Origin of the sequence: Tabrizicola caldifontis, from assembly GCF_004762095.1 — a bacterium.
Lineage (GTDB): Bacteria > Pseudomonadota > Alphaproteobacteria > Rhodobacterales > Rhodobacteraceae > Tabrizicola > Tabrizicola caldifontis.
In genome coordinates this window covers 167783-223789 of record NZ_SIJH01000003.1, presented here as the reverse complement: position 1 = coordinate 223789, position 56007 = coordinate 167783, and the positions used below count along the sequence as shown (strand labels likewise).

At 68.2% G+C, this 56007-nt stretch carries 55 protein-coding genes and 2 riboswitches (2 of these 57 only partly in view); of the genes, 39 read left to right on the top strand and 16 right to left on the bottom strand.

Features of this window, described 5'->3' with window-relative positions; genetic code table 11:
- Positions 1-895, bottom strand: the beginning of a protein-coding gene (dnaE, locus tag EYB42_RS03960; protein WP_135448428.1) for a DNA polymerase III subunit alpha. Its footprint begins 2552 nt before the window's first position; 895 of the gene's 3447 nt are visible here — the first part of the coding sequence; the start codon lies at positions 893-895; the stop codon falls past the left edge of the window.
- 41 nt (positions 896-936) lie between these two features.
- On the bottom strand, positions 937-1473 hold the full coding sequence (locus EYB42_RS03955) for a DUF2269 family protein (protein WP_135448426.1): 537 nt from the start codon (positions 1471-1473) through the stop codon (positions 937-939).
- A gap of 294 nt (positions 1474-1767) precedes the next feature.
- Here EYB42_RS03955 and xdhA point away from each other — a divergent pair, with 294 nt between their 5' ends.
- The 10 genes from xdhA to EYB42_RS03905 all read left to right on the top strand — a co-directional run bounded on the left by xdhA (position 1768) and on the right by EYB42_RS03905 (position 13694).
- Positions 1768-3159, top strand: a complete 1392-nt coding sequence (xdhA, locus tag EYB42_RS03950; RefSeq protein WP_135448424.1) for a xanthine dehydrogenase small subunit — start codon at positions 1768-1770, stop codon at positions 3157-3159.
- A complete protein-coding gene (gene xdhB / locus EYB42_RS03945; RefSeq protein ID WP_135448422.1) occupies positions 3156-5447 on the top strand; it encodes a xanthine dehydrogenase molybdopterin binding subunit in 2292 nt (763 codons plus the stop codon). The genes xdhA and xdhB overlap by 4 nt, the downstream gene beginning before the upstream one ends.
- Positions 5440-6474, top strand: a complete 1035-nt coding sequence (xdhC, locus tag EYB42_RS03940) for a xanthine dehydrogenase accessory protein XdhC (protein WP_135448419.1) — start codon at positions 5440-5442, stop codon at positions 6472-6474. Before xdhB ends, xdhC begins: the two co-directional genes overlap by 8 nt.
- On the top strand, positions 6471-7991 hold the full coding sequence (locus tag EYB42_RS03935; RefSeq protein WP_135448417.1) for an ABC transporter ATP-binding protein: 1521 nt from the start codon (positions 6471-6473) through the stop codon (positions 7989-7991). The genes xdhC and EYB42_RS03935 overlap by 4 nt, the downstream gene beginning before the upstream one ends.
- 93 nt (positions 7992-8084) lie before the next feature.
- Positions 8085-9170, top strand: a complete 1086-nt coding sequence (locus EYB42_RS03930) for an ABC transporter permease (protein ID WP_135448415.1) — start codon at positions 8085-8087, stop codon at positions 9168-9170.
- Positions 9170-10099, top strand: a complete 930-nt coding sequence (locus EYB42_RS03925; RefSeq protein WP_135448412.1) for an ABC transporter permease — start codon at positions 9170-9172, stop codon at positions 10097-10099. Before EYB42_RS03930 ends, EYB42_RS03925 begins: the two co-directional genes overlap by 1 nt.
- A 54-nt stretch (positions 10100-10153) precedes the next feature.
- Complete coding sequence (locus tag EYB42_RS03920; RefSeq protein WP_135448410.1) at positions 10154-11245, top strand: BMP family ABC transporter substrate-binding protein; 1092 nt, start codon at positions 10154-10156, stop codon at positions 11243-11245.
- 104 nt (positions 11246-11349) lie between these two features.
- Positions 11350-12426 carry an NAD(P)/FAD-dependent oxidoreductase gene (locus tag EYB42_RS03915; RefSeq protein WP_135448408.1) on the top strand — a complete coding sequence of 359 codons (1077 nt, stop codon included), beginning with the start codon at positions 11350-11352 and terminating at the stop codon, positions 12424-12426.
- A gap of 61 nt (positions 12427-12487) precedes the next feature.
- Positions 12488-12838, top strand: a complete 351-nt coding sequence (locus tag EYB42_RS03910) for a carboxymuconolactone decarboxylase family protein (protein WP_135448405.1) — start codon at positions 12488-12490, stop codon at positions 12836-12838.
- A gap of 67 nt (positions 12839-12905) precedes the next feature.
- Positions 12906-13694 (top strand): glycoside hydrolase family 25 protein, encoded by a 789-nt coding sequence (locus EYB42_RS03905; protein ID WP_135448403.1) that lies wholly within the window; start codon positions 12906-12908, stop codon positions 13692-13694.
- On the opposite strand, the gene EYB42_RS03900 is transcribed toward EYB42_RS03905, so the two are convergent.
- From EYB42_RS03900 to EYB42_RS03885, 4 genes are all read right to left on the bottom strand, one after another.
- Positions 13691-14002, bottom strand: coding sequence for a hypothetical protein (locus EYB42_RS03900; RefSeq protein ID WP_135448401.1), 312 nt, complete (start codon positions 14000-14002; stop codon positions 13691-13693). The genes EYB42_RS03905 and EYB42_RS03900 overlap by 4 nt on opposite strands.
- Before the next feature lie 58 nt (positions 14003-14060).
- On the bottom strand, positions 14061-14378 hold the full coding sequence (locus EYB42_RS03895; RefSeq protein WP_135448399.1) for a hypothetical protein: 318 nt from the start codon (positions 14376-14378) through the stop codon (positions 14061-14063).
- A gap of 110 nt (positions 14379-14488) precedes the next feature.
- Positions 14489-16987 (bottom strand): GcvT family protein, encoded by a 2499-nt coding sequence (locus EYB42_RS03890; protein WP_135448397.1) that lies wholly within the window; start codon positions 16985-16987, stop codon positions 14489-14491.
- 205 nt (positions 16988-17192) lie between these two features.
- Positions 17193-17807, bottom strand: coding sequence for a TetR/AcrR family transcriptional regulator (locus EYB42_RS03885; protein WP_135448395.1), 615 nt, complete (start codon positions 17805-17807; stop codon positions 17193-17195).
- Between the two features lie 102 nt (positions 17808-17909).
- Here EYB42_RS03885 and EYB42_RS03880 point away from each other — a divergent pair, with 102 nt between their 5' ends.
- The 7 genes from EYB42_RS03880 (at position 17910) to speB (ending at position 24108) form a co-directional block, all read left to right on the top strand.
- Positions 17910-18956, top strand: a complete 1047-nt coding sequence (locus EYB42_RS03880; protein WP_205909955.1) for an extracellular solute-binding protein — start codon at positions 17910-17912, stop codon at positions 18954-18956.
- Entirely contained in the window at positions 18953-19807 is an 855-nt protein-coding gene (locus EYB42_RS03875) for an ABC transporter permease (RefSeq protein ID WP_240783950.1), read from the top strand. The genes EYB42_RS03880 and EYB42_RS03875 overlap by 4 nt, the downstream gene beginning before the upstream one ends.
- A gap of 190 nt (positions 19808-19997) precedes the next feature.
- Complete coding sequence (locus EYB42_RS03870) at positions 19998-20765, top strand: ABC transporter permease (RefSeq protein WP_135448391.1); 768 nt, start codon at positions 19998-20000, stop codon at positions 20763-20765.
- Positions 20762-21760 (top strand): ATP-binding cassette domain-containing protein, encoded by a 999-nt coding sequence (locus EYB42_RS17760; RefSeq protein WP_135448389.1) that lies wholly within the window; start codon positions 20762-20764, stop codon positions 21758-21760. Before EYB42_RS03870 ends, EYB42_RS17760 begins: the two co-directional genes overlap by 4 nt.
- The gene (locus EYB42_RS03860; RefSeq protein WP_135448387.1) at positions 21757-22482 is read left to right on the top strand and encodes an MBL fold metallo-hydrolase; all 726 of its coding nucleotides are present in this window, start codon (positions 21757-21759) and stop codon (positions 22480-22482) included. The genes EYB42_RS17760 and EYB42_RS03860 overlap by 4 nt, the downstream gene beginning before the upstream one ends.
- The gene (locus tag EYB42_RS03855) at positions 22479-23126 is read left to right on the top strand and encodes a phosphoribosyltransferase (protein ID WP_135448385.1); all 648 of its coding nucleotides are present in this window, start codon (positions 22479-22481) and stop codon (positions 23124-23126) included. Before EYB42_RS03860 ends, EYB42_RS03855 begins: the two co-directional genes overlap by 4 nt.
- A 7-nt stretch (positions 23127-23133) precedes the next feature.
- Positions 23134-24108: an agmatinase gene (gene speB, locus EYB42_RS03850; RefSeq protein WP_135448383.1), complete on the top strand. Its 975-nt coding sequence runs from the start codon at positions 23134-23136 to the stop codon at positions 24106-24108.
- Here the strand turns inward: speB and EYB42_RS03845 are convergent.
- The 4 genes from EYB42_RS03845 to EYB42_RS03830 all read right to left on the bottom strand — a co-directional run bounded on the left by EYB42_RS03845 (position 24105) and on the right by EYB42_RS03830 (position 27321).
- Positions 24105-25196, bottom strand: a complete 1092-nt coding sequence (locus EYB42_RS03845) for a hypothetical protein (protein ID WP_135448381.1) — start codon at positions 25194-25196, stop codon at positions 24105-24107. The genes speB and EYB42_RS03845 overlap by 4 nt on opposite strands.
- A gap of 85 nt (positions 25197-25281) precedes the next feature.
- Positions 25282-26064: a metal ABC transporter permease gene (locus EYB42_RS03840; protein ID WP_135448473.1), complete on the bottom strand. Its 783-nt coding sequence runs from the start codon at positions 26062-26064 to the stop codon at positions 25282-25284.
- Positions 26057-26821 (bottom strand): ATP-binding cassette domain-containing protein, encoded by a 765-nt coding sequence (locus EYB42_RS03835; RefSeq protein WP_135448378.1) that lies wholly within the window; start codon positions 26819-26821, stop codon positions 26057-26059. The genes EYB42_RS03840 and EYB42_RS03835 overlap by 8 nt, the downstream gene beginning before the upstream one ends.
- The gene (locus EYB42_RS03830) at positions 26818-27321 is read right to left on the bottom strand and encodes a transcriptional repressor (protein ID WP_135448375.1); all 504 of its coding nucleotides are present in this window, start codon (positions 27319-27321) and stop codon (positions 26818-26820) included. The genes EYB42_RS03835 and EYB42_RS03830 overlap by 4 nt, the downstream gene beginning before the upstream one ends.
- Positions 27322-27386: 65 nt before the next feature.
- On the opposite strand from EYB42_RS03830, the gene EYB42_RS03825 reads away from it, so the two are divergent.
- Together EYB42_RS03825 and EYB42_RS03820 are read left to right on the top strand one after the other, a co-directional pair.
- The gene (locus EYB42_RS03825) at positions 27387-28307 is read left to right on the top strand and encodes a zinc ABC transporter substrate-binding protein (protein WP_135448373.1); all 921 of its coding nucleotides are present in this window, start codon (positions 27387-27389) and stop codon (positions 28305-28307) included.
- A 288-nt stretch (positions 28308-28595) separates the two neighbouring features.
- The gene (locus EYB42_RS03820; protein ID WP_135448371.1) at positions 28596-28847 is read left to right on the top strand and encodes a type 1 periplasmic-binding domain-containing protein; all 252 of its coding nucleotides are present in this window, start codon (positions 28596-28598) and stop codon (positions 28845-28847) included.
- 65 nt (positions 28848-28912) lie between these two features.
- Here EYB42_RS03820 and gndA read toward each other — a convergent pair whose 3' ends face one another.
- Both gndA and EYB42_RS03810 read right to left on the bottom strand, forming a co-directional pair.
- Positions 28913-30313, bottom strand: a complete 1401-nt coding sequence (gndA, locus tag EYB42_RS03815; RefSeq protein WP_135448369.1) for an NADP-dependent phosphogluconate dehydrogenase — start codon at positions 30311-30313, stop codon at positions 28913-28915.
- Positions 30304-31206, bottom strand: a complete 903-nt coding sequence (locus EYB42_RS03810) for an SMP-30/gluconolactonase/LRE family protein (RefSeq protein ID WP_135448367.1) — start codon at positions 31204-31206, stop codon at positions 30304-30306. Before EYB42_RS03810 ends, gndA begins: the two co-directional genes overlap by 10 nt.
- A gap of 83 nt (positions 31207-31289) precedes the next feature.
- Here EYB42_RS03810 and EYB42_RS03805 point away from each other — a divergent pair, with 83 nt between their 5' ends.
- The 3 genes from EYB42_RS03805 (at position 31290) to EYB42_RS03795 (ending at position 34047) form a co-directional block, all read left to right on the top strand.
- A complete protein-coding gene (locus EYB42_RS03805; RefSeq protein WP_135448365.1) occupies positions 31290-32045 on the top strand; it encodes an SDR family oxidoreductase in 756 nt (251 codons plus the stop codon).
- A complete protein-coding gene (locus tag EYB42_RS03800; RefSeq protein ID WP_240783949.1) occupies positions 32042-32527 on the top strand; it encodes a gluconokinase in 486 nt (161 codons plus the stop codon). Before EYB42_RS03805 ends, EYB42_RS03800 begins: the two co-directional genes overlap by 4 nt.
- 83 nt (positions 32528-32610) lie before the next feature.
- On the top strand, positions 32611-34047 hold the full coding sequence (locus EYB42_RS03795; RefSeq protein ID WP_135448363.1) for a cobyric acid synthase: 1437 nt from the start codon (positions 32611-32613) through the stop codon (positions 34045-34047).
- Between the two features lie 339 nt (positions 34048-34386).
- On the opposite strand, the gene cobO is transcribed toward EYB42_RS03795, so the two are convergent.
- Positions 34387-35019, bottom strand: a complete 633-nt coding sequence (gene cobO, locus EYB42_RS03790; RefSeq protein ID WP_135448361.1) for a cob(I)yrinic acid a,c-diamide adenosyltransferase — start codon at positions 35017-35019, stop codon at positions 34387-34389.
- 36 nt (positions 35020-35055) lie between these two features.
- A riboswitch (cobalamin riboswitch) is annotated at positions 35056-35253 on the top strand.
- A gap of 91 nt (positions 35254-35344) precedes the next feature.
- Between cobO and EYB42_RS03785 the strand changes: the two genes are divergently transcribed.
- The 7 genes from EYB42_RS03785 to cobJ all read left to right on the top strand — a co-directional run bounded on the left by EYB42_RS03785 (position 35345) and on the right by cobJ (position 43941).
- On the top strand, positions 35345-35710 hold the full coding sequence (locus tag EYB42_RS03785) for a DUF1636 family protein (RefSeq protein WP_135448358.1): 366 nt from the start codon (positions 35345-35347) through the stop codon (positions 35708-35710).
- Complete coding sequence (gene cobW / locus EYB42_RS03780; RefSeq protein ID WP_135448356.1) at positions 35707-36741, top strand: cobalamin biosynthesis protein CobW; 1035 nt, start codon at positions 35707-35709, stop codon at positions 36739-36741. The genes EYB42_RS03785 and cobW overlap by 4 nt, the downstream gene beginning before the upstream one ends.
- Before the next feature lie 106 nt (positions 36742-36847).
- Entirely contained in the window at positions 36848-40234 is a 3387-nt protein-coding gene (cobN, locus tag EYB42_RS03775) for a cobaltochelatase subunit CobN (protein ID WP_135448353.1), read from the top strand.
- A 142-nt stretch (positions 40235-40376) separates the two neighbouring features.
- Positions 40377-41663: a precorrin-3B synthase gene (locus EYB42_RS17455; RefSeq protein ID WP_205909954.1), complete on the top strand. Its 1287-nt coding sequence runs from the start codon at positions 40377-40379 to the stop codon at positions 41661-41663.
- Positions 41647-42276 carry a precorrin-8X methylmutase gene (locus EYB42_RS03765; RefSeq protein ID WP_135448351.1) on the top strand — a complete coding sequence of 210 codons (630 nt, stop codon included), beginning with the start codon at positions 41647-41649 and terminating at the stop codon, positions 42274-42276. Before EYB42_RS17455 ends, EYB42_RS03765 begins: the two co-directional genes overlap by 17 nt.
- Before the next feature lie 202 nt (positions 42277-42478).
- The gene (locus EYB42_RS03760; RefSeq protein WP_135448348.1) at positions 42479-43210 is read left to right on the top strand and encodes a precorrin-2 C(20)-methyltransferase; all 732 of its coding nucleotides are present in this window, start codon (positions 42479-42481) and stop codon (positions 43208-43210) included.
- A complete protein-coding gene (gene cobJ / locus EYB42_RS03755; protein ID WP_135448346.1) occupies positions 43207-43941 on the top strand; it encodes a precorrin-3B C(17)-methyltransferase in 735 nt (244 codons plus the stop codon). Before EYB42_RS03760 ends, cobJ begins: the two co-directional genes overlap by 4 nt.
- An 83-nt stretch (positions 43942-44024) precedes the next feature.
- On the opposite strand, the gene EYB42_RS03750 is transcribed toward cobJ, so the two are convergent.
- Positions 44025-44771 carry a cobalt-precorrin-6A reductase gene (locus EYB42_RS03750; RefSeq protein WP_135448344.1) on the bottom strand — a complete coding sequence of 249 codons (747 nt, stop codon included), beginning with the start codon at positions 44769-44771 and terminating at the stop codon, positions 44025-44027.
- Between EYB42_RS03750 and cbiE the strand changes: the two genes are divergently transcribed.
- From cbiE to EYB42_RS03710, 8 genes are all read left to right on the top strand, one after another.
- Positions 44770-45939, top strand: a complete 1170-nt coding sequence (cbiE, locus tag EYB42_RS03745) for a precorrin-6y C5,15-methyltransferase (decarboxylating) subunit CbiE (protein ID WP_135448342.1) — start codon at positions 44770-44772, stop codon at positions 45937-45939. The genes EYB42_RS03750 and cbiE overlap by 2 nt on opposite strands.
- Positions 45936-46295, top strand: a complete 360-nt coding sequence (locus tag EYB42_RS03740; protein ID WP_135448469.1) for a cobalamin biosynthesis protein — start codon at positions 45936-45938, stop codon at positions 46293-46295. The genes cbiE and EYB42_RS03740 overlap by 4 nt, the downstream gene beginning before the upstream one ends.
- A 145-nt stretch (positions 46296-46440) precedes the next feature.
- A complete protein-coding gene (cobM, locus tag EYB42_RS03735; protein WP_135448340.1) occupies positions 46441-47223 on the top strand; it encodes a precorrin-4 C(11)-methyltransferase in 783 nt (260 codons plus the stop codon).
- Positions 47220-48539, top strand: coding sequence for a cobyrinate a,c-diamide synthase (locus EYB42_RS03730; protein ID WP_205909953.1), 1320 nt, complete (start codon positions 47220-47222; stop codon positions 48537-48539). The genes cobM and EYB42_RS03730 overlap by 4 nt, the downstream gene beginning before the upstream one ends.
- On the top strand, positions 48536-49264 hold the full coding sequence (cobA, locus tag EYB42_RS03725) for a uroporphyrinogen-III C-methyltransferase (RefSeq protein ID WP_135448338.1): 729 nt from the start codon (positions 48536-48538) through the stop codon (positions 49262-49264). Before EYB42_RS03730 ends, cobA begins: the two co-directional genes overlap by 4 nt.
- A 44-nt stretch (positions 49265-49308) precedes the next feature.
- A riboswitch (cobalamin riboswitch) is annotated at positions 49309-49530 on the top strand.
- A gap of 32 nt (positions 49531-49562) precedes the next feature.
- Positions 49563-50237, top strand: coding sequence for an energy-coupling factor ABC transporter permease (locus EYB42_RS03720; RefSeq protein ID WP_135448336.1), 675 nt, complete (start codon positions 49563-49565; stop codon positions 50235-50237).
- A 53-nt stretch (positions 50238-50290) separates the two neighbouring features.
- Complete coding sequence (gene cobF, locus EYB42_RS03715; protein WP_135448334.1) at positions 50291-51034, top strand: precorrin-6A synthase (deacetylating); 744 nt, start codon at positions 50291-50293, stop codon at positions 51032-51034.
- Positions 51027-51977 (top strand): phosphotransferase enzyme family protein, encoded by a 951-nt coding sequence (locus EYB42_RS03710; protein ID WP_135448332.1) that lies wholly within the window; start codon positions 51027-51029, stop codon positions 51975-51977. Before cobF ends, EYB42_RS03710 begins: the two co-directional genes overlap by 8 nt.
- 7 nt (positions 51978-51984) lie before the next feature.
- Here EYB42_RS03710 and EYB42_RS03705 read toward each other — a convergent pair whose 3' ends face one another.
- Both EYB42_RS03705 and EYB42_RS03700 read right to left on the bottom strand, forming a co-directional pair.
- Positions 51985-52860: a DMT family transporter gene (locus EYB42_RS03705; protein ID WP_276605845.1), complete on the bottom strand. Its 876-nt coding sequence runs from the start codon at positions 52858-52860 to the stop codon at positions 51985-51987.
- A 109-nt stretch (positions 52861-52969) separates the two neighbouring features.
- A complete protein-coding gene (locus tag EYB42_RS03700) occupies positions 52970-53854 on the bottom strand; it encodes a LysR family transcriptional regulator (RefSeq protein ID WP_135448330.1) in 885 nt (294 codons plus the stop codon).
- 138 nt (positions 53855-53992) lie between these two features.
- On the opposite strand from EYB42_RS03700, the gene EYB42_RS03695 reads away from it, so the two are divergent.
- A complete protein-coding gene (locus EYB42_RS03695) occupies positions 53993-54490 on the top strand; it encodes a hypothetical protein (protein WP_135448328.1) in 498 nt (165 codons plus the stop codon).
- A gap of 175 nt (positions 54491-54665) precedes the next feature.
- On the top strand, positions 54666-56007 hold the 5' portion of the coding sequence (ffh, locus tag EYB42_RS03690; RefSeq protein ID WP_135448326.1) for a signal recognition particle protein. Its footprint extends 170 nt past the window's final position; the window shows 1342 of its 1512 coding nt (coding positions 1-1342); its start codon is at positions 54666-54668; its stop codon lies beyond the right edge, outside the window.

The following is a 56007-nucleotide window of genomic DNA, read 5'->3' as shown; positions in this document are numbered from 1 at the left end:
CGGCAAAGCGCGGCAGGATCGGCTTGCGCTTCGCGGCAGCATAGGCGCAGCGGCGGGCGATCTCGACGGTGTTGTCGAGCGCCTCTGGCAGGTCGGCGAACAGCGCGACCATCTCGGCCTCGGACTTGAAATAGTGCTGCGGGGTCAGGCGGCGGCGAGGCTGGCTCTGATCCACATAGGCGCCCTCGGCGATGCAGATCAGCGCATCATGCGCTTCGTACATGTCGGGCTTGGGGAAATAGACATCATTGGTCGCAACCAGCGGCAGCCCCATGTCATAGGCCACCTCGACCGCGCCGCGTTCGGCCAGCGCTTCGGCTTCCGGCAGCGCGCCGCCCGGGCCGGGGTGACGTTGCAGCTCGACATAAAGGCGGTCGGGGTAGATCGCGGCGAGGCGTTCGAGAACGGCACGGGCCTTTGCCTGCTGGCCCGCGGCATGGAAGCGGCCCAGCGGGCCTTCCGGGCCGCCGCTGAGGCAGATCAGGCCTTCGGAATGGCGGGCAAGCTCGTCGAACGTCACCTGGGGCAGGTTGGCGGCCCCCGTCATCGCCCCGTCGATGTAGAGCCGCGTGTTCAGCGCCATCAGGTTCAGGTAGCCCTGTTCGTTCTGGGCCAGAAGGACGACGGGTGCGGGCGGTCGGGGTTTCTCGCCCGGCTGGGCGGGGTCATGGGCAACCGAGATCTGGCAGCCAATGATCGGCTGCACCCCGGCCCCCATGGCGGTGACGGAAAACTCCAGCGCGGCGAACATGTTGTTCGTGTCGGTCACGGCCACGGCGGGCATTCCTTGTGCCGTGCAGAGGCCGACAAGCTTCTTCACTGGCACCGCGCCTTCCAGAAGCGAGTGTTCGGTGTGGGTGCGCAGATGAATGAAACGGGGGGTCGCGCCGGGCATGGGATAGTGTTACCCGGCCCGGCGCGACGGGGGAAGCCCCCTCAGGCCGTGCGCGGCAGCGGGCGCAGCGTGGCGAGGGCCGCCAGCGCGACCACGACAGCCAGGCCTGCGAGGACGCCGACATCCTGCCAGCCGGGCTTGACCACCATCAGGAAGACGATCGCGAACTGGATGGCATAGTCGATCGCTGCCAGCCGCTGTATGCGGCGCAGCAGCGGCAGCGCGGCGTCGGGACCGGCGGTTTCCTCCAGTTTCAGCGCCCGCTCGCAGGAAGGGCCGAGGACAATCGCGCCGAAGCCTGCGGTGAACAGGACCCCGGCCAGGCCGAGGACGGTGAAGGGTTGCCAGCCCCAGCCAGCCAGGAACAGCAGCGCCACACCCGAGGCAAGCGTGAACACGCTGACCGGGACGAACAGGCGCGGGGCCATCAATACCGCGGCGCGCACGACCGCCATCTGCGCCTGGGCGCCGGCATGGCGGGCCATGAGGGTGGTGGCAAGGATCATGGAAAAACCGCCGCCGACCCAGAGGACGGCGGCAATGACATGCGAAAACTTCAGAAGAGCGACAAGGTCCATGAAAAAGTCCGATACGAAAGTTCAAGTGTGCGGCGTGTAGGATGCCGGCACCGCGCGTTGAAGTCAGGGAAGCCTTACCCTGCGTCAGGGCCACCACTGCGGCCAGAGGTCGCCCGAATTTTCGGCAGATCCTTACAACAGCTTCGCCTTTTGGCGAAGAGTTTGTTCTTGCCTTGAATCAGACGCCAACGCTTGATCAAAGACAATCAGAACAAGGGGCGCGTGGGCCGCTTTACGCCGCATCGGGCGGCCACGCAAAATGCCCTAAACGGGGAGACCGCGGCGGACTGACGGATGACTGTAGCGTTTCTATTGAACGGAACGCCGGTGCGCATCGAGGGAGAGCCCCCGACGCGGACCCTGCTGGATTGGCTGCGCGAGAGCCGCCGCCTGACCGGCACGAAAGAGGGTTGCAACGAGGGCGACTGCGGCGCCTGCACGGTCATGGTCACAGACCACAGCGGCAGTCGCGCGCTCAATGCCTGCATCCTGTTCCTGCCGCAGCTCGACGGCAAGGCGGTACGGACGGTCGAGGGCATTTCTGGCCCGAAGGGCGAGATGCATCCCGTGCAGGCCGCAATGGTGGCGCATCACGGCAGCCAGTGCGGCTTCTGCACGCCGGGGTTCGTCGTCAGCATGGCCGTGGCACATCTGAACGGGGCCACGGACCATGACGACCAGCTGGCCGGGAACCTCTGCCGCTGCACCGGCTACGCGCCGATTGTCCGCGCCGCGAAGGCGGTTGAGGGCGCCCCGGTGCCGGACTGGATGAAGGCCGACCGCGCCTTCCTCTCTGCCCAAATATCCCGGGGGGCCGGGGGCAGCGCCCCCGGCGCCTTCCAGCCGCAAGGCAGCGACGAACTGGCCGAATGGTATCTGGCCAATCCCGGGGCGACCTTGATTGCCGGGGCCACGGATGTCGGCCTATGGGTTACCAAGCAGCTGCGCGAGCTGCGACCGGTGGCCTTCCTGAACGGCGTAAGCGACCTGCAAGGGATCGAGGCGCGCGGCGGGAATTTGCATGTGGGCGCCTGCGTGACGATCAGCGCGTTGCGCGCGGCGGTGGCCGGGCGGCTGCCCTCCTTCGCCGAGCTTTTGCGGCGATATGCCAGCCAGCAGGTCCGCAACGCCGCCACCATCGGCGGGAATATCGCCAACGGATCCCCCATCGGCGACGGGCCACCGGCGCTGATCGCCTTGGGTGCCACACTGCATCTGCGCCGCGGCGACGAGATGCGGTCGATGGCTCTGGAGGACTTCTTCCTGGACTACCGCAAGCAGGACCGGCGCCCGGGGGAGTTCGTGGCCGGGGTGTCCTTCCCCGAACAGGCGCCTGCCTTGCGCTGCTACAAGATCTCCAAGCGGTTCGATCAGGACATCAGCGCCGTCTGCGGCTGTTTCAACGTGGTCGTGGAAGGGGGCGTGGTGACGTCGGCCCGGATCGCCTTTGGCGGCATGGCGGGGGTGCCGAAGCGGGCCGCGCTGGCCGAGGCGGCGCTGCTGGGCAGGCCTTGGACCGAGGCCACGGTCGAGGCGGCGGCAGAGGCTATGGCGGGGGATTTCACGCCGCTGACCGACATGCGGGCCAGTGCGGCCTACCGGATGCTGACGGCGCAGAACCTGCTGCGCCGCTATTTCCACGACCTGAACGGTCTGCCGGTCCATGTGCTGGAGGTCGCGCCATGAGCATGGGCAAACCCCTGCCGCACGACGCGGCACCGCTGCATGTGACGGGCCAGGCGCGCTATGTGGACGATCTGGCGATCGCCGGGGCGCTGCATCTGGCCTTCGGCCTGTCCACTGTCGCGCATGGCGAGATCACCGCGATGGACCTGTCGGCGGTCCGCGCCGCGCCGGGCGTCGTCGCGGTCCTTTCGGCCGAGGATCTGCCGGAGATGCCGGACTGCTCGCCTTCCGCGCATGACGAGCCGCTTCTGGCGGTTGGCAAGGTGCATTACGTCGGCCAGCCGGTCTTTCTGGTCATCGCCGAAAGCCATCTGGCCGCGCGCAAGGCAGCGCGGCTGGGCAAGGTAAGCTATCGCGAGTTGCCGGCCATTCTGACAGTGGACGATGCGCTGGCCGCAAACAGCCGATTCGAGCAGGGGCCGGTGATCTGGCAAAAGGGCGATGCGGCAGGGGCGATCGCATCGGCCCCGCGGGTCATCGAAGGCGCCTTCGAGGTCGGCGGGCAGGAGCATTTCTATCTGGAAGGCCAGGTTGCCGCCGCGATTCCGCAGGAAGGCGGGGACATGGCGATCCATTCCTCGACCCAGCATCCGACCGAGGTGCAGCATAAGGTGGCGCATGCGCTGGGTCTGCCGATGTCTTCGGTGCGGGTCGAGGTGCGGCGGATGGGCGGCGGCTTCGGCGGCAAGGAGAGCCAGGGCAATGCGCTGGCCATCGCCTGCGCGGTGGCGGCGCGGGCGACCGGGCGGCCCTGCCGGATGCGCTATGATCGGGATGACGACATGGTCATCACCGGCAAGCGGCACGACCTGCGCATCCTTTACCGCGCCGGGGTGGACGAGGCGGGCCGCATCCTGGGGCTGGAGTTCACCCATCTGTTCCGCTGCGGCTGGAGCCAGGATCTGAGCCTGCCGGTCGCCGACCGGGCGATGCTGCATGCCGACAACTGCTATCACCTGCCCCATGTCCGCATCGAAAGCCACCGGCTGAAGACCAACACCCAAAGCGCAACCGCCTTCCGCGGCTTTGGCGGCCCGCAGGGCATGGTGGGGATCGAGCGGGTGATGGATCATGTCGCCCACGCGCTGCGTCGCGACCCGCTGGACGTGCGGAAACTGAACTTCTACGCCCCGCAGGGCGCGCGCCCGGTGCAGACCACGCCCTATCACATGGCTGTGGAGGATTTCATCGCGCATGACCTGGTGGCGGAACTGGAGCGGACCAGCGACTTCGCCGCCCGAAAGGCCGAGATCGCCGCATGGAACCGGCAAAGTCCGATCCTGAAGCGCGGCATCGCCCTGACGCCGGTCAAGTTCGGGATCAGCTTCACGCTCACCTGGCTCAATCAGGCGGGGGCCCTGGTGCATGTCTATCAGGACGGTTCCATCGCCCTGAACCACGGCGGGACCGAAATGGGCCAGGGACTGTTCCAGAAGGTCGCGCAGGTGACGACCCATGTCTTCGGGTTGGAGGTGGAGCGGGTCAAGATCACCGCGACCGATACCGCCAAGGTGCCGAACACCTCGGCCACGGCCGCCTCCTCGGGCAGCGACCTGAACGGGATGGCGGCCAAGGCCGCGGCCGAGACGATCCGCGCCAGGCTGGCCGAGTTCATCGCCGAAAAGCATCAGGTGAAGCCCGCCGCCGTGAAGTTCGCCGGCGGCGAGGTGCGCGTCGCGGGCGAGGTCTATTCCTGGGAACAGGTCGTCGCCTGGGCCTATCAGGCGCGGATCTCGCTGTCCTCTACCGGCTTCTATGCCACGCCCAAGATCGTCTGGGACCGCGTGCGCGGCACCGGGCGGCCGTTCTTCTATTTCGCCTATGGCGCTGCGGTGACCGAGGTGGTGATCGACCGGCTGACCGGCGAAAACCGCATCCTGCGCGCCGACATCCTGCACGACACCGGCACCAGCCTGAACCCGGCCATCGACATCGGCCAGGTCGAGGGCGCCTATGTCCAGGGCGCCGGCTGGCTTACGACCGAGGAACTTGTGTGGGATGGCAAGGGGCGCCTGATGACCCATGCGCCTTCGACCTACAAGATCCCGGCCTGTTCCGACCGCCCGCCTGTGTTCAACGTCGCCCTGTGGGGGAAGCCCAACCGCGAGGATGCGGTGGGCAAGTCGAAGGCCGTGGGCGAACCCCCGTTCATGCTGGGGATCTCCGCGCTGATGGCCTTGTCGGATGCGGTGGCGGCCTGCGGCGACGGGTCGGTCTATCCTGCGCTGGATGCACCAGCGACGGCCGAAAGGGTGCTGATGGCGGTGCGGAGGGTGGAAGGTGTTTGATCTGTCCGCCCTGTCCGCCGCGCTGGCTGCGCATGGCCGGGTCGCCCGGGTGGTGATCGCGGGGGTCGAGGGATCGAGCCCGCGCGAGGTGGGCGCGGCGATGCTGGTCTGGCCGGGCGGGCAGTCGGGCACCATCGGCGGCGGCGCGCTGGAGTATGAGGCGGCGGCAAGGGCGCGGGACTTGCTGGCCCGCCCCGCCACACCCTCCCTTCCCCACGATGGGGGGAGGGGGCCTGTTGGCCCTGTCATCCAGCAGAACGCATCCCGGTTTGCGCCTCCCTCCCCCCGCGTGGGGGAGGGATGGGGTGGGGGGGCCACGGTCAATCGCATCGCGCTCGGCCCTGCGCTTGGCCAGTGCTGCGGCGGGGCGGTGACACTGTGGACCGAAGTCTTCGACCGCCTTCCCGAACCGATGGCCGGGGTGATCGCCCGGGGCCCGGGCGCAATGCCGCTGGCGGTGAAGCGGGTTATGGCGGCGGCCCGGGGGCAAGGGGTGAAACCGGCGCCCGGCCTGGTGCAGGGCTGGCTGGTTGAACCCGTGGCGGCCCCGGCGCGGCAGGTCTGGGTCTGGGGCGCGGGCCATGTGGGCCGTGCTTTGGTCGGCGTTCTGGCACCCCTGCCGGGCATCTCGGTCACCTGGATTGACGTGGCGCCCGAACGCTTTCCCGAGGTGGTGCTGGATAGCGTGACGGTACTGCCAGCCGCCGATCCGGCGCTGCTGGCCGACCATGCCCCGCCAGAGGCCGAGCATCTGGTGCTGACCTTTTCCCATGCGCTTGACCTGGAACTGTGCCACCGTCTGCTGCACCGCGGCTTCCAGTCCTGCGGGCTCATCGGTTCGGCGACGAAATGGGCACGATTCCGGTTGCGGCTGGCGGCGCTGGGGCACGACCCTGCAGCCATTGCCCGGATCAGGTGCCCGATCGGCGATCCGTCTCTGGGCAAGCATCCGCAGGCGATTGCGGTAGGTGTGGTGGCCGACCTTCTGCGCGCCCCGGCGGTGCAACGTGGAGAGATGCGGGCATGACGGAACTTCTGCGCGTCGAGGGATTGACCAAGGCCTATCCGGGGGTGGTGGCCAACAGCGACGTGTCCTTTGCCATATCGGAAGGCGAGGTTCACGCGCTTCTGGGCGAGAACGGCGCGGGCAAATCAACGCTGGTCAAGATGATCTATGGTCTCGTCCGCCCCGACAGCGGCTCGATGACGCTGCGCGGCCAGCCCTACCAGCCCGCCAAACCGGCCGAGGCGCGGCGGGCGGGCGTGGCGATGGTTTTCCAGCACTTCAGCCTTTTCGAGGCGCTGAACGTGGCCGAGAACGTGGCACTGGGCATGGAAAACCCGCCGCCGATGCGGGAACTGGCCAGCCGAATCAGGGCAGTCAGCGAGGAATACGGCCTGCCGCTCGACCCGGCACGGATGGTGGGCGACCTGTCCGCCGGGGAACGCCAACGGGTCGAGATCATCCGCTGCCTGCTGCAGGATCCGAAGCTTCTGATCATGGACGAGCCGACCAGCGTGCTGACCCCGCAGGAGGTGGACATCCTGTTCAAGACGCTGCGGCAGATTTCCGGCGAAGGAACGGCCATCCTCTACATCTCTCACAAGCTGGAAGAGATCCGCGCGCTCTGTGACGAGGCGACGATCCTGCGGCGCGGCAAGGTTGTCGCGACCTGCATCCCACGCGAACAGACGGCGCGCGAGATGGCGGAACTGATGGTCGGCACGGTCCTGACCCCACCTGCGCGCAGCGGCCGGGCCAAGGGCGCGGTCGCGCTGGAGGTTCAGGGCCTGTCGGTCGCCTCGCCCATCCCCTTCGGCACCGCGCTGAAGGAGGTCAGCTTCGCCGTCCGCAAGGGCGAGGTGCTGGGCATCGCCGGGGTTGCCGGAAACGGGCAGGACGAACTGCTGCTGGCGCTGTCTGGAGAACTGAAATCCGCGCCCGGGGCAGTGAGGATCGACGGGGCAGAGATGGGCAACAAGGGGCCGAACGACCGCCGGCGTGCCGGTCTGGTGGCCGCGCCAGAGAAACGGCTGGGCCATGCGGCGGCCCCCGACATGAGCCTGGTGGAGAACGCGCTGCTTTCGGGCGTGGTGCGCAGGGGGCTGGCGCACCGCGGCTTCATCGACTGGGCTGCGGCCGAGGCCTTTGCCCGAGAGATCGTGCAGACCTTCGACGTGCGGACGCCCGGCGTCCATGTCGCGGCGCGGGCGCTGTCGGGGGGCAATCTGCAGAAATTCGTCGTCGGGCGCGAGTTGAGCCAGTCGCCTTCGGTCATCGTCATCAACCAGCCGACCTGGGGCGTGGATGCGGCAGCGGCCGCGGCGATACGGCAGGCGATCCTGGACCGCGCGGCGGCGGGGGCGGCAGTGGTGGTGATCAGCCAGGATCTGGATGAACTTCTGGAAATCGCCGACGACTTTGCCGCGCTGAACGGCGGCCGGCTGAGCCCGACACGGCCGGTCGAAGGGCTGACGGTGGACGAGATCGGGCTGATGATGGGCGGAACCCACGGCATGGAGGTGGCGCATCATGGCCATTGAGATACGACCCGGCGGTACCACCCATCCCTTCGCCACCGGGGGGAGGGCAGGCGCGGGTTGCTTCGGCGCGCCCGGTAGCGGAGGGGCCGCGCCATGCTGAGGCTGGAGAAGCGTCCCTCGCCCTCGGCCTTCTGGCAGAAGGCCTCGCCCTTCCTGGCAGTGATACTGACAATGATCGCGGGCGGGATCATGTTCTGGATCCTGGGCAAGAACCCGGTCGAGGCAATCCGCACGATCTTCTGGGATCCGCTGTTCAACGCGCAATTCGCCAGCTATTCGCGCCCGCAGCTTCTGGTAAAGGCGGCGCCGCTGATCCTGATCGCCATCGGCCTGTCACTGGGCTTTCGCGCCGGCGTGTGGAACATCGGTGCCGAGGGCCAGTACATCATGGGTGCGATCTTCGGGGCGGCTGCAGGGCTGGCCGTCTATCCGGTGGAAAGCCGGCTGATCTTCCCGGCCATGCTGATGGCAGGCGCCTTGGGCGGCTGGCTCTGGGCGATGATCCCGGCGGTCCTTAAGACCGTGTTCCGCACCAACGAGATCCTTGTCTCGCTTCTGCTGGTCTATGTCGCGCAGAACATCCTGGCGATGATGGCGCTGGGGGCGTTGCGCAATCCGGACGGCGGCGGGTTCCCAGGCAGCCGGAACCTGAGCCAGATCCCCGCCATGGCCAACCCCGAGATGGTTGCGGGCACGGGCATGCACTGGGGCGTTGTCGCGGCCTTCATGGCGGTGATTGCGGGCCATGTGCTGTTGCAGCGCCACCTTCTGGGTTTCCAGATCAAGCTGGCCGGCCAGGCTCCGCGCGCTGCGCGTTTTGCCGGTGTGTCTCCGGCGCGGCTGGTGATCTTCTGCCTTGGCGTCTCGGGCCTTCTGGCGGGTCTTGCAGGGGTGTTCGAGGTGACCGGACCGGCAGGCCAGATCAGCATCGACTTTGCCTCGGGCTACGGGTTCACCGCGATCATCGTGGCCTTTCTTGGTCGGCTGAATCCGGTGGGCATCCTGTTCGCGGGCCTTCTGATGGCGCTGACCTACATCGGAGGCGAACTGGCGCAGTTCATGCTGAGCCTGCCTTCGGCCGCGATCCAGGCCTTCCAGGGAATGCTGCTGTTCTTTCTTCTGGCCACCGACATCCTGACCAACTATCGCATCCGACTGTCCCAAAGGGAGGCCGCCTGATGTTCGGCAGCATTGATCCGGCCCTGCTGCTCGCGGCGCTGATGGTGAATTCGGTTCCGATCATGCTGGCAGCCACGGGAGAGCTGGTGACGGAAAAGGCGGGTGTCCTGAACCTGGGCGTCGAGGGGATGATGATCATGGGGGCGATGTGCGGCTTTGCGACCGCAGTCGTGACCGGCAGCCCCCTGCTCGGTTTCCTTGGCGGGGCGCTGGGTGCGCTGGCGCTGTCACTGGTCTTCGGCGTACTGACGCAGCTTCTGCTGACCAATCAGGTGGCGACCGGCCTGGCCCTGACCCTGTTCGGACTGGGGCTGTCCAGCCTGATCGGGCAGGGCTACGTCGGCATCAAGCCGCCCGCGACCGGAAAGCTGGATCTGGGCCCGCTGGCCGAGATTCCCTTCCTCGGGCGGGCACTCTTTGCGCATGACTGGATGGTCTATGTCTCGATCCTGCTGGTGGCGGGGGTCTGGTGGATGCTGACCCACAGCCGCGCCGGCCTGATCCTGCGCGCGGTGGGCGAAAGCCACGAGGCGGCGCATGCGCTGGGCTACAAGGTCACGCGCATCCGGTTTCTTGCGATCCTGTTCGGCGGGGCGATGGCCGGCCTGGGCGGGGCCTACATCAGTCTGGTCCGCGTGCCGCAATGGACCGACGGGATCACCGCAGGTGCGGGCTGGATTGCCCTGGCGATCGTGGTCTTCGCCAGCTGGCGGCCCTGGCGGGTGCTGGCCGGTGCCTATCTTTTCGGCGGGGTCACCGTATTGCAGCTGAACCTTCAGGCCGCGGGTTCCGCCATTCCGGTGCAATACTTGTCCATGGCGCCGTATCTGATAACCATCCTGGTGCTGGTGATCATGTCATCCGGGCGTGGCAAGGCCGCGCTGAACGCGCCTGCGTGCCTGGGTCAGAATTTCCACGCCTCGCGCTGAGGCCTGACAAATCCGGGGGCGCATGGGCCCCCGCACAACGGGGAGAACGGAAGGATGAAACGCAGAAACCTGCTTGCAACGGCCGCGCTGGGCCTTGGGCTTGCGCTGGGCGGCGGCGCCTTCGCTCAAGGGATGGACAAGGTGAAGGCCTGCTTCGTCTATGTCGGCCCGATCGGTGATGGCGGCTGGACCTTCCAGCACCATCAGGGCGCCCTGGCCGTTCAGGAAGCCTATGGCGACAAGGTGGAAATCGCCTGGCAGGAAAACGTGCCCGAAGGCGCCGATGCCGAACGTGTGCTGACACAGATGGCGCTGTCGGGGTGCAACATCATCTTCACCACCTCGTTCGGCTACATGGACGCGACCAATGCCGTCGCAGCCAAGTTCCCCGACATCAAGTTCGAACATGCCACCGGCTACAAGCGCGAGCATCCGAACGTCTCGACCTACAACGCGCGATTCTACGAAGGGCGCGCCGTGCAGGGCCATATCGCGGGGAAGATGACGAAGTCGAACAAGATCGGCTACATCGCCTCGTTCCCGATCCCCGAGGTGATCATGGGGATCAACAGCTACTATCTGCATGCGAAGAAGGCGAACCCGAACGTCGAGCTTTCGGTCGTCTGGGCCTTCACCTGGTTCGACCCGGCCAAGGAGGCCGACGCCGCCAAGGCGCTGATCGACCAGGGCGTTGACGTGATCGCCAGCCACACCGATTCGACCGCTCCGCTGGCCGAGGCCGCCAAGACCAACGGCGCGGTGATCGGGTTCGGTCAGGCCAGCGACATGGCGGAATACAAGGACGGGCCCCGCGTCAGCTCGATCATCGACAACTGGGCGCCCTACTACGTCAAGCGCGTCGGCCAGCTGATGGATGGCACCTACGAACAGATCGACGCCTGGGAAGGAATCGCCGGCGGCGAGGTCGAGATCGGCGAGATCACCGACAAGGTTCCGGCCGAGGTGAAGGCCGAGGCCGAGGCGATGCGCGACGCCATCGCTGCTGGCACCTATCACCCGTTCACCGGGCCGATCAACAAGCAGGACGGTTCGCCCTGGCTGGCCGAGGGCGAGACCGCGCCTGACGGCGACCTTCTGGGGATGAGCTTCTACGTCGAAGGGATCGTCGGCGACATTCCCAAGTGATACCGTTCGGGCCGGGGGTTTCACACCCCCGGACCCCCGTGGGATATTTGTGAACGGAAGAGGGGCATGGTCTCGCCATGCCCTTTCTTGTGGAGAGGTGGATCATGGACGCGGATTTTCTGATCGTCGGCGGAGGGATCGCCGGCATCTCGGCGGCGGCGCGGCTGTCGGAAATGGGCTCGGTCATCGTGCTGGAGGGCGAGGATGCGCTGGCGCATCATGCCTCGGGCAGGTCGGCCGCGCTGTATGAGCCGCGTTACGGGGCGCCGGCGGTGGTGGCCCTGTCGATGGCATCCGAGGCGCATTTCCGCAGCCTGCCGGGGGTGCTGTCGCCGCGCGGGCTGCTGCTGGTGGCCAAGGCCGAGGCGCGCGAGGCCTACGAGCAGGATCTTGCCGCGATGGAGTTTGACCGGATCAGCGTCGAGGAGGCCCGCGCGATCGTGCCGATCCTCAACCCTGATACGGTGGCGTTGGCGGGGTATGCCGCCCATGCAGAGGATGTGGATACCGACCTTCTGTTGCAGGGCTTCGCGCGCGAGGCGAAGGGGCGGGGCGCGCGGATCCTGACCAGGGCGCGCGTGACTGCGATCACGAAACAGGGCACCGGCTGGCGCGTTGACAGTGCAGCAGGCAGCTTCACCGCGCGGATGATCGTGAACGCCGCCGGGGCCTGGGTGGACGAGGTCGCGAAACTGGCCGGGGTTCGGCCGCTGGGCTTTGCCCCCTTCCGCCGGTCGATGGCACGCATCCCCGCGCCCGGCGGGCAGGACATCAGCCGCTGGCCGATGATCTTCGGGCCGGGCGAGGACTGGTATGCCAAGCCCGATGCTGGCGCCCTGATCGTCAGTCCGGCCGAGGAGGATCTGATGGAGCCGCACGACGCCTGGGCCGATGACATGGTCCTTGCCGAGGGGCTGGCGCGGTATGAGGAGATGGTGACCGAACCGGTGACACGGCTGATTTCCAGCTGGGCAGGCTTGCGCACCTTTGCGCCCGACCGGGTGCTGGTGATCGGCCCGGATGCACGCGAGCCCGGCTTCTTCTGGCTGGCCGGGCAGGGGGGCTATGGTTTCCAGACCTGCCCGGCGGCCAGCCGTCTGGCGGCCGACCTGATCGGCGGCCGTACCCCGGAAATCGGGAACGATCTGGTGGCGGCGTTGTCTGCGGCGCGCTTCGGTTGACCTGCGTCAAGGCACGGACCGGGCGGGCCGTGCGATCCGGGGCCCAGGAATGGAGGCCCCGATGCCGGAAACGACCTATCATGAGAAGATCACCGGGATGCGCCGTGAATTGCGGGCGCTGAATGCGCTGGTGCCGGAAACGGCCAAGGGCTTCGGCGCCCTTTCGAAAGCGGTCAAGGACAATGGCCCGCTGAGCGCGAAGGAAAAGGAATACATCGCGCTTGGCATGTCCGTCGTTCTGCGCTGCGAGCCCTGCATCAACTTTCACGTCGAGGTGCTGATGAAGGCCGGAGCCACCCGCGAGGAACTGGGCGATGTCCTGGCCATGGCGGTCCAGATGGGCGGCGGGCCGGGGCTGATGTATGCCGGCCACGCCTTGGCCTGCTGGGACGAATTGGCCGCCAGGGGCTGAGGGGACTTTCCGCCACACCGGGAAATTCGGGGGTGACAGGGCTGGCGTAGCTTGGCAGCATCAGGGGATGATCCGCCTTCTGTACGTCGCCCTTGCCCTGACCCTGTCGGCCTGCGTCGGCACGCAGCGGGACCGTGCCCCGGACCCGCAGGACACGATCACGGTCACGTCGTCGAACTTTTCGGATGAGAGGCCGGTGGCTTGGCCCGACCGGTCGCCCGATCGCTATCCGGTGCATGGAATCGACATCTCGCGCTATCAGACCAGCATCGACTGGCCCACGGCCCGGGCAAACGGGGTGAACTTCGCCTTCATTAAGGCGACCGAGGGCGGCGACATGCTGGATCCGATGTTCCATGCCCATTGGCAGGGCGCCGGCGCTGCCGGGGTGAAACGCGGGGCCTATCACTTCTTCTACCACTGCCGCCCGGCAGAGGAGCAGGCGCGCTGGTTCATCCGGCATGTCCCGCGCACGCCCGGCGCGCTGCCGCCCGTTCTGGACATGGAATGGACGCCCTTCAGCCCGACCTGCACCATCCGGCGCGACGGGGCGACCATCCGTGAAGAGGCGCGCATCTTCCTGGATCTTGTGGAACGGCACTATGGCCAGCGCCCCCTGATCTACACCACAGTCGATTTCTTCAACGACAGCCAGTTGTGGCGCATGGAGGGGGAAGAGTTCTGGCTGCGATCGGTCGCCGATCATCCGCATGGTGTCTATGACGGCCGGGCCTGGCGGTTCTGGCAATATACCTCGACCGGGGTGGTGCCCGGGATCGCCGGGCAGGTCGACATCAACGTCTTCGGCGGCACGAAACAGGCCTGGGCCGACTGGCTGCGCGCGCGCCGGCTTTAACCCCGCCGGTCGCGCCAGCGGCGCAGCCAGCGTTTCACGTTGTATCGGCCACGGATGACAAGCGCCGAAATCGGACCACGCAGATGCGGCAGGTCCACGGCCAGCAACAGCAGCCCCGCAGGCAGCATCCACAGGCCGAAGACCGGCAGGAACCACAGCAAGCCGCCGAAGGTGAACAGGATCGCCAGCGGAAATCGGACCGGGAACCAGCTACCCCGCCTGAGCCGCGACATCGGCACACGCAGGGGCGGGATCAACCGCTCCAGCGCGTCGAACTGCCGGTGAAATCTGCGCTCGCGCCGTGTCATGGTTCTGGGTCCGGGGGGATGGATCGCACGATGGTGCGACAGGGATGCAACAGGCGGATCACGGTTTGCCGCGGCCGGCTCGCCAGTGGCGCCGCCAGCGACGGAACCGGCGCCGGGCCCGGATGATCGCGGCCGAGATCGGCTCGCGCAGAACCGGCAGATCGACGGCCAGGAGCAGCAGGCCCAGCGGCAGCATCCAAAGGCCGAGGAAGGGCAGAAACGACAGAAGACTGCCGGCAATCAGCAGCAAGGCCAGTGGAAAGCGCACGGGGAACCAGCTGTCGCGCCGCAAATGGGACATGGGTTCCCGCAACGGCGGGATCAGACGTGCCAGCACATCGAACTGTCTTTGGAACCTGCGCTCGCGTCGGGTCATCCGTCTACTCCCGGCACCACGAAATGGAGATGCCGGGGCCAGGGTTCAAGCCGGGCGGCGAAGACTTGCCGATGGCCGCAATCCGCACGGATTGCGGCGCTGCAATCCCCTTAGCCGTCCACGCGGATGCGCGCGTTGGCCGGGTCGTAGGGGCTGTCTTCGGTCACCACTGCGTCCCATTCCTTCAGCTGGATCTTCACCTTCAGCTTCTGGCCGGGGGTGGCCAGGTCGGGGTGGACATAGCCCATGCCGATCTGCTTGCCGAAGGCGACCGACCAGCCGCCCGAGGTCAGGCGACCGACCTTGACCCCGTCGTGGAAGATCGCCTCCTTGCCCCAGGGATCGGTGTCCTCCGGGCCGTCGATCAGAAGCGTCACGCATTTGAAGCGGATGCCGGTCTCCAGCATCTTCGCCTTGCCGCGGAAGTCCTTCGACAGGTCCACGAACCGGTCGAGCCCACCTTCCAGCGGGGTGGCGTCGCGGCCAAGCTCGGACCCGAAGGCGCGATAGCTCTTTTCCTGCCGCAGCCAGTTCTGCGCCCGGGCGCCGACGCCCTTCAGCCCGTGCTTTTCGCCCACCGACCAGAGCAGATCCCAGAGATAGCGGCCGAATTCGATCGGATGGTGCAGTTCCCAGCCGAGTTCCCCGGTATAGGCCACGCGGACGGCGCGGACCGGGCACATGCCCAGTTCGATGTCGCGGTAGGAAAGCCAGGGGAAGCGCTTGTTGCCCAGCACCGTTTCGGGATCGGCGTCCTTGACGATCTCCTTCAACAGCGCGCGCGAGTTCGGGCCGGCCAGGGCATAGACGCCCCATTGGGTCGTCACGTCATGGATGTCGATGTGCCCGCCGCCCTGCGCCATCCAGTCCTCGGCCGATTTCAGCAGGAAATCCGCGTCATAGGCCGTCCAGGCCCCGGCAGAGATCAGGTAGTATTCGTCCTGTTTCAGGCGGACGATGGTGTATTCGGTGCGCGTCGTGCCGTGGTCGGTCAGCGCGTAGGTCAGGTTGATCCGGCCCACGTTCGGCAGCTTGTTGCAGGTGAAATGGTCGAGGAAGGCCGTGGCGCCCGGGCCGCGCACCAGATGCTTGGTGAAGGCCGAGGCGTCGATGATGCCGACCGCATTGCGGATCGCCTTCGCCTCTTCCACTGCATAGGGCCACCAGGTGCCGCGGCGGAAGCTGCGCCCGTCGTGGTCGAAGGTCTCGGGCGCGTCCTTGGGCCCATAGTAGTTGGGCCGTTCCCAGCCGTTCACCTGGCCGAACTGGGCGCCCATCTCCTTCTGCCGGTCATAGGCCGGGGCGGTGCGCAGGGGGCGGCAGGCTTCGCGTTCCTCGTCCGGGTGGTGCAGGATGAAGACGTGGGCATAGCATTCCTCGTTCTTGCGCGAGGCGTATTCCGTCGTCATCCATGACCCGTAGCGCTTGGGGTCGAGGGAGGCCATGTCGATTTCCGCCTCGCCCTCCGTCATCAGCTGGGCGAGATAATAGCCCGTGCCGCCCGCGGCGGTGATGCCGAAGCTGAAGCCTTCGGCCAGCCACATGTTGCGCAGTCCGGGGGCCGGGCCGACCAGCGGGTTGCCGTCGGGGGTATAGCAGATCGGGCCGTTGTAATCGTCCTTCAGTCCCACGGTTTCCGAAGACGGGATCCGGTGGATGAAGGACATGTATTCCTGCTCGATCCGTTCCAGGTCGAGCGGGAAGAGATCGGCGCGGAAGCTGTCGGGGACGCCGTACTGGAAGCGCGCGGGGGCGCCCTTTTCGTAGGGGCCAAGGATCCAGCCGCCGCGTTCCTCGCGCACATACCACTTGGCGTCGGCGTCGCGCAGGACCGGATGCTGGGGATTGGACTTGCGCCATTCGACAAGGGCCGGGTCGGGCTCGGTCACGATATACTGGTGTTCGACCGGGATCGCGGGGATCTTGATCCCGAGCAGCCGCGCGGTGCGCTGGGCATGGTTGCCGGTGGCGGTGACGACATGTTCGGCGCGGATCTCGAAGCGGTCGTCGGTCGGGATCAGCATCCCGCCCTTGTCTTCCAGCCGCGTGCAGGAGACGATCCATTCGCTGCCGGTCCAGCGGTAGCCATCGACCTGGATCTTGCGTTCGATCGTGGCACCCAACTGGCGCGCGCCCTTGGCCATGGCCTGCGTCACGTCGGCCGGGTTGATGTAGCCGTCCTGCGGGTGGTAGAGCGCGCCGACCAGATCCTCTGTCCTCACCAGCGGCCAGCGGTCCTTGATCTCTTTCGGCGTCAGGAATTCGTGATAGACCCCGGCGGTTTCAGCGACCGACGAATACAGCATGTATTCGTCCATCCGCGCCTGGGTCTGGGCCATGCGCAGGTTGCCGACGACATAGAAGCCGGGGTTCAGCCCGGTCTCGGCCTCAAGCCCCTTGTAGAAATCCACCGAATACTTGTGGATGTGGGTCGTAGCGTAGGACATGTTGAACAAAGGCAGCAGCCCGGCGGCATGCCAGGTGGAGCCCGCGGTCAGCTCGTCGCGTTCGACCAGCATCGTGTCCCAGCCGGCCTTGGCCAGGTGATAGGCGATCCCGGTGCCGACTGCGCCACCACCGACGACAAGGGCTTTCACATGGGTTTTCATTGGACGGACTCCCCAGAAGGTTTGCCCCTATCTGCCAGAGCGACGGGATTCCGGGCAAGTCCACCCGACCTTTGGCGTCAGAAAACGACATGGGGGCGGATTGCGACCTTTGCCCGCGCGACGAAAGTGAAGGGCCGGGCCGCCCATGCCGTCGCCCTTTCCGCCAGCTGCGCGGGATGTGCGCAAGACCGGATGGCGGCCGGCGCTACCGTCGCATCAGCATGGCAAGGGCTGCAGTCTGGGCCGCGCTTGACCGGTGCAGGTCGGAAAGTGCCATCTCGTCCTGCTTGACGAATTCCATGAACAGCTGGTTCAGGCTACTGAAGATGATCTGCCCCATGGCCTGAACATCGAAATCCTCTCTTGCCAGGCCGCGCTGACGCAGCGCCGCGATCAGGGCGCAGACCTGCCCGGTCAGCAGACCGTCAAGCGCCGTATAGCGCTGCGAAAAGGGCGTGCCGGGCGCCCCGATCGACAGGGCCATGGCCGTGCGCCACATCGCCTTTGACAAGTAGTGCAGCGAATGGTTGTAATAGATGCGGATCAGCGCATCCAGCGCCTGCGCGATGTCGGGCGGCGGATCGGCGACAACGCTTTCTCCGGCTTCGACCACCTCTTCCACCTCCATCGAGACGATGGCCAGCAGGATGTCGCCCTTTGTCGAGAAGTAGTTGTAGCAGGTGCCGGACGATACCTCTGCCGCTGCCGCTATGTCCTCGATCCTGACGGCGTCATAGCCCTGCGCACGGAACAGCGTCGATGCCGCCTCGAGGATCCGGCGCGTGCGGTCAGCCTTCTGTCTTTCGCGCAGTCCGGTCATGTAACGTCCAGGATGCCCATAATTTGATGTTGACTTCAAAATTGAACGAACTCAATTCTTTTCTCAAGTGCCCGCGAGAGGCCCCCAGACATGGAGATGACAATGGCCCGCAATCTTCCCGCCACCTGCCTTGCCCTGCTTATGACCGCCACGCCCGGCCTGGCGCAGGAACTGAACGCGCTTGTGTGGTGTGACCACACCGACCCGGCCCTGATCAGGCCTTTCGAGGAAAAGTTCGGCGTCAAGGTAAACCTGAAGGAATACGAAGGCACCGCGGCGGGCCTTGCGATCCTGGAGCAGTCGCGCCCCGGCGATTGGGATGTGCTGGTGATCGACGCTGTCGACGTGAAGCGCGCGGTCGAGGCCGGGCATCTGGCCGAACTTCCCGCTGACCAGTTGCCGACGGCCGATTTCTTCCCCGAGCTGGTCATGGCCGAAAACAACGTGGTGGACGGCAAGACCTACGCGGTCACCGAGAAGTTCGGCTACAACACCATCTCCTACGACAAGTCGAAGGTCGATCCGGCCGACATGGAAGACATGGCAAGCCTGACTTCGGGCAAGTATGACGGGCGGATCGCAATCTACGACTATTATCTGCCGGTGCTGGGCCTGGTGGCGCTTGGCCAGGGGGTGAATACGGCCGATATCACTGCCGATACGCTTGCCACGCTGCGCGAACCGCTGATGGCTTTGCGCAAGGCGTCGAAGCAGGTGTCCGAGGTGGTTGCGGCGCAGACGGCGCTTGCCACCGGAGAGGTCGATATCGTCGTGGGTGGAGGCGAATGGTTGACGGCTGTGCTGGCCTCGGAAAATCCGAACCTCGACTGGACGATCCCGAAACAGGGTGCGCTGCGCTGGGCGCAGTCGATCGGGGTGGTGGCGGGCTCGTCCCAGCCCGACCTCGCGCTGGAATTCGTGAAATACATCGTGTCGCCCGAAGGCCAGGCGGCGCTGGCGACCAGTTCGTGCTATTGGGGCATGCCGGCGAATGCCAAGGCCGGCGACCTGCTGGACGATGAGGCAAAGGCGATCCTGCGCTGGGACCGGCAGCCGGAATACCTGTCGCGTGCCCAGCTTTACCCGATCCCAGATGCCGCGCTTGACACCGCGATGCAGGATCTTTGGACAGAGATGCTGAACCAGTGAGCCTCGCCGCCCGTGACCGCCGCCTTGCCTGGGGCCTTCTGGCCCCGGCGCTGCTCTGGACGGCGGCCTTCTTCATCCTGCCGTTCCTCGGGATGGTTGCCCTTTCCTTCGCGCACATGGAAGGGCGGCAGATCGTGCACGGCTTTGATGCAGGCAACTATGTCCGCATCTTTACCGACTGGACGATGCTCAAGGCGCTGATCAACAGCCTCGAGATCACGGCGGTCGTGACGGTGATATCCATCGTTCTCGCCTATCCGCTTGCGGCAATCATCGCCTTCCGGGTGCCGGTCCGTTGGCAGAGACTGGCGCTTCTGCTGGCAGTCCTGCCGTTCTGGACCTCCTACGTCGTGCGGTCCTATTCCTGGCTTCTGGTGCTGGGGCAGAACGGGGTGGTGAACCAGACCTTGCTGGGCCTGGGGCTGATTGCAGAGCCATTGCAGATCGCATCAACCCGGGCCGCCACGGTGATCGGCTTCGTGCATTTCTTCGTCATGCTGCTGACGCTGACCATCTATGCGAACCTGATCCAGCTGTCGCCCAACTATGCCCGTGCCGCGCAGGACCTGGGGGCCGGTCGCTGGCAGACCTTTGCCCATGTCATCCTGCCGCTGACCCTGCCGGGGGTGGTGACCGGTGCCTTCCTGACCTTCGTGCTGTGCATCGGCGACTACATCACCCCGCAGATCCTGGGGGGTAACGCGGAACTGACCCTGCCGCAGCTGATCATGCTGCAACTGGGCCGCAGCGGGAACTTCCCGCTGGCTTCGGCCCTGTCCGTCATCCTGATGGCGGTGGTGACACTGGCCTATGTCACGAGCAGCCGCTGGTTGCGGCTGGACCGGGTATGATGGGCCATCCTGTCCATTCCCTCAACCCCATCCCCTTCCCACGCGGGGGAGGGGAGCCACATGTCCTTCCGGCCCTCCGCCCGCTACCCGACACCACTGGTCTGTCAAGCTGTTGCTGTCCGCGCCTCCCCTCCACCTTCGTGGGGAAGGGATGGGGTTGGGGGGCACCCGGTCGGATGGGAGGATCGTGATGCGCCATCTCGCCTGGGCCTATCTCGCCGCGGCCTATGTGTTCGTGTTCCTGCCCGTCGTGGTGCTGGTCGTGTTCAGTTTTCAGGACGGTCGCCTGCCGGTTCCGCCGTTCCGGGGCGTTACGCTCGACTGGTATGCCAAGGTTCTTGCCGATGGCAAACTTATGGCCGCGCTGTGGAACTCGCTGGTGGTCGCGGTTGTCTCTTCGACAGTCGCCCTGATCCTCGGCTTCCTTGCCGCCCACGCGCTGGCCCGCGTCCGGTTGCCGGGTTCGGCCCTGATGCGCGGTGTCCTGATCGCGCCGCTGACCGTCAGCTATCTGATCATCGCGCTGGGCCTTCTGAACCTGTATACCCAGACCGGCATCCGTCTGTCACTCTGGACGGCCGGGATCGGCCATGTCGTCATCAACCTTCCGCTGTGCTTTGCCATCACCTACGCCGCGATGGGCGACCACCAGAAGGCCGCCGAACGCGCGGCCCGCGACCTTGGCGCGCCGGAATGGAAGGTGCTGCTGCTGATCTCTGCCCCCATGCTCTCTGCCCCCCTGGCCGCGGCCTTCTTCCTGTCGGTCACCTTCAGCTGGGACGAATTCATCATCGCCTTCCTCCTGACCCGCTTCGATGTCACCCTGCCGGTCGAGATCTGGTCGATGCTGCGATCCGGCCTTTCGCCGGCCACCAATGCCGTGGGCTCACTGGTGTTCCTCGTCTCGGTAACGCTGGTGATCCTTCTCGAACTGCTTGTCTTCAGAAGGGCCAAATGACCGCTTCCGTCTCGATCCAGTCCGTGTCGCAACGCTATGGCGCGGCGCTTGCCCTGCACGATGTCAGCCTGGAGATCGCGGCAGGCGAGTTCGTCGTGCTGCTGGGGCCGTCCGGCTGCGGCAAGACCACGCTTCTGAACATAATTGGCGGCTTTGCCGAGCCGACCTCGGGTCGCGTCCTGATCGGCGGGCGCGACATGACGGGCGTGGCGCCGAAGGACCGGCCCACGACGACCGTGTTCCAGGACTATGCGCTGTTTCCGCACATGAGCCTGCGCGACAACGTGGCCTTTGGTCTGCGCATGCGCGGCGTGCCCCGCGCCGATCGGGCGCGGAAGGCCGACGCCATGCTGGCGCTGGTCGGGCTAGAGGGGCGCGGCGATCGACGCCCGCATGAACTGTCCGGCGGGCAGCGGCAGCGTGTGGCACTTGCCCGTGCGCTGGCGGTGGAGCCGGACGTGCTGCTTCTGGACGAGCCGCTGGGTGCGCTGGACCTGAAGTTGCGCCGCCAGATGCAGGACGAGCTGAAGGCGATCCAGCGTCGGGTCGGGACGACCTTTGTCCATGTCACCCATGACCAGGAAGAGGCCATGGCCATCGCCGACCGGATCGTTGTGATGAACGGCGGCCGGATCGAGGATCACGGCCCCCCGCGCGAGGTCTATCTGCATCCGAAAACCCTGTTCACCGCCGGCTTCATGGGGGAAATCAACCGGATTCCCGTTCGCAACGGCCGCGCGCCCTTTGGACCCGTTCCTGTGGCCGACGGCATCCTGTGCATCCGACCCGAGGCGATGACCCCAACGGGTTCGCTGCATATCGGGCCCTGCACGGTGCGGGACGCCGCCTTCTTCGGCACTCACGTCCGCGCCCATGTCAGCCCGCTTGCTGCGCCGGACTTGCGGCTGGTGGTACATCTGCCGCAATCTCAAATCGTCGAGGAGGGCAGGGTGCTCGACCTTGGCGCCGATAGTCATGTGGTGCTGACGGAATGAGGGCGAGGCCGGAAGACTGGTGGCGCGTGCGGTCGGTGGGTGATGGCGTCACCCATATCGACGAACCCCACATCCGCGAATTCTATCGCTGCAACGTCTGGCACGTTCGGGGCCGCGACAGCGACATGCTGGTTGACAGCGGCATGGGCGTGGTCAGCTTGCGCGACCAGGTCCCGCTGGTCACCGAACGCCCGCTTCAGGCAGTGGCCAGCCATACGCATTTCGACCATGTCGGCCTGCACCACGAATTTCCCTGCCGGCTGTGCCACGCCGCCGAGGCCCATCTTCTGCGCGCCCCCACACGGGAGAACACCTTGGCCGACAAGTATGTGACCGACGACATCTTCACGGCACTGCCGCCCGAACCCTACCGGTCGGAAACCTACACGGTTCAGGCCGCGCCGGTGAACCGCATCCTGTGGGATGGTGACGTGATCGACCTGGGCGACCGGCAGTTCGAGGTGATCCACACCCCCGGCCATTCCCCCGGCGGGATTGCCTTGTGGGAGGCGGCGACGGGCATCCTGTTCTCGGGCGACATCGTCTATGACGGCGAGCTGATCGAGGGCACGAGCGACCTTGAACGCTGGCAGTACATCACCTCGATGGAGCGCCTTCTGCGTCTGCCGGTGCGCGTGGTGCATGGCGGACATTTCCCCAGCTATTCCGGCGAACGGCACCAAGAGATCATCACCGCCTGGCTGAAGGAAAAGGGACGATGACTGCCTTCGCCGACCGCCGCGCCGCAGGCCGCGCACTGGCCGAACGGCTGGCGCCCCTGGCCGGAACGGATGTGGTCGTCCTAGCCCTGCCGCGCGGTGGCCTGCCCGTCGCCGACGAGGTCGCCCGGGCGCTTGGGGCGCCGCTTGACCTCGTGCTGGTGCGCAAGATCGGCATGCCGGGCAACCCGGAACTGGCGCTGGGCGCGATTGCCGGGCCTGGCGGGCAGACGTTGGTGCTGAACGAAGAACTGGTCGCAGCCTTCGGCATTGACCGCGACACGATCGAGGCGCAGGCCGCCCCGCAGCGGGTGGAACTGGAACGGCGGCGCAAGCTTTGGGGCGGGCGGCTCGCCCCCGGCGCGCTGAGGGGCAAGACCGTGGTGCTGGTCGATGACGGCATCGCCACCGGCGCCACGATGCGCGCGGCCATTGCGGCGGTCCGGGCGGACAGGCCCGCACAGGTGATCGTCGCCGCGCCAGTCGCGCCGCCCGATGTGGTTGCGGCGATGGAAACGCTGGCCGATCAGGTGGTGTGCCTGTACATGCCACGCGAATTCACCGCGGTCGGTGTGCACTATGCAAGCTTCCCGCAGCTTGATGATGAAGAGGTGCGCCGGATTCTGGCCGCTGCACCCAGGACGTGAGGACAGGATGACCCGCTTCAACCAACCCCTTGGCGGCAACGAGATGCCGCGATTCGGCGGCCCGGCAACGATGATGCGCCTGCCAGCCGCGACCAGCGCGGAAGGGCTGGATGTGGCCTTCATCGGCGTGCCCATGGATCATGGCACATCGAACCGCCCCGGCACGCGGCTTGGCCCCCGTCAGATCCGCGACGAATCCCGCATGCTGCGCCCCTACAACATGGCCACCGGCGCGGCCCCCTTCGATCATCTGCAAGTCGCCGATCTGGGCGATGTGGCCATCAACACCTTCGATCTGAAGAAATCGGTCGACATCATCACTGCCCATTACCGCGGGGTCCTTTCGCACGGCGCCATCCCGCTGACGCTGGGCGGGGACCACACGCTGACCTGGCCGATCCTGCGCGCGATGAAGGAACGTCACGGCCCCGTCGCGCTGATCCACATCGATGCCCACGCCGACATCAACGAAACCATGTTCGGCGAAACCGTGGCCCACGGCTGCCCCTTCCGCCGCGCATGGGACGACGGCTGCCTTCTGAACGACAAGGTGTTCCAGATCGGCCTGCGCGGCACCGGCTACGCGCCAGAGGATTTCGACTGGGCGCGCGGTCAGGGCTGGACAGTGGTGCAGGCCGAGGAATGTTGGCACAAATCCCTCACCCCCCTGATGCAGATCGTGCGGGAAAGGATCGGTGATGCGCCGGTCTACATTTCCTATGACATCGACAGCCTCGATTCCGCCTTCGCCCCAGGCACCGGTACGGTGGAACCGGGCGGGCTGACCACCTGGCAGGCGCTGGAGATCATCCGGGGCTGCGCTGGGCTGAACATTGTCGGCGGCGATCTGGTCGAGGTCTCGCCGCCATACGATCCCAGTGGCAACACCGCGCTGATCGGGGCGAACATCCTGTATGAAATGCTCTGTGTGCTGCCAGGGGTGCCGCAGAACCCGTCGCGCTTTTCAGGGCTGACCTTCTAGCTCTGCGGCCCGCATCTGCCGTGGGCCGCCAAGGTGAAACGCCGCCTTGCTCGCGGGGCTGCGGCTTCGGTATGTGACGAAGTGATCAAAGATCGGTAGGGCGGGCCTGCGGGGGTGTCAGGCCGCCCCGGCAGGATGCCGTCTGCGCCCGCTAGTCGCCCGAGGCGACGCTGCACCGCTTGATGCCGCCCGCGCCCTTGGTGCAGTCGCGGTTTGGCGGCCGGTTTCCTGACTGACCCGGCCCTTGCGGCATCTGCCTCGCGCAGGCTGAGGGCCAGCATCACCGCTTCCTCCGACCGCCGGGCGCGGTCGGCCTCGTAGGCTTCGCGTTCGTTGGCCTTCATCGCGGAGACCAGCAGGATCACCGGCACCTCCCCCAGCCCCTCCACCTTGTCGACGACCGCGGCATTCATCGCCTGCACATGCAGCGTTTCGAAGAAGGGGATCAGCTCCTTGTCCTTCATGCGCTTGGTCGCAAGCACCCGGATCTGGATCTGTCCGCCGACATTGGCCGAGAAGTAGCGGGCCCGGATTCCCTCGCCCGGGAATTCCTCGGCGATATCAAGGCCGCGAACCGTCATGAACGGGCGGCCGCGACGCTCTGCCGCCTCGATGCGCAGGCGGAACCTTTCTTCGGCGGCATCGGGATCGGTGAAGATCCGGTCGGGGTAGCGGATCGCCTGGATCACGACCCGGCGATCACCGCGCTCGTAGGTGCGGATCACGACCTCGGCGCCGTTCACGGCCTTCGTGCTGCCGACGGCGGCAACCTGATCGCGCGCCTTCCTGTCGACCTTCACCCCCTTCTTCGGAAGGAAGTCGGCCAGATCCTCGGTGGCGGCGGCGCGGACGGTCCAGCCGTCGGGCGCAGCCGGCAGCATCTGTTCCAGCGAGCGCGACATGCCGGCGACCCCGGCGAGGGCCGTTGCGTTGCCGATGCGATCGGTGACCGTTTCCAGATATGCCGCAAGGGTCAACGCCTGGTCGCCCCGGGCCGCCGCGGCATTGCGGGCATTGTTGTAGTCGATGAACAACAGCCCCCCGCCGCCCACCGCCACGAACAGCAGAAAACCCAACAGCCGAAGCACCGGACATCCCCTTGCATCACCTTCGTCCGGTCCTAACCGGGAAATGCGGCAGGCTTCGGGCAGTCGGGGGGAAAATTTCTGCCGGTCAGGCCCGGCGGACCAGGGCCCCGACCGCAAACAGCCCTGTCGCCATCACCACGATCGATGGCCCGGTCGGTGTGTCCTGCCACAGCGAAAGCCCCAGGCCACCCAGCCCGGCGATTGCGCCGATCAGGACGGCAAGGCCCGCCATCGCCTCGGGCGTGCGGGCCAGGCTGCGGGCGGCGGCGGCAGGGATGATCAGCATGGCCGCGATCAGCAACGCGCCGACGATCTTCAGCGCGACGGCCACGACCAGGGCCAGCGCCACGACCAGGACCAGACGCTCTCGGTCGGGGCGCAGGCCGGCGGCATGGGCGAGGTCTTCGGAAAGCGTGCTGGTCAGAAGCGCCGACCAGCGCCAGACCAGCAGGGCCAGCACCGCCAGCGACCCCAGCCAGACGAGGCCCAGTTCCGCCTTGCTGACCGCCAGGATGTCGCCGAACAGGTAGGCCGACAGATCGGTACGCACCGTAGGAAAGAAGCTGACCGCAACCAGACCGAAGGCCAGCGCCGAATGCGCAAGCACGCCGAGCGTCGTGTCCATCGCCCAGCCTCGCGCCGAAAGCCCCGCCACCGTGACCGCCATCGCCAGCGCCACAACCAGCGTACCCAGCCCGATGGGCAGGTCGATCGCCAGGGCCAGCGCCACGCCCAGCACGGCGGCATGGGCGGTCGCGTCGCCGAAATAGGCCATCCGCCGCCACACGACGAAGGCGCCCAGCGGGCCGGTCGCCAGCGACAGACCCACCGCAGCAAGCCCTGCCCGAACCAGGAAATCGTCAAGCATGGTGATGGCCGTGGTCGTGGGGGTGATGGTGGTGGCCGTCCTCGGGCCGGTGTTCGTGATCGTGTTCGTGGCGATAGAGCGCAAGCGCCCCCTGTGTGCCCAACCCGAACAGTGCCCGGTATTCCGGCGCGGTGGACACGACGCGCGGCGTACCTTCGCAGCAGATATGGCCGTTCAGGCAGATCACGCGGTCGCTGGCAGCCATCACCACATGCAGGTCATGGCTGACCATCAGCACCGCGGCACCAGTCTCGCGGCGGACCTGCTCGATCAGCCGGTAGAAGGCGGCTTCGCCCGGCTGGTCCAGACCCTGCGTGGGCTCGTCCAGCATAAGGACCTGTGGCTTGCCCAGCAGGGCACGGGCCAGAAGCACCCGTTGCAACTGCCCGCCTGACAGCGCGATCATCTGGTCCTGTCCATGCCCGGCCATGCCCACGCGCACCAGGGCGGCATCTGCCTCGGCATCCGTCACCCGCACCGGCAGCGACAGGAAACGGCGCACGGTGATCGGCATGGTCCGGTCGATGGTCAGCCGTTGCGGCACATAGCCCACGCGCAGCCCAGCCTGCCGAAGGATGCGCCCCTCGGCCACCGGAACAATACCCAGAAGCGCCCGCAAAAGCGTGGACTTGCCCGACCCGTTTGGCCCGAGAATCGTCACGATCTCGCCCGGAGAAATCTGGAGGCTGACATCATGCAGCACCTCGTCCTCGCCAAAGCGGACACAGATACGATCTGCGGCGATCAGGCTGCTCATGCTGCGGCACTCCGGCAGGCTGGGCAGAGGCCCAGTGCCTCGATGGTGGACATTTCGACGACAAAGCCCTGTTCGTCGGCCGCCGCGTCCAGTGCGGTGCGGATCGCGCCGGCGGCGGCCTCGGCCACGGTCGAACAGCTGCGGCAGATCAGGAAGGCGGGCGAATGCGCATTGCCGATATGGGTGCAGGCGGTAAAGGCGTTCAGCCGCTGGATGCGGTGGGCAAGCCCATGTGCGACAAGGAATTCCAGCGCGCGATAGGCGACGGGGGGCTGGTTGCCGAAGCCTTCCCCAGCCAGCCGGTTCAGCACGTCATAGGCGCCCAGCGCACGGTGGTCTTCGAGCAGGATCTCAAGCGCCCGGCGGCGCACGGGCGTCAGCCGCGCTCCGGCCGCCGTGGTGATCGCCTCGGCCCGGGCCAGCGCATCGCGCGAACAATTGCCGTGGTCATGGGCCGCAAAGGCGTGAAGGGGGTCGGCGGGTTTCCGGGCAAGGGCCATGATCGGGGTTGACCTGTTATAATATAACATACATAGAGGCGGCCAGACGAAGTGAAAGGCCCGACATGCGTTATATCATGACATTCGCCTTGGCCAGCGCCCCGGCCCTTGCCGAAGTGCCGTCGGTGGTGACCGACATACCACCCGTTCATGCTCTGGTGGCCCAGGTCATGGGCGAGCTCGGGCAGCCTGAGCTTCTTCTGGCGCGTGGCGCGGATGAACACGATTTCCAGTTGCGCCCCAGTCAGGCGGCGTCGGTGGCGGGCGCCGATCTGGTGGTGTGGATCGGGCCGGAGCTGACACCGTGGCTGGACAGTGCCCTGATGACCCGGCCCGAGGGCGCGGCGGTTCTGGGCCTGCTTGACGCGCCGGGCACCTTTGCCCGCGCATACGGCGATCCGGCTGGGGGACATGATCATGGGCATGACCACGATCACGATGATCACGGCCATGCCCATGACGGCATCGACCCGCATGCCTGGCTGGATCCCGCCAACGGGCGGCACTGGCTGGGCCTTATCGCGGCTGACCTGTCGCGGCTGGACCCCGGCAACGCCGCGACCTATGCCGCGAATGCGTCGGCCGCGGCAGAGCAGATCGTCGCGCTGGATGCCGAGGTTGCCGCGATCCTCGCGCCGGCGAAGGACCGCCCCATCGTGACCTTTCACGCGGCATACGACTATTTTGCCGATCATTACGGGCTTGCCCTGGCTGGCAGCATTGCGCTGGGTGACGCGGCCTCGCCAGGGGCGCAGCGGCTGAAGCAGTTGCGCGCCACACTGGAGGCGGGCGGCGCGCTGTGCATCTTCCCCGAGGCGCAGCATGACCCCGCGCTGGTGACGCAGATGGCCGAGGGGACGGGCGTGCGTGTGGGGGGGGCGCTCGATCCCGTGGGTTCGACCCTGGAGCCGGGGCCGGATGCCTATGCCGCCCTGTTGCGCGGCATGGCCGAAACCATCGCCGACTGCCTGTCCGAAGGATCCTGATCCGGCCGCAGCCCGTGACAGGACCCTGCGCCGCGCGTTGTGTCGGGGTTGTCACGGCCAGGGCGGACCGCGTGCCGATCAACCGCGGCATCGTGGGCGGGGACTTGCGCCGGGGTATGCTGATGGCGGCGCGGGAACCGGGCCAGAACCGCATCCTGCCTGCCAGTCACCTGCGGACCCGTGAAGTTATGGCCCGGGCGGAACGTCCCTTCGTGGCCCGGATGGCGGTGGAAATTCCGGCGTCTGCTGCGACTTCCGGACAGCTGGATCGCCATTCAGCGCATCCTGATGAACGACGGCACCCCCGCCGCCATCGGTGCCGCCACGCGACGCTTGCCCCTTGGTGCGGTGATCGTGGGCGCCCCGGACGCCCCCCTCATCCAAGCGTCGCTTGCCGACCTCGCCTGCGGCGGGCGCCCGGTCGTGACCATCCTTCCCGATGTGCCGGGTGTGGCCCGCCTGGCCTGCGACGGCAGCGACCACCTGGCCCGAGGTCGTGCGGGCAAGCGCGGCGTGATGGGAGGACGAAGGCAGACCTGATACCCGCCCCGGCGATGGTGCCCTACGGGCCCGAGAATCTGCCCGGCATCCCGCCAGAACAGGGTTCAGCCTTCCGCCCAGGGGCCGTGCGGGCGGTCCAGTCCGTCGCGCCGCTGGAAGCCATGCAGACCGAAGTAATCTCGTTGGGCCTGGATCATGTCGGCGGTGCCGCGCGCCGTGCGCATCATGTCGAACCAGGCCAGACCTGCCGAAAGGGCAGGCAGGCCCAGGCCATGCAGCGCGCCGGCTGCAACGACACGGCGCAGGGCCGGCAGGCCGCGGCGCAGGGTGTTGGCGAAGAAGGGTGCCAGGATCAGGTTGCGACCGGGGTCTTCGGCCAGGGCTTCGGCCATGTCGTTCAGCATGGCCGAGCGGATGATGCAGCCAGCGCGCCAGACCCGGGCGATCGCCGGCATGTCCAGCGCCCAGCCGAAGCTTTCCGCCGCCGCCCGCATCATGGCAAAGCCCTGCGCATAACACAGGATCTTGCCGGCGATCAGTGCCTGTTCCAGATCCTCCAGCGGCACGACCGCCGGTTCGGGTGCGGGGCCGTAAAGCGCCTCGCCCGCCGCCCGCTCGGCCCGGCGGGCCGAGACGTTGCGCGCCATGACGGCGGCCTCGATCACCGGGATCGGTGCGCCCAGATGCTGGGCCTCGATCGCGGTCCACCGCCCGGTGCCCTTCTGCCCCGCCGCATCCACGATCATGTCCAGCATCGGCCCGCCCGTGACCGGATCGCGCGCCGCCGCGACCGCGGCCGAGATCTCGACCAGATAGGACCGCAGCACCCCTTCGTTCCAGCGGGCAAAGACCGGCGCGATTTCGGGCGCAGCCATTGCCAGGCCGTCGCGCATGATGCCGTAGACCTCGGCGATCATCTGCATGTCGGCATATTCTATGCCGTTGTGTACCATCTTGACGAAATGGCCCGCGCCCCCTTCGCCCATGTGATCGGCGCAGGGTGTGCCGTCCTCGGCCCTTGCAGCAATCGCCCGCAGCACCGGTGCCATTCGCGCCCAGTCCTCGGGCTTGCCCCCGGCCATGATCGCCGGCCCGTGGCGCGCGCCTGCCTCGCCGCCCGAGACGCCGATGCCCATGAAGCGGAAGGGCCATCCCGCCGCGGCGCGGCGGTCGGTATCGTGGAAATTCGCATTGCCTGCGTCGATGACCAGATCCTGCGGACCCAGAAGCGGGGCCAGGGCGGAAAGCTGGGCATCGACGGCTTCTCCGGCGGGAACCATCAGGATGATTGCCCTTGGCGCGGCCATTGCTGCGACCAGATCGGCCAGGGTCTCGGCCGGCACGATCCGTTCTGCCAGCGCCCCCGCCGCAGAATGGAAGCGGCGCGTCACGCTGGCAGTGCGGTTCCAGACTGCGATCGGAAAACCCTTTTCGGCGATGTTCAGCGCCAGGGCCGCACCCATGGTGCCAAGGCCGATCAGGCCGAGCTGCGGTTTCACGGCCATTGAACCCCCCTGCGGTTCAGCACGACCGAGTAGAGCCCGGTCGTCGCGGTGATGAACAGCCGATGCTTCGCCCGGCCCCCGAAGCAGAGGTTCGACACGGTCTCGGGCACGAGGATCCTGCCCATCAGATGCCCGTCCGGGTGGATGCAATGCACCCCGTCCCGGGCCGAGGACCAGAGGTTGCCATCCGAATCAACCCGGATGCCGTCGGCGCAGCCCGGCTCGATCTTGTGGAACACCCGCCCGCCCCGCGGTCGCCCCGACGACATGTCGAACACCAGGATGTGCTGCGGATCGCCGCTGAACGCACGACCGGTATCGGCAACGTAAAGCAGGCCTTCGTCCGGGCTGAACGCCAGCCCGTTCGGGCAGGCCATGTCGGTGATCACCGCCTCGATGCTGCCGTCGGGATCGACGCGATAGACCGAACAGGGCAGTTCCTGTTCGCCCCGGAAGCCTTCGTAATCGGTGATGATCCCGTAATGCGGGTCTGTGAACCAGATCGCCCCGTCGCGGGCCACGACCACATCGTTCGGGCTGTTCAGCGGCTTGCCCCGGTAGCTGTCGGCGATGACGGTGATGGAACCATCCCATTCGGTCCGCGTCACGCGCCGCAGCCCGTGCTCGCAGGAAATCAGACGCCCTTCGCGGTCGCGCGTATGGCCGTTGGCGTAATTCGACGGCGCGCGGAAGGTGGTCAGGCCGCCCTCGCTCCAGCGCAGGATACGGTTGTTCGGGATGTCAGAGAACAACAGACACTGGTGATCGCCGAACCAGACCGGACCTTCCGCCCAGTCGAAGCCCTCGGCCAGCTTCTTCAGGGGGGCGTTGAACAGCACATAGGACGAAAAGACCGGATCAACGGCCTGATACCAGCTTGGGCTTGCGGTCATGGGGCACCTCCGTTAGCGCTAGCTTCATCCTGACAGCGCCCCGGTCAAGCCGAAACCTGGCGCTGACCATGCCCGGAGGCACCATGTCCCATCCGCTGTTCGATCTGACTGGCCGCCGCGCCCTGGTAACCGGGGCAGCGCAAGGGATCGGCTTTGCCCTGGCACAGGGTCTTGCCGAGGCCGGGGCGCAGGTTGTGATCAACGGACGCGATCCAGACCGCGCACGGGCTGCGGCCGCGCGCCTTCCGGGGGCCGAGGCTCTGGTCTTCGATGTGACCGACCATGCCGCCGTGCGCGCGGCGGTGGACGGATTCGAGGCCGCAGGAAAGCCCATCGACATTCTGGTAAACAACGCTGGCATCCAGCACCGCGCGCCGCTGGAGGATTTCCCGCCCGAGGCCTTCGAGCGGCTGATGCAGACGAACATCGCCTCCGTCTTTCATGTCGGACAAGCCGTCGCCAGGCACATGATCGCGCGCGGGCGGGGACGGATCATCAACATCGCATCCGTGCAGACCGCGCTGGCACGGCCGGGAATTGCACCCTACACCGCAACCAAGGGGGCCGTGGGCAACCTGACCAAGGGCATGGCGACCGACTGGGCGCGGCACGGCCTGACCTGCAATGCCATCGCCCCAGGCTATTTCGACACGCCGCTCAATGCCGCGCTGGTGGCCGACCCGGCGTTTTCCGACTGGCTGGTGAAGCGCACCCCTGCCGGACGCTGGGGCAGGGTGGAAGAGCTGAAGGGTGCCTGCATCTTCCTGGCGTCGGATGCGGCAAGCTTCGTCAACGGCCACATCCTTTATGTCGATGGCGGGATATCGGTGTCGCTGTGAGGCGAATCGTCATCATGGGTGTTTCGGGCTGCGGCAAGACCTCGGTCGGAAGGGCGTTGGCGGCCCGGTTGGGCGTGCCCTACCGCGACGGGGACGACCTGCATCCCCAGCAAAACGTGGACAGGATGCGCGCCGGCATTCCGCTGACCGATGCCGACCGCTGGTCCTGGCTGGATCGGGTGACCGCGGTGCTGCGACATCAGGCACCGGTGATCGTGGGTTGCTCTGCCCTGAAACGGGCCTATCGCGACCGGATCCGCGCAGGGGCGGGCGGGCCGGTAACCTTTGTCCATCTGACGGGCGATCCCGACCTGATAGCCGCGCGAATGGCAGCCCGGACTGGCCATTACATGCCGCACGCGCTGCTCGACAGCCAGTTCGCCGCGTTGGAGCCGCCCGGACCCGACGAGGCGATCACGCTGGACATCGCCGGCCCCGTCGAAGATCTGGTGGCGCAGGCGGCCGCACGCATCGCGCCTTGACCTTTCCGCAGCACGCGCCGAAGCATCGCCGGGTCATGGAGTGACCGAAAGTGCAGGACATCCGGAAGCGATCCGCGCGGATCATGATTCAGGGGGCAGGCTCGAACGTGGGCAAGTCGCTTCTTGTCGCCGGGCTGTGTCGCCATTTCACCCGCCAGGGCCTGACCGTGCGGCCCTTCAAGCCGCAGAACATGTCGAACAACGCCGCCGTTGCGGTTGGGGGCGAGATCGGCCGCGCCCAGGCCCTGCAGGCCCGCGCCTGCGGGGTCCGCCCCCATGTGGACATGAACCCGGTCCTCCTGAAGCCCGAATCGGAGACCGGCGCCCAGGTCATCGTGCAGGGTCGCCGCCTGACCACGGTCAAGGCGCGCGACTATGCCGCGCTGAAGCCGCAGCTGATGGCCCCGGTGCTGGACAGCTTCAACCGCCTGCAGGCCGAGGCTGACCTCGTGATCGTCGAAGGCGCTGGCAGCCCGGCCGAAGTCAACCTGCGCGCGGGCGACATCGCCAACATGGGCTTTGCCCGCGCCGCCGACGTGCCGGTGGTGCTGGCCGGCGACATCGACCGCGGTGGCGTCATCGCCCAGCTTGTGGGCACCCAGGCCGTGCTCGACCCCGCCGATGCCGCGATGATCCGGGGCTTTCTGATCAACAAGTTCCGTGGCGACCCGCGGCTCTTCGACGACGGCTACCGCCTGATCGAGACCCGCACCGGCTGGCCCGGCCTGGGTGTCGTGCCCTGGTTCCCGGATGCCCATCGCCTGCCCGCCGAGGACGCCGCGGATCTGGGCGGAACACGGGGAAGCGGCGACTTTCTCATCGCCGTCCCGCATCTCAACCGCATTGCCAATTTCGACGACCTCGACCCGCTGGCGCAGGAGCCCGGCGTCACCCTGCGGATCGTCAGTCCCGGCCAGCCCCTTCCGGTCGAGGCCGACCTGATCATCCTGCCCGGATCGAAGGCCACCATCGCCGACCTGACCCATTTCCGTTCTCAAGGCTGGGACATCGACCTTGCCGCCGCCCTGCGCCGGGGGGCACGGGTGCTGGGTCTTTGCGGCGGCTATCAGATGCTGGGGCACGAAATCGCCGACCCCGAGGGCATCGAGGGCAAACCGGCGTGCGTTGCGGGCCTGGGACTTCTGGATGTGACGACCACCATGACCCCAGACAAGCGCGTCACGGAAACCGCTGCGGTCCACCCCGCTTCGGGCACCGAGGTGCGGGGCTATGAAATCCACCTGGGCCGTACCGAGGGGCCCGACCGTGCCCGGCCCATGTTCACTGTGCAGGGCCAACCTGAAGGTGCCATGCGCGCCGACGGCAGGGTAATGGGCAGTTACCTGCACGGGATGTTCAGCGCCGACGCCTTCCGTCGCGCATTTCTTGGCAGCCTCGGCGCGGTGCCAGGGGGGGGCAGCTATGACCAGAACGTCGCAGAGACGCTTGATGCGCTCGCAGACCACCTTGCGGCGCATCTGGATTGCGCGGCCCTGCTGCGGCTGGCCGGCTCGCGCTAGCCCGGCGCATTGCCTGCGATCGACAGCGCAGGGGGGCCGTCTGCCCCCTCGGCGCTGCGCGCCTCACCCCCCGAGGATATTTGTGCAGAGAGGAAGACCTTGGCATTGATGGTCCGTTTATCCGAATCGGCAATTGCCTTTCCTGCGGTACAGGCGGGGACGCCGATGACCGTCAGAGGGGAAGACACCCCACCGGCAGAATAGCCTGGCAGTGGGGTTTCCGACCTGCCTTCTGCTTCCTATCTGCACAACTATCGCCGGGGGTTCGGGGGCAGGTGGCCCCCGGGCCGCAACGCGGATGCCCGCGATCGGCATCCGTTCCCACAATGACGACCGCGGCTAGAACTCCACTCCCGGCTGGCCCTTGATGCCCGCCCGGAACGGATGCTTGACCAAGGTCATTTCCGTTACCAGGTCGGCGGCCTCGATCAGTTCGTCCTTCGCGTTGCGTCCGGTCAGGACCACATGGGTCAGCGGCGGCTTCTCCGTCCTCAGGAACTCCAGCACCTCGCCGATGTCCAGGTAATCATAGCGCAGCGCGATGTTTATCTCGTCCAGCAGGACCATGCGGATCTTCGGGTCGCGGATCAGCTCCTTCGCCTTGTCCCACCCTGCCCGGGCCGCCGCGATGTCCCGCGCCTTGTCCTGGGTTTCCCAGGTGAAGCCCTCACCCATCGCGTGGAACTGGCAGAGGTCGGAGAAATGCGTCGTCAGGAGCCGCCGTTCGCCCGTGTCCCAGGCGCCCTTGATGAACTGCACGACCGCGCAGGGCATCCCGTGCGCGATGCAGCGCAGGATCATCCCGAAGCCGCTGGATGACTTGCCCTTCCCCGCCCCGGTAAGGACGATGATCAGCCCCTTTTCGCCTGCCTTTCCTGCCATCATCCGGTCGCGCGCGGCCTTCTTCTTGGCCATCTTCTGCGCGTGGCGGGCAAGCTCGTCAGCCGCGGGTGTCGCATCAGCTTCGGTCATGGTCGGTCGTGTCCTTGACATTGGGGGCCCATCTGCCACAGGTGGACGGGCGCTGGTTCCTGTCTATGACAGGCCAAGAGGGAATGCGACAGGTCGGAAGCGACCCAGGCAGCCGCCCCCGCGACCGTGACCGGAGAGGTTCCATGGCCACTGGCGATCAGCCGGGAAGGCGGGGACCGCTGGGGAAACCCTGTATCCGCAAGCCGGGAGACCTGCCAGCGCGGGAAGGTAACCGGCGGACGGGGTGTTCCGCGACCGGTGATTGGCGGTCCCAGGTTCGGGGTCGCCCCTCGCTGGCCCACCCCATTCGCCTGAAGGACGGGCAATGACGGGCGCGACCCTTTACGTCTGCACCACCTGCAAGGCCGGGGAACCGGTGCCCGAGGGCGCCCCCCGCCCCGGATCGCGGCTTCATGCCGCGCTTCTGGCTGCCGGTGCGCCCGAGGGCGTGCGCATCGTCGCGGTCGAATGTCTTTCGGCCTGCGACAACGGCTGTACCGTTTCGCTCAGCAAGCCCGGCGCCTGGTCCTACGTCTATGGCCGCCTGGCCCTTGACGATGTGCCTGCAATCCTGGAAGGCGCCCGCAGATATGCCGCCACCGCCGATGGAATCGTGCCCTGGCGCGACCGCCCAACCGTGTTTCGCAAGCAGAGCATCGCCCGCATCCCGCCTCTGGAGCCCAACTCATGACCGACCTTACCAAGATTCCCGTCACCGTGATCACCGGCTTCCTTGGCGCGGGGAAGACCACGCTGATCCGCCACCTGATGCAGAACCCGCAAGGCAGGCGGCTGGCGATCCTGGTGAACGAATTCGGCACCGTGGGCGTGGACGGGGACATCCTGAAATCCTGCGCGGATGAGATGTGCCCGGCGGAAAACATTGTCGAGCTTGCCAACGGCTGCATCTGCTGCACTGTCGCCGACGACTTCATCCCGACGATCGAGCAGCTGATGGCCCTGCCGCAGCGGCCCGACCACATCCTGATCGAGACCTCGGGCCTTGCCCTGCCCAAGCCCCTGCTGAAGGCCTTCGACTGGCCCGCGATCCGCAGCCGCATCACGGTGGACGGGGTCATCGCCCTTGCCGATGCCGAGGCGGTGGCCGCCGGGCGCTTTGCTCCTGATGTCGCGGCGGTCGAGGCCCAGCGCGCCGCCGATCCCAGCCTCGACCACGAAACGCCCTTGTCCGAAGTCTTCGAGGACCAGATCCTTTGTGCTGACCTGATCCTTTTGTCCAAGGCCGACCTGGCCGGAGAAGCGGGGCTTGCCGCGGCGAAAGAGGTGATCGCGGCGGAACTGAACCGCCCGGTACCGATGCTGCCGATGACCGAAGGCGTTATCGACCCGCGTGTTGTGCTGGGCCTGAACGCTGCGGCCGAAGACGACCTGGCCGCCCGCCCGTCGCATCATGATGGCGCCGACGATCACGAACACGAGGATTTCGACAGCGTGGTGATCGACCTGCCGGAGATCGCCGACCCCGAGGCCATGGCCGCCGCGATCCGCCGCCTGGCCGAGGAGCTGAACATCCTGCGCGTCAAGGGCCATGTCGCGGTGGCCGGCAAACCCTTGCGCCTTCTGGTGCAGGCCGTCGGCGCCCGCGTTCGCCTGCAATACGACCGCCCCTGGGGCGATGCGCCCCGCCGGTCGCAGCTGGTGGTGATCGCCGAGCATGACGACATTGACGAAGCCGCGATCCGCAGGGTTCTGGGGGCCTGACACTATGGATCGCCCTATCCCATGCCTCGGGCACCGGGCACCTCCCTCCCCCTGCCGTGTGGGAGGCGCGGGGTGGGGGGGCTCGCCCCTGTCGGAGGCCTGAGCGATGCATGTCGTCTTCCGCGAAAGCCACGGGCTGGAGGAAACCGAGACGCCCTTCGACCTTGGCCAGGAACCGGCCGATCTGGTGGTGCTGTCCTTCTCCGACAGCGACCTCGGCGCCTTCGCGGCGGGCTATGAACGCATGTCGCGCGCGGGCGACGCGCCTTCGGTGCGGCTGGCCAACCTTGTCGCGCTGAAACATCCCGTCTCGGTCGATACCTATGCCGAACGCACGCTGTCCGGCGCGAAGGCGGTGCTGGTGCGCCTGATCGGGGGCGAGGCCTACTGGTCCTATGGACTGGCTACGTTGCAGGATCTGGCCCGCCGCAACGGCATGGCGCTGGCGGTTCTGCCCGCCGACGGCCGCCTCGACCCGCGCCTGGACGAACTGTCCACCCTGCCCGTATCGACCCTGCGCCGGCTGCAGGCGCTCTGCGACGAGGGGGGCGCCGTCGCCGCCCATGCCGCGCTGGCGCAACTGGCGCTGGCCGCCGGCATCTACGCCGCCCCGGTGATGGGCGACAAGACCGTGCCGCAGATGGGGTTCTACGATCCCGAGCGCGGGGTCATTCCCGCGCCGGAGGCCCCCCACCCCCATCCCCTCCCCACAGAGGGGGAGGGGAGGCACCAGGCCGCCGACGCTCCTCCCCAGACGCCGCCACAGGAACATCGCGACACCGCCATCCGCGGCTTCCTCCCCCCCGCGTTCGGGCGGGATGGGGAGGGGGGGGGGCCTGCCAAAGGCTCCGTCCTCGTCACCTTCTACCGCAGCTATCTGACCGCGGGTGACACCGGCCCGGTGGATGCGCTGATCCGGGCCTTCCGCGAGGCAGGCTTTGCCGCCCTCGGCGCCTTCGTCCCCAGCCTGAAGGCGCCCGGCGTGGCCGACTGGCTGTCGGCGCATCTGTCGCAATGCGCGCCTGTGGCGATCGTGAACGCCACGGCCTTTTCGGCCCGCGACGATGCGGGCCGCACGCCCTTCGACGCGGCATCCTGCCCGGTGTTCCAGGTTGCCCTGTCCACCGCCCGCCGCCGCGACTGGGCCGCATCCGAGCGGGGCCTGTCGCCCGCCGATCTGGCGATGCATGTGGTGCTGCCCGAAGTCGATGGCCGGCTGTTCGCCGGGATCGTCAGCCACAAGAGCCCGGGCAAGCGCCACCCGGCGCTTCAGTTCTCGCGCTTTGCCCACCATGCCGATGCCGGCCGCATCAGCGCGGTGGTGGACCGGGTGACGCATTGGCACCGCCTGGCCGCCACCCCCGCTGCCGAGCGGCAGCTGGCGATCATCCTGTCCACCTACCCCGGCCGGGCGCATCAGACGGCCCATGCGGTGGGCCTCGACGCGCTGGCCTCGACCGAGCGGGTGCTGGAAACACTGGCCGCGCATGGCTATGCCACCGCCCCCGGCGCCCCGCTGCCGCAGGCGCTGGGCGAGACGCTGTCCTGGCCGCTGGTCGATTACCTTGCGTCGCTGCAATGCCTGCCCGAATCGCTGCGCGACGACCTGCATCGCGCCTGGGGCGACCCCGCCGCCGACCCCTTGGTCCGTGATGGCGCCTTCCACTTCCCTGCGACCCGCCGCGGTCACGTGCTTGTGGCCCTGCAACCCGAACGCGGCGAGGTCGCGACGCGGGACAGCGACTATCACGACCTCTCGCGCACGCCGCGCCACGGTTATGTCGCCTTCTATCTCTGGCTGCGGTCGGAGCGCCTGCATGCCCTGATCCATATGGGCGCGCATGGCACGCTGGAATGGCTGCCGGGCAAGTCCGTCGCGCTGTCCGACACGTGCTGGCCCGAGGCGCTGCTTGGACCCACCCCGGTCATCTACCCGTTCATCGTCAACGACCCCGGCGAGGCCGCGCAGGCGAAACGCCGGATCGGCGCCGTCACGCTGGGCCACCTGCCGCCGCCGCTGGCACAGTCCTGCCTGCCACCGGAACTGCATCGGCTGGAGCGGCTGCTGGATGAGTATTCCACCGCCGACGGGCTGGATCCCGCCCGGCGCAACCGTTTGATCTCGGCAATCCGCGATGAGGCTGCGGCCTCCGGTGTTGCGGCCGACCTCGGCCTGCCAGTCCACGCTACCCCGGCCGAGGCGATCACCCGGATCGACCGCTTCGTCTGCGACCTGAAGGAAAGCCAGTTCGGCCAAGGCCTCCACATCTTCGGCGACGGGGCAGGGGAACGCGACGGCCTTCTCGCCGCACTGAGCGGCCACCGCGTCGCCCCCGGGCCTGCAGGCTCTCCCCACCGGGGTCGCAGCGACGTGCTGCCCACCGGGCGCAACCTGTTCAGTGTCGATCCCCGCGCCGTGCCCAGCCGCAACGCCCATGCCCAGGGCGTCAAGCTGGCCGAAGAACTGATCCGACGCCACCTGCAGGACCACGGCGACTATCCGCGCGGGCTGGTCGTCGACCTCTGGGGCAGCGCCACGATGCGCACGGCGGGCGAGGAATTCGCGATGGCCCTGCACCTCGCGGGCCTCGCGCCCAGATGGGACGACGGCTCGGCCAGGGTCTCGGGCTTCGAGGTGATTCCCCTGGCGCTGCTCGGCCGGCCGAGGATCGACGTGACCCTCCGCGTCTCCGGCCTCTTCCGCGACGTCTTCCCCGGCCTCGCGCAACTCTTCGAAGCCGGCGCCGAGGCCCTTTCCGGCCGCGACGAACCCCCCGAGGACAACCCCTACATCACCCGCACCGCGCGGGTCTTCGGCCCGAAGCCCGGCCTCTACGGCCTGGGCATGGGCACCGCCGCCGACACCTTCACAGACGAGGCCCGCGCCGCCGCGGGCGAAGCCTGGCTCACCGCGTCCTCCTGGGCCATCGGTCCCGACGGCCAGTCCCATGAGGCCCGCGCCGCGCTCGAAGCCCGCGTCCTCGCCGCCGACAGCTTCGTCCATGCCCAGGATCTGCCCGAAACCGATGTCCTGATCGCCGCCGACTACGCCGCGCACGAGGCCGGCTTCGCGGCCGCCGTGGCCAGGCTGGGCGGCGCGAAACCCACCCTCTACCACATCGACGCGACCCGCCCTGACACGCCGCAAGCCCGCACCCTCACCGAGGAAATCGCGCGGGTCGTGCGCGCCCGCGCCGCCAATCCGCACTGGGCGGAAGGCATGATGCACCACGGCTTCCGGGGCGGCGCTGAGATCGCCGCCACCCTCGACCACATGGCGGCCTTCGCGCATCTGGCCCAGGTCGTCCCGCCGCACCTCTTCGACCTCTACCACGAGGCCACCCTGGGCCGCGACGAAGTCCGCGACTTCCTCGCGCGCGAGAACCCCGCGGCACTTGCCGCGATGGAAGACCTCTTCCGCCGCCTGCGCGATGCGGGTCTATGGCAGACGCGCCGCAACTCCATCGCTGCCCGGCTGGATGGTGCCGCATGACCCCGGCATTTCTTCCGTTCGCAAATATCCCCGCCGGAGGCCACCCGAGCCGGTTGCGCGCTCTTCGCGCGCAGAGGCGAGACAAAAGGCGCGCGCGGAACGCGCTCCTTTCAACAACTGCCCGAACCCGAGGGGCCGCCGCATGACCGCCTGGGAGATCAAGGGCTGGTGCCCCGGTGCCCTCCGCCCGATGCAATCCGGCGACGGCCTCGTCGTGCGCATCCGTCCGCCTATGGGCCGCCTGACCCTGCAGCAAGCCGCAGCCATAGCGACAGCGTCCGAAACCCACGGCAACGGCATCATCGACCTCTCTGCCCGCGCCAACCTGCAACTGCGCGGCGTGACCGAGGCCTCGCACCCGCACCTCATCGACGACCTCCGCGCCCAGGGCCTGATCGACCCCGACGTCGAGACCGAAACCCTCCGCAACCTCATCGTCACGCCCTTCCGGACCAGCCCCCCCTCCCTATACCTCCCTCCCCACGCGGGGGAGGGGAGCCATCCGGCCAGACAGGTCTGCGCAACGCTCGCCCCGGGGGCCTCCCTCCCCCCAGGGTGGGGGAGGGATGGGGAGGGGGGGCACCCGTCGGGATCAGAGGCCGACACCGACAGCCTTGCGACAACCCTGACGGCCGCCCTTGCCCGTATGCCGAAACTGCCCGGCAAGTTCGGTTTCGCGCTGGACACCGGCCCGCGCCCCGTCCTGACGGGTGCCTCCGCCGACATCCGCGTCGAGCGCAGCGCAGACGGCAGCCTGATCCTGCGCCCCGATGGCTTCCCTTTCGGGCAGCCCGTCACCGACCTCGCCGCAGACGCCATCGCCATGGCCGACTGGTTCGTCGCCAGTGGCGGCATCACCGATGGCCGGGGGCGCATGGCGGCCCTCATCGCTCGTGGCATCGTCCCACCCAACTGCACCCTTGCCCCGGCCAAGCCGCTGCCGACGCCCGGCCCCGGTCTGCACTCCGACGGCGCCCTCTTCGCGCTCGCCTTCGGCCAGATGCGCGCCGGAACCCTTCGCGCCCTCGCCGCCCTTGGGCACGAGATCCGCCCGACGCCCTGGCGCATGCTCCTGATCGCCGGTGCGACCGAACTTCCGGCCATCCCCGGCCTCATCACCGACATCTCGGAACCGCTCTTGCGGATCACTGCCTGCACCGGCGCCCCGGCCTGCCCGCAGGGGCTGGGCGATACCCGCACCCTCGCCCGCCAGCTCGCCCCACATCTTGCGCCCGGCCAGACCCTGCACATCTCCGGCTGCGCCAAGGGTTGCGCCCATCCCGGCCCCGCGCCCCTGACCCTCACCGCCACCGGCCAGGGCTACGACCTGATCCGGAACGGCACCGCCCATGACACGCCCAGCCTGCGCAGCCTTCCTGCGCAGGCGATCCCAGACCACCTGAAGGCCACCCATGCCCCACGTCTATGAAACCGATGGCGCCGCAATCTATCTGCAAAGCTTCGCCATGATCCGGGCCGAGGCCGACCTCGCCCGCTTCACACCCGAGGAAGAGGTCGTCGCCGTCCGCATGATCCACGCCGCCGGGATGGTTGAACTTGCCCCGCACATCCGCTTCACCCCCGGCATGGCCATCGCCGCCCGGGCCGCGCTTGAAGACGGCGCGCCAATCCTTTGCGACGCGCGCATGGTCAGCGAGGGCATCACCCGCGCCCGCCTTCCAAAGGACAACCCGGTGATCTGCACCCTGCACGACCCCAAGGTTCCCACGCTGGCGAAAGAGATGCAGAACACCCGCTCCGCCGCCGCCCTGGAACTGTGGCGACCGCATCTGGCCGGGGCGGTGGTCGCCATCGGCAATGCGCCCACCGCGCTGTTCCACCTTCTGAACATGCTGGAAGACCCCGCCTGCCCCCGCCCCGCCGCGATCATCGGCTGCCCCGTGGGCTTCGTCGGCGCCGCCGAGTCGAAGGATGCGCTGATGGCGGCCCCTCCGGCCCCTAGCCTCATCGTCAAGGGCCGCCTCGGTGGCAGCGCGATCACCGTGGCGGCCGTCAATGCCTTGGCATCGAGAAAGGAATGACCATGGCCGTCATGCCTGATCCATGCCGTGCCCCCCACCCCTCTCCCCTCCCCACGGGGGGGAGGGGAAATGCCCCGGGCAACCCGCGCGCACAAACCCGATCGTCCATGGCCCGGACTTCGCCGACTCCGCGCCTCCCCTCCCCCCTGTGGGGAGGGGATGGGGGTGGGGGGCTCAACCGCGCCCGGAAAGGGGGCCGCACATGGGCCGCGTGATCTGTGCGGGCCTCGGCCCCGGCGACCCGGAGCTGATGAGCCTCAAGGCCGCCCGCACCATCGGCGCGGCGAAACATGTCGCCTATTTCCGCAAGGAAGGCCGCGCCGGTCAGGCGCGCCGGATCGTCGAGGGGATGCTCCCCCCCGATGCCATCGAATACCCGATGGAATACCCCGTCACCACGGAACTTCCCTTCGACAGCCCCGGCTACATCGAGGCGCTGGCGCATTTCTACGACGACTGGGCGAACCGCCTCGCCGCGCTGGCAGAGACCGAGGATGTCGTCGTGCTCTGCGAGGGTGATCCGTTCTTCTACGGCAGCTTCATGCACCTCCATTCGCGCCTGCAGGGCCGGGTGCCGGTCGAGGTGATCCCCGGTATCACCGGGATGACCGGCTGCTGGACCGCCACCGACACGCCGATCACCTGGGGTGACGATGTGCTGACGGTCTTGATGGGCACGCTGCCCGAAGACGACCTCGTCCGCCACATGGAACAGGCCGATGCGCTGGTCATCATGAAAACCGGCCGCAACCTGCCCCGCGTCCGCCGCGCGCTGGAACGGGCGGGCCGGCTGCACGCCGCCTGGCTGGTGGAACGCGGCACCATGCCGAACCAGCGCGTCGCGCGGCTTGCCGAGGTCGATCCCGCCGACTGTCCCTATTTCGCTATCGTGATCGTCCACGGCCACGGCCGCCGCCCGGAGCTGCCGGAATGAGCGGCTGGCTGGCCATCGCGGGCCTCGGCCCCGGCGACGACCGGCTGGTCACGCCCGAGGTCTCGGCCGCCCTGGCCGAGGCGACGGATGTTGTCGGCTACATCCCCTATGTCGCCCGCGTTGCGCCGCGCGAGGGGCTGAGGCTGCACCCGTCCGACAACCGCGTCGAACTCGACCGCGCCCGCGCCGCGCTGGCGATGGCCGCCGAAGGCCGCCGCGTCGTCGTCGTCTCCTCCGGCGATCCCGGCGTCTTCGCCATGGCCTCGGCCGTGTTCGAGGCGCTCGAGGGTCGCGCGGACTGGCAGGCGCTGGACATCCGCGTGTTGCCCGGGATCACCGCGATGCTTGCCGCCGCCGCCGCTGCAGGCGCACCGCTTGGCCACGATTTCTGCTGCATCAACCTGTCCGACAACCTGAAGCCCTGGGAAATCATCGAGACCCGCCTGCGCCACGCCGCCCGCGCCGATTTCGCCATGGCCTTCTACAACCCCCGTTCGGCCAGCCGCCCGGAGGGGTTCGTGAAGGCCCTCGCCACCCTGCGCGAGGAATGCGGGCCGAACCGCCTCATCACCTTCGCCCGTGCCGTCTCCACCCCCGAGCAACGGCTGACCACCGTCACCCTCGGTGAGGCCACGCCCGAGATGGCCGACATGCGCACTGTGGTGATCCTCGGCAATTCCGCCACCCGCCGTGTCGGGCGCTGGGTCTATTCGCCCAGGAGTGCCAAATGATCACCGTGCGCCTCGTCGTTCACTTCGGTTCCTCCTCGGAGCCGGTAAGCGAGGAGTGCCCGAAGGGCTCGACGAGCCGCCCCCTAGCGGGCAAGCCAGCCCATCACCTCGGCCACGGTCCTCGCCACCCGACGCTCCGGCACCGGGGGCCGGTCGATCAGGATGACCGGCAGGCCCAACTGCCGCGCGGCGACCAGCTTGGCCTCTGCCCCCGCGCCGCCCGCGTTCTTGGCCACGATCACCTCGATGCCATGGTCCCGCAACAAGGCAAGGTCGCCTTGAACCGTGAAGGGCCCCCGCGCGATCACCGCCTCGGCCCGTGGCAGAGGCAGCGGTTCGGTCGGCGGGTCCACCAGCCGCAAGAGGTAATGGTGCTGCGGCGCCACCGCGAAGGCATCAAGACTCTGGCGACCGATCGCGAGGAACACCCGTTGCGGGGCCTGTCCGAGGGCCGCAACCGCCCCGGCGACATCGGGGACATGGGTCCAGCGGTCGCCCTCGCCAGCCTGCCAGGGCTCACGCTCCAGCGCGATCAGCGGGGTTTGCGTGGCCGCGCAGGCTTCCACCGCGTTCCGGCTCATCCGCGCGGCGAAGGGATGGGTGGCGTCGATGAGATGCGTGATCCGCTCGGCCCGAAGATAGGCCGCCAGCCCCTCGGCCCCGCCGAAGCCGCCGATGCGGACGGGCAGGGGCTGCGCCACGGGGGCCTCGGTCCGTCCGGCGTAGGAATAGACCGCCTCCACCCCGGCCTCGGCCAGCGCGCGAGCCATGGCGGCGGCCTCGGTGGTGCCGCCGAGGAGAAGGACGCGCGGCGGAAGGAGGGGGGGCATGGCTGATCCCTGGCTGACGATCATCGGTCTGGGCGAGGATGGACCGGAGAGCCTGTCGCCCGCAAGCCGTGCCGCCCTAGCAGGGGCCGAGGTCGTGTTCGGCGGCCCGCGGCATCTGGCGCTGGTCGAGGCGGGGAAGAGGGGCCGCCCCTGGCCCGTGCCCTTCGACATCGCCCCGGTGCTGGAGCATCGCGGGCAACGGGTGGTCGTCCTCGCCTCGGGCGATCCGTTCTGGTTCGGCGCCGGTGGCAGCCTGATGGCGCATCTGTCGCCCGGCGAGTGGGTGTCGCATCCCGCGCCGTCCAGCTTCCAGCTGGCGGCCAACCGCCTCGGCTGGCGGCTGGAGGAGGTGCAGTGCCTTGGCCTGCATGCCGCGCCCTTCGACCGGCTGCGCCCGGTGCTGGGGCGCGGAGTGCGGGTGGTCTGCACCCTGCGCGACGGGGCGGCGGTGGCGGACCTCGCGGCCTGGCTGGCGGCGAACGGCCATCCGAACGCCCGCCTGACCGTGCTGGAACGGCTGGGCGGCCCGCTGGAGCGGATCACGCAGGGGCTGCCGCACGGCCCCATCGGGGCCCCGGTCTCGGCGGCCATCGAGGCCACCGATCCCGGGCTGCCGCGGGCCGGCGGCCTGCCCGATGCGTTTTTTGCCCATGACGGCCAGATTACCAAGCGCCCGGTCCGCGCGCTGACGCTGTCCGCCCTGGCGCCGCGGGCCGGCGAGCTGCTCTGGGACATCGGGGCGGGCTCGGGGTCGGTCGGCATCGAATGGCTGCTGGCCGGAGGCGCGCGGGTCGAGGCGCTGGAGGCCGATCCGGCGCGGGCCGAGCGCGCGCGGGGCAATGCCGCGGCCTTCGGCCTGTCGCACCGCCACCGGCTGACCGAGGCCCGTGCGCCCGAGGGGCTGGAACGCCTGCCGCCGCCCGATGCGGTCTTTGTCGGCGGCGGGGCGTCGGAGGCCTTGCTGGCGCGGCTGTGGGAGATGATGCCCGAAGGGGCCCGGCTGGTCCTGAACGCAGTGACGCTGGAGACCGAGGCGCTGGTGCTGGACTGGTCGGCGCGGGTGGGCGGCAGCCTGTTGCGGATCGAACTGTCCGAGCCCGCCGCCATCGGGCGCAAGCGCGGCTGGCGCGCGGCGCTGCCGATCCTGCAATGGAGCGTCGTGCGATGATCGTGGCGGGCTTCGGGTTCCGGTCGGGGGTGACGCTGGCCGCCCTGCGCGACGCGCTTTCCGGCGCTGGGGGGCCTGCGGGCGTGACGCATCTTGCGACAGTGGAGGGCAAGGCCGGGGGGCTGGCGGATCTGGGCCGGGAACTGCGGCTGCCCGTGGTCGCCGTGCCGGAGGAGGCGCTGCTTGGCCTGGCGACGGTCACGCGGTCGCAGCGGGTGGTGGCGCGATTCGGGACGGGCTCGCTGGCCGAGGCGGCGGCGCTGGCGGCGGCGGGGCCGGGCGCGCGGCTGCGGGGTGCGCGGGCGGTGTCCGCAGACGGGATGGCCACGGCGGCGATTGCCGAGGGTGGGGTATGAGACATCGGGGCAGAAAGGAGCGCCTTGCGGCGCAAGCCTGTGTCTCGCCTCTGCGCGGCCCGGGTGCCGCGCAACCGGCTCGGACAGGCCTCCGGCGGGAGTATTTGGGTAAAGGGCAAGTGCCGGAACACGCGAGGGGTTTGACATGACCGTCCATTTCATCGGCGCGGGGCCGGGGGCGGCGGATCTGCTGACGATCCGGGGGCGCGATCTGATCGCGGCTTCGCCCGTCTGTCTGTATGCCGGGTCGCTGGTGCCGGAAGGCGTGCTGGCGCATTGTCCGCCCGGCTGCCGGATCGTGAACACCGCGCCGATGAGCCTGGACGAGATCATGGCCGAGATCGCCGCGGCGCATGCGGCGGGGCTGGACGTGGCGCGGCTGCATTCCGGCGATCTGTCGGTCTGGTCGGCGATGGGCGAACAGCTGCGGCGGCTGCGCGCGCTGGGCATCCCTTATGACGTGACGCCGGGGGTGCCGTCCTTTGCCGCCGCTGCCGCCGCGCTGGGGGCAGAGCTGACCCTGCCGGGGCTGGCGCAATCGGTGGTGCTGACCCGCACCTCGGGCCGGGCCTCGCCGATGCCCGAGGGCGAGAGTCTGGAGGCCTTCGCCCGCACGGGGGCGACGCTGGCGATCCATCTGTCGGTGCATGTGCTGGGCGACGTGGTGGCGCGGCTGATGCCCTTCTACGGGCCGGACTGCCCGGTGGCGGTGGTGTTCCGCGCCTCATGGCCCGAGGAGAGGGTGCTGCGGGCGACGCTGGCCACGCTGGATGCCTCGATCGGCAAGGGCGAGCGGACGGCGCTGATCCTGGTCGGGCGGGCGCTGGCGCAGGAGGGGTTCGCGGAAAGCCGACTTTACGCGGGCGACTACGACCGGCGCTATCGCCCGGTGGGCACCGATCCGCGATTTCCGGAGACGGGGCGATGATTCCCGGCCTGATGGTCTCGGCCCCGGCCAGCGGCACGGGCAAGACCACGGTGATGCTGGGCCTTCTGGTCGCCCTGCGCGACCGGGGGCTGGTGGTCCAGCCGTTCAAGAACGGGCCGGATTACATCGATCCGGCCTTTCACCGCGCGGCCTCGGGACGCGAGTCGGTGAACCTTGACAGCTGGGCGATGCCGGGGCCGATGCTGGATGGGCTGGCCGGGCTGGCCGAGGGCGCCGACCTCGTCCTGGCCGAGGGGTCGATGGGCCTTTACGACGGGGTGGCGGCGCCGGGGGCCTGCGGCAATGGCGCGGCGGCGGACCTGGCCCTGCGCATGGGTTGGCCGGTGGTGCTGGTGATCGACGCGAGCGGTCAGGCGCAGACGGCGGCGGCGGTGGCGCAGGGGCTGGCACGCTTCCGGCCGGGGCTGCGGCTGGCGGGGGTGATCCTGAACCGCGTCGCCTCGCCCCGACACGAGGCGCTGTTGCGCTCCGGGATGGAGGAGGCGGGCCTGCCGGTCCTGGGTGCCCTGCCCAAGCGCGGGGTGATCGCGATGCCGGAGCGGCATCTGGGCCTGGTGCAGGCCGTGGAGCTGCCCGCGCTGACCGACCTGCTGCGCGCGGTGGGCGATCTGGTGCGCGAGGCTGTGGACCTCGACGCCCTGATCGCCGCGGCGGACAGCGCGCTGCGTCCGGCCCCACTGGTGCCGATCGCCCCGCCCGGCCAGCGCATCGCCCTGGCGCGGGACGCGGCCTTCAGCTTCGTCTACCCGCATCTTCTGGACGCCTGGCGCCGGGCCGGGGCCGAGGTGCTGCCCTTTTCGCCCCTGGCCGACCAGGCCCCGGACCCTTCGGCCGATGTCTGCTGGCTGCCCGGCGGCTATCCCGAGCTGCACGGGGCCGCGCTTGCCGGGGCCACGCGCTTTCGCGAAGGACTGCGCGCCTTTGCCGACCGCAAGCCCGTGCATGGCGAATGCGGCGGCTACATGGCCATGGGCGAGGCGATCATCGACCGGGATGGTGCGTGCTGGCCGATGGCGGGGCTTCTGGGTCTGGTCACCAGTTTCGAGAAACGCCGGATGCATCTGGGCTATCGCCTCGCACGGCTGGCGCAGGGCATCCCCGGCCATGCACCGGGCAGCACCCTGCGCGGGCACGAGTTCCACTATTCCACCATCCTCGCCCAGCCCGATGCGCCGCTGGGCGAGGTGACCGACGCCACCGGCGCCCCGGTCGAGGAGACCGGGAGCACTCGACTCCAGCCCGGCGGCGGGCTATCGACCGGCACCTTCTTTCACCTGATCGCACCTGCCCAATGACCGGATTTGTCCATTTCGTCTCTGCCGGACCCGGCGACCCAGACCTGTTGACCGTCAAGGCGGTCAGGGCGCTCGAGGCAGCTGATGCGGTGCTGTTCGACGACCTGTCCTCGGGTCCGATCCTTGCGTTGGCCAAGCCGGGGGCGGATATGGTCGGTGTGGGCAAGCGGGCCGGGCGGGCCTCGCCCAAGCAGGACCACGTCAGCCGGCTTCTGGTGGACTATGCCCGGACCGGCGCCCGGGTGGTGCGGCTGAAATCGGGCGATTCGGGCATCTTCGGCCGGCTGGAGGAAGAGCTGGCCGCCGTCCGCGCCGCCGGCATCCCCTGCGAGATCATTCCGGGCGTCACCTCCGCTTCGGCGGCGGCGGCGGCGGCGGGGATCCCGCTGACCCGGCGCCAGCACGCCCAGCGCATCCAGTTCATCACCGCCGCCGATGTCACCGGCAACCTGCCGCCCGGGCTGAACCTGCCCGCGCTGGCAGATCCCGGCGCGACCACGGTGGTCTACATGGGCAAGCGGACCTTCCCCGCGCTCGCTGCGGCGCTGATCGCCCACGGCCTGCCGCCCGACACGCCCGCACTCTTGGCCGAAGCCGTCAGCACCCCGGACCAGCGCCTGCACCGGACCACCGTCGCCGCCCTGGCCGAAGCCCTGGCCGGCGACCGCTCGCCCCTGCCCGGCCTGATCCTCTATGGCCGTCTGGCCGACGGCGTCGCGGATTGATCGCGGTCGGTCGCCTTCCACCTTGACCGGACGCCGACAGAGGCGCAGACAGGAATCTGCAAGGTGTCCCATAAGGCGCAAAGCGCCGGGACTGAAACGGGAATGAGGAGCGGGCCTACCCAACAGGGGGCCCGTGACATCAGCCGCCCCCGCGACTGTCAGCGGTGAGCGGGTTCCGAGTAGGCCACTGCCCCCGAGGGGACGGGAAGGCAAGGAACCCGCCGCGATCCGCCAGCCAGGAGACCGGCCCTGCAAGGAAGCAAACCGCCGTCGGGTGTGACGGACAGGAGGGACAGACATGCATATCGAACCGGGCCTCGTCGACGGGGCCAAGATCGCGCTCAGCTACGCCACCGCCGCCGCTGCCGGCGGCACGGCGCTTTACCACATCGCCAAGGCCACCCGCGAAAGCGGTATCGCCTCGGTCGCGCTGCGGTCCCTGGTGGCGACCGTTGGCGTCTTTACCTTCTTCGAGATCCTGCCGCATTTCCCGGTGGGCGTGTCCGAGGTCCACTTCATCCTCGGCTCGACCCTGTTCCTGATCCTCGGCGCGGGGCCGGCGGCGATCGGGCTGGCCATGGGCCTTCTGATCCAGGGCCTGTTCTTCGCGCCGTTCGACCTGCCGCAGTACGGCATGAACCTGACCACGCTCCTCGTGCCGCTCTTCGCCCTGCATGCGCTCGCCAGGCGGATCATCGCGCCCGGCACCGCCTATGTCGATCTGGAATACCGGCAGGTCCTGGCGCTTTCGACTGTCTATCAGGGCGGCGTGGTCGCCTGGGTGGCTTTCTGGGCGATCTACGGCCAGGGCTTCGGGGCCGAGAACCTGGGTTCGATCCTGTCCTTCGGCGCGGCCTACATGCTGGTCGTGCTGATCGAGCCCATCGCCGACCTGGCCGTGCTGGCCGGGGCCAAGGCGCTGCGGGCGCAGGGCTCGGCCCTGGTGACGCCGCGGCTCTATTCCGCCGCCTGAAGCGATGCGGCGCGGCCTTGCAGAGGGCCGCGCCCACCCGTAAAGCCCGGGCCATGACCACGCTTTCCCTGATCGGCATCGGCACCGGCAATCCCGACCATGTGACCGGACAGGCCATCCGCGCGCTGAAAGCGGCGGACCTGATCCTGATCCCACGCAAGGGGCAGGCCAAGTCCGACCTCGCCGACCTGCGCCGCCAGATCCTGGCGCAGGTGCTGACGCGCCCAGTGCCTGTCGCCGAATACGACGTGCCCCAGCGTGCCGATCAGGACGACTACCTCGGCGCCGTGAACGACTGGCACGATGCCATCGCCCGGGTCTGGACCGAAAGCATCGCCGCCCATCCCGGTGCCTGCGAGGTCGCGCTGATGGTCTGGGGCGACCCGTCGCTTTACGACAGCACCCTGCGCATCGCGGCCCGGCTTCCGGGCGTGTCGGTCAGGGTAATCCCCGGCATCACCTCGCTTCAGGCCCTGACGGCGGCCCATGCGATCCCGCTGAACACGCTGGCCGCCCCCGTCACCATCACCACCGGCCGCCAGCTGCGCGATCACGGCTGGCCCGAGGGCGCGACGACGCTGGCCGTGATGCTGGACAAGGGCGGCGCCTTCACCGCGATCGACCCCGAGGGTGTGATGATTTGGTGGGGCGCCTATGTCGGGATGCCCGAGGAATGCCTGATCCACGGCCCCCTTGCCGAGGTGGCCGAGAAGATCCTTGCCACCCGCGCCCGGCTGCGGGCCGAGCATGGCTGGATCATGGACATCTACCTTCTGCGCCGGGGCGGCGATGTCTGACCTGATCGCCCGCGCGCTGCCGCTCTACGGCGTGTCGCCCGACACGCCGCTGACCCTGCTGAACCGGTCCGAGAACGAGACCTGGGCCGCCGGCGATCTGGTCCTGCGGCTGCACCGCGCGGGCTATCACACGAAGGCCGAGATCGCCTCGGAACTCGCCTGGCTGGGCGCGCTGCAGGATCTGCCGGGGCTGAACGCCGTCCGCCCCGTTCCGGGCCGGCAGGGTCTCGTCAGCGAGATCGACGGCCGACTCCTCGTCGCCTTCGCCCGGCTGCCGGGGCAGGAATTACAGCCCGGCGACGACCTGTCGCGCTGGTTCGCGCCTCTGGGAGAGATCACCGCCCGCCTGCACCTCCACGCCCGCGCCTGGACCCCGCCGCCCGGCTTCACCCGCAAGCGGTGGGATGTGGAGACCATCCTCGGGCCCCGGCCGCATTGGGGCCACTGGCGGCAGGCGCAGGGGCTGGACGGCCCGGGCGAGGCGCTGCTCGCGCGCGCCACCGACGCCCTGGCCACGCGGCTGGCCGCCTATGGCACGGGGCCGGAGCGTTTCGGCCTGATCCATGCCGATCTGCGGCTGGCGAACCTGATGGTGGCGGGCGAGAGCCTGACCGCCATCGACTTCGACGACTGCGGCTTCGGCTGGTGGGCCTATGACCTGGCCGCCGCCCTTTCGTTCATCGAGACCGACCCGCGCTTGCCCGACCTGATCGCCCGCTGGCTGGAGGGCTATGCCCGCGTGAGCCCCTTGGGGCGCGAGGACCGGGCGATGATCCCCTCGCTGATCTTCCTGCGTCGGGTGCTCTTGACCGCCTGGCTGGCCACCCGTGCCGACAGCGACACCGCGCAAGGTTTCGGCGGGCCGGATTACACGGCCGGAACATTGGAGCTGGCCGAAGGCTATCTGACCAACGGTCTGAGATGTTTCGTCGAAAAATCCTAGATTTGCGCTATTCCTTCAGCAACAGCCCCAGGGCCAGTATGGTCAGCCCCACGCCCACCAACACCAGACCGGGTGGCACGGCGCCGTGCAGCGCGACTTCCCACAGGATCACCCAACTGGGCACCAGGTAGGTATAGGCCATGACCTTGGCAGCCGGCAGCCGCAGGGTGGCGTATTGCAGTAGGACGAAGGTCAGCGCGCTGGCCGCAACCGCCACATAGGCCAGCGTCACCCAGACAATCCGCGGCAGGGCCGCCCAGTCGGTCGCCATAAGCGCGGGCCAGGCCCAAAGCGTCAGAACCGCCGTTCCCGCCACCATCATCCCGAAGGTGAAGACCACCGCAGGCTCGCCCCGGTTCAGCCTGCGCACCATCGGGGTGTATAGTGCATGGGCCGCACAGCCCCAGAAATAGGTCACTTCGCCCGGGCCGATCCGCAACGCCATGAGAGCGGCCAGGTCGGCCCGGAAGATCACCCACAGGGCGCCTGCCGCACCGATTGTCAGCGCCAGCGCCATCCGCCCGGTCAGACGCTGGCGCAGCAGCAGCCAGCCGAACCCCGCTGCCATCACGGGTGTCAGCGTGAAGACCGCCGCAGCCGGAACCGGGTCGGCCGTCTTCAGGCCCTCGAACATCAGCACGAAATAGGCTGCAAGCAGCGCCCCCAGCACCAGATAGCGCCAAGGCGCGACCCAGGCACTGCGCGGCAGGCCCGTGGTTGTCAGCGCCGCGATACCGACCAGAAGACCCGCCAGCAGGAAGCGCAGTGCCGAAAGCGCGCCCGGATCGACGAAAGGTGCCGCCAGCGCGCCCAGCGAGAACGACCCCGCCACCAGCGCCGAGAAGGCCAGCATCGCCAGATGCCCGCGATGCGACTGGCTCAGGCGCACGATCCACCCGACCGGATCGAATCCGCCCCTGGCGCCTCCTCTCCCCCTCGGGGGGTGGGGATGGGGGTTGGGTGCTTCCGCAGAGGACCGGCTGCTTCCGGCATCAGCCGCAGAACTTCCACGACTTCGCTGCCTCTTTCAGGTGGGTGAGAAAGGCCTGCACCTTCAGCGTCCGGTGCAGATCGACATGGGTTACGATGCGCAGGGGGGTCTCCCATTCCGCCCGCGGGGGCAGGATTTCGATCAGATCCGCGTCGTTCGCCGCGCGATGCACCGCCATGAACCCGATGCCGGCCCCCTGCTTCACGGCATCTTCCAGCGCGGCGGGCTCGGTCGCGGCATAGACCACCTGCTCGGGCTGGACCATCGACCGCAGCCAGCGATGGAAGGGGGCCTTTGTCGTTTCGGCATCGGTGCAGACGAAGCGGTGGCCCTGAAAGCCGGCTTCGCTGCCAGGGTGGCCATGGCGGTCCACATAGGCCCGGGTGGCGTAAAGCGCCCAGCGGATCCGGGTCAGGGGCTGCACCACGTTGTCCGGCTCCTCTGGCCCCGTGCCGGCGCGGATCGCCACATGCGCCTCGCCATAGTCCAGCCGGAACACCCGCATGTCGGTCAGAAACCGCACTCGCACCTCGGGCCAGGCATCCTGAAAGCTGACCATGACCGGGGTCAGCAGGTCCGAAACCCCCGCGATCGAGGTCACCACCAGCTCTCCCGAGACCGTCTCGCCCTGACCCTTGATGCGGCTGGCAAGGTGGGCGAACTGTTCTTCGGTTGTCTGGGCCACCGCCAGCAGGTCGCGCCCCGCCTCGGTTGCCGTATAACCCCGCGCGTGGCGCTGGAACAGCTTGGCCCCCAGCCGCTTTTCCAGCGCGTCGATATGGCGGATCACCGTCGCATGATGCACGCCCAGCACCTCGGCCGCGCCCGAGACGGTGCCGAGGCGGGCCACCTGATAGGCCGTGCGGATCTCGTCCCAGTTTTCCATGCTGCGCCCTTTTCTCGCTGTGCAGGGATGCACAGAAAACGCCGGCCGCGCCGCCAATGCAAGGGGCTTGGCCGTATCGCTTGACGCAGTGGGCGACAGGTCCAACACTGGCCCGGCAGCCTTGCCGGACCAATTCCGATGCGCATCGCCGAGATCACGCCTGACCGCCTGACGCTCGACTCCCGCCCCTGGGCGCTGGGACTGATCCTGATCCTCGCCATCCTTTTCTTCCTTGGCGTGGCCCTGTTCACCCTGCGGGATGAGCCCTGGCTTGCATTCGGCATGACCCTTGGCGCGGCATTGATGGGGGTCATGTTCGTCATCTTCGTCCGCCGGGTGCTGGTGATCTTCGACCGCCCCACCGGTGTTGTGGTGATCCGTACCGCCACCCTGCTGGGCCGGGCCCACCGCAGCCTTCGTCTGGCCGACATCATGGCGGCCGGTGTCGAGACGACGCTCAGCCACTCCAGCACTGACGCGAGTTCGGGATCGACTGCCACTTACACCCACCGTCCCATCCTGAAGACCACGACTGGCGATGTGCCGCTGACCCAGATCCATTCCAGCGGCGACGGCGCTGCCCGCACGGCCGAGGCGATCAACCGCTGGCTGGCCGGAGCGGGCGGCACGGCTTGACTCGGGCGGGCGATGGGCGTATCCGCCCCCAATCCCCGGAGGCCAAGGCTTCCGGTCCCTAGGGCATGGCCCGGGATCGCCATCCGTCAGCGCGTTGCGCCCACGGGTGCCGTTCCGCTTTGCATCAGGGTTCCGCCGCCCCATATCGGGGCAGACGCAACGAAAGGGTGACGCGATGTTCGAAAGCCTGTCAGAACGCCTTGGCGGCGTGTTCGATCGTCTCACCAAGCAGGGGGCGCTGACCGAGGCCGACGTGACCACCGCGCTGCGCGAGGTTCGTGTCGCGCTGCTGGAGGCCGACGTCTCGCTGCCCGTCGTGCGCGATTTCATCAGGCGCGTGACTGAAAAGGCCACCGGCGCGGCCGTCACCAAGTCGGTCACCCCCGGCCAGATGGTGGTGAAGATCGTCCATGACGAGCTGATCCGCGTGCTGTCCGGCGACGGCCCGGCCGAGGCGCTGAAGATCGACAACCCGCCTGCGACCATCCTGATGGTCGGCCTTCAGGGTTCGGGCAAGACCACGACCACCGCAAAGCTTGCCAAGCGGCTGAAGGAGAAGAACGGCAAGAAGGTTCTGCTGGCTTCTCTCGACACCAACCGCCCTGCGGCGATGGAGCAGCTGGCGATCCTGGGCGCGCAGATCGGTGTCGATACGCTGCCCATCGTCAAGGGCGAGACGGCGGTGCAGATCGCGAAGCGTGCCAAGACCCAGGCATCCCTGGGCGGCTATGACGTGCTGTTCCTCGACACCGCCGGGCGGCTGCACATCGACGAAGTCCTGATGGACGAGGTCAAGGCCGTGCGCGACATCGCCCAACCGCGCGAGACGCTCCTTGTGGTCGACGGCCTGACCGGCCAGGACGCGGTGAACGTCGCCACCGAATTCGACGGCAAGGTGGGGATCACCGGTGTGGTCCTGACCCGGATGGACGGTGACGGCCGCGGCGGTGCTGCGCTGTCGATGCGGGCGATCACCGGCAAGCCGATCCGCTTTGTCGGCCTCGGCGAGAAAATGGACGCGATCGAGCCCTTCGAGGCCGAACGTGTCGCCGGCCGCATCCTGGGCATGGGCGACATCGTGGCGCTGGTCGAGAAGGCGCAGGAGACCTTCGAGGCCGAACAGGCCGAACGCATGGCCAAGCGTTTTGCCAAGGGTCTGTTCAACATGAACGACCTGAAGATGCAGCTGGAACAGATGCTGAAGATGGGCGGGATGCAGGGCCTCATGGGCATGATGCCCGGGATGTCCAAGATGCAGGCCCAGGCCGAGGCGGCAGGGCTGAACGACCAGATGCTGCGCCGCCAGATCGCGCTGATCAACTCGATGACCAAGAAGGAACGCGCGAACCCCGACCTTCTGCAGGCCAGCCGCAAGAAGCGCATCGCGGCCGGGGCCGGGCTGGATGTGGCCGACCTGAACCGGCTTCTGAAACAGCATCGGCAGATGGCCGACATGATGAAGAAGATGGGCAAGGGCGGCATGATGAAGCAGATGATCCGCCAGTTCCTCGGCAAGG

Coding starts and splice junctions, on each gene's coding strand:
- cobJ (WP_135448346.1), top strand. CDS start 43,207: ATGAGCGGCTGGCTGGCCATCGCGGGCCTCGGCCCCGGCGACGACCGG.
- EYB42_RS03840 (WP_135448473.1), bottom strand. CDS start 26,064: ATGCTTGACGATTTCCTGGTTCGGGCAGGGCTTGCTGCGGTGGGTCTG.
- EYB42_RS03765 (WP_135448351.1), top strand. CDS start 41,647: ATGCCCCACGTCTATGAAACCGATGGCGCCGCAATCTATCTGCAAAGC.
- cobF (WP_135448334.1), top strand. CDS start 50,291: ATGACCACGCTTTCCCTGATCGGCATCGGCACCGGCAATCCCGACCAT.
- EYB42_RS03900 (WP_135448401.1), bottom strand. CDS start 14,002: ATGACACGGCGCGAGCGCAGATTTCACCGGCAGTTCGACGCGCTGGAG.
- xdhB (WP_135448422.1), top strand. CDS start 3,156: ATGAGCATGGGCAAACCCCTGCCGCACGACGCGGCACCGCTGCATGTG.
- EYB42_RS03825 (WP_135448373.1), top strand. CDS start 27,387: ATGCGTTATATCATGACATTCGCCTTGGCCAGCGCCCCGGCCCTTGCC.
- EYB42_RS03830 (WP_135448375.1), bottom strand. CDS start 27,321: ATGGCCCTTGCCCGGAAACCCGCCGACCCCCTTCACGCCTTTGCGGCC.
- xdhA (WP_135448424.1), top strand. CDS start 1,768: ATGACTGTAGCGTTTCTATTGAACGGAACGCCGGTGCGCATCGAGGGA.
- EYB42_RS03920 (WP_135448410.1), top strand. CDS start 10,154: ATGAAACGCAGAAACCTGCTTGCAACGGCCGCGCTGGGCCTTGGGCTT.
- EYB42_RS03915 (WP_135448408.1), top strand. CDS start 11,350: ATGGACGCGGATTTTCTGATCGTCGGCGGAGGGATCGCCGGCATCTCG.
- EYB42_RS03695 (WP_135448328.1), top strand. CDS start 53,993: ATGCGCATCGCCGAGATCACGCCTGACCGCCTGACGCTCGACTCCCGC.
- cbiE (WP_135448342.1), top strand. CDS start 44,770: ATGGCTGATCCCTGGCTGACGATCATCGGTCTGGGCGAGGATGGACCG.
- EYB42_RS03925 (WP_135448412.1), top strand. CDS start 9,170: ATGTTCGGCAGCATTGATCCGGCCCTGCTGCTCGCGGCGCTGATGGTG.
- EYB42_RS03740 (WP_135448469.1), top strand. CDS start 45,936: ATGATCGTGGCGGGCTTCGGGTTCCGGTCGGGGGTGACGCTGGCCGCC.
- EYB42_RS03880 (WP_205909955.1), top strand. CDS start 17,910: ATGGCCCGCAATCTTCCCGCCACCTGCCTTGCCCTGCTTATGACCGCC.
- EYB42_RS03720 (WP_135448336.1), top strand. CDS start 49,563: ATGCATATCGAACCGGGCCTCGTCGACGGGGCCAAGATCGCGCTCAGC.
- EYB42_RS03930 (WP_135448415.1), top strand. CDS start 8,085: ATGCTGAGGCTGGAGAAGCGTCCCTCGCCCTCGGCCTTCTGGCAGAAG.
- EYB42_RS03955 (WP_135448426.1), bottom strand. CDS start 1,473: ATGGACCTTGTCGCTCTTCTGAAGTTTTCGCATGTCATTGCCGCCGTC.
- EYB42_RS03820 (WP_135448371.1), top strand. CDS start 28,596: ATGAACGACGGCACCCCCGCCGCCATCGGTGCCGCCACGCGACGCTTG.
- cobW (WP_135448356.1), top strand. CDS start 35,707: ATGACCGACCTTACCAAGATTCCCGTCACCGTGATCACCGGCTTCCTT.
- EYB42_RS03760 (WP_135448348.1), top strand. CDS start 42,479: ATGGGCCGCGTGATCTGTGCGGGCCTCGGCCCCGGCGACCCGGAGCTG.
- EYB42_RS03860 (WP_135448387.1), top strand. CDS start 21,757: ATGAGGGCGAGGCCGGAAGACTGGTGGCGCGTGCGGTCGGTGGGTGAT.
- EYB42_RS17760 (WP_135448389.1), top strand. CDS start 20,762: ATGACCGCTTCCGTCTCGATCCAGTCCGTGTCGCAACGCTATGGCGCG.
- cobA (WP_135448338.1), top strand. CDS start 48,536: ATGACCGGATTTGTCCATTTCGTCTCTGCCGGACCCGGCGACCCAGAC.
- EYB42_RS03935 (WP_135448417.1), top strand. CDS start 6,471: ATGACGGAACTTCTGCGCGTCGAGGGATTGACCAAGGCCTATCCGGGG.
- EYB42_RS03870 (WP_135448391.1), top strand. CDS start 19,998: ATGCGCCATCTCGCCTGGGCCTATCTCGCCGCGGCCTATGTGTTCGTG.
- EYB42_RS03700 (WP_135448330.1), bottom strand. CDS start 53,854: ATGGAAAACTGGGACGAGATCCGCACGGCCTATCAGGTGGCCCGCCTC.
- EYB42_RS03855 (WP_135448385.1), top strand. CDS start 22,479: ATGACTGCCTTCGCCGACCGCCGCGCCGCAGGCCGCGCACTGGCCGAA.
- EYB42_RS03795 (WP_135448363.1), top strand. CDS start 32,611: ATGATTCAGGGGGCAGGCTCGAACGTGGGCAAGTCGCTTCTTGTCGCC.
- EYB42_RS03750 (WP_135448344.1), bottom strand. CDS start 44,771: ATGCCCCCCCTCCTTCCGCCGCGCGTCCTTCTCCTCGGCGGCACCACC.
- EYB42_RS03910 (WP_135448405.1), top strand. CDS start 12,488: ATGCCGGAAACGACCTATCATGAGAAGATCACCGGGATGCGCCGTGAA.
- gndA (WP_135448369.1), bottom strand. CDS start 30,313: ATGGCCGTGAAACCGCAGCTCGGCCTGATCGGCCTTGGCACCATGGGT.
- EYB42_RS03785 (WP_135448358.1), top strand. CDS start 35,345: ATGACGGGCGCGACCCTTTACGTCTGCACCACCTGCAAGGCCGGGGAA.
- EYB42_RS17455 (WP_205909954.1), top strand. CDS start 40,377: ATGACCGCCTGGGAGATCAAGGGCTGGTGCCCCGGTGCCCTCCGCCCG.
- EYB42_RS03730 (WP_205909953.1), top strand. CDS start 47,220: ATGATTCCCGGCCTGATGGTCTCGGCCCCGGCCAGCGGCACGGGCAAG.
- EYB42_RS03805 (WP_135448365.1), top strand. CDS start 31,290: ATGTCCCATCCGCTGTTCGATCTGACTGGCCGCCGCGCCCTGGTAACC.
- EYB42_RS03885 (WP_135448395.1), bottom strand. CDS start 17,807: ATGACCGGACTGCGCGAAAGACAGAAGGCTGACCGCACGCGCCGGATC.
- cobM (WP_135448340.1), top strand. CDS start 46,441: ATGACCGTCCATTTCATCGGCGCGGGGCCGGGGGCGGCGGATCTGCTG.
- cobN (WP_135448353.1), top strand. CDS start 36,848: ATGCATGTCGTCTTCCGCGAAAGCCACGGGCTGGAGGAAACCGAGACG.
- EYB42_RS03895 (WP_135448399.1), bottom strand. CDS start 14,378: ATGACCCGACGCGAGCGCAGGTTCCAAAGACAGTTCGATGTGCTGGCA.
- EYB42_RS03835 (WP_135448378.1), bottom strand. CDS start 26,821: ATGAGCAGCCTGATCGCCGCAGATCGTATCTGTGTCCGCTTTGGCGAG.
- EYB42_RS03890 (WP_135448397.1), bottom strand. CDS start 16,987: ATGAAAACCCATGTGAAAGCCCTTGTCGTCGGTGGTGGCGCAGTCGGC.
- speB (WP_135448383.1), top strand. CDS start 23,134: ATGACCCGCTTCAACCAACCCCTTGGCGGCAACGAGATGCCGCGATTC.
- cobO (WP_135448361.1), bottom strand. CDS start 35,019: ATGACCGAAGCTGATGCGACACCCGCGGCTGACGAGCTTGCCCGCCAC.
- EYB42_RS03710 (WP_135448332.1), top strand. CDS start 51,027: ATGTCTGACCTGATCGCCCGCGCGCTGCCGCTCTACGGCGTGTCGCCC.
- EYB42_RS03905 (WP_135448403.1), top strand. CDS start 12,906: ATGATCCGCCTTCTGTACGTCGCCCTTGCCCTGACCCTGTCGGCCTGC.
- EYB42_RS03810 (WP_135448367.1), bottom strand. CDS start 31,206: ATGACCGCAAGCCCAAGCTGGTATCAGGCCGTTGATCCGGTCTTTTCG.